At 44.7% G+C, this 56,733-nt stretch carries 55 protein-coding genes, 1 other RNA gene and 3 pseudogenes; 30 read left to right on the plus strand and 29 right to left on the minus strand.

Annotated features, from left to right (window positions below):
* Positions 1-220: pseudogene (locus tag RIE73_RS09555) on the plus strand (hypothetical protein); the annotation flags it as partial.
* 306 nt (positions 221-526) lie between these two features.
* Here the strand turns inward: RIE73_RS09555 and RIE73_RS09560 are convergent.
* The 3 genes from RIE73_RS09560 to RIE73_RS09570 all read right to left on the minus strand — a co-directional run bounded on the left by RIE73_RS09560 (position 527) and on the right by RIE73_RS09570 (position 2,121).
* Entirely contained in the window at positions 527-727 is a 201-nt protein-coding gene (locus RIE73_RS09560) for a hypothetical protein (RefSeq protein WP_446400970.1), read from the minus strand.
* Positions 728-1,048: 321 nt separating this feature from the next.
* Positions 1,049-1,678 carry a response regulator gene (locus RIE73_RS09565; protein WP_446400971.1) on the minus strand — a complete coding sequence of 210 codons (630 nt, stop codon included), beginning with the start codon at positions 1,676-1,678 and terminating at the stop codon, positions 1,049-1,051.
* Positions 1,639-2,121 (minus strand): hypothetical protein, encoded by a 483-nt coding sequence (locus RIE73_RS09570; protein ID WP_446400972.1) that lies wholly within the window; start codon positions 2,119-2,121, stop codon positions 1,639-1,641. Before RIE73_RS09570 ends, RIE73_RS09565 begins: the two co-directional genes overlap by 40 nt.
* A gap of 793 nt (positions 2,122-2,914) precedes the next feature.
* Here RIE73_RS09570 and RIE73_RS09575 point away from each other — a divergent pair.
* From RIE73_RS09575 to RIE73_RS09605, 7 genes are all read left to right on the plus strand, one after another.
* A complete protein-coding gene (locus RIE73_RS09575) occupies positions 2,915-3,289 on the plus strand; it encodes a hypothetical protein (RefSeq protein WP_446395589.1) in 375 nt (124 codons plus the stop codon).
* Between the two features lie 276 nt (positions 3,290-3,565).
* Positions 3,566-3,688 (plus strand): hypothetical protein, encoded by a 123-nt coding sequence (locus RIE73_RS09580; RefSeq protein WP_446395588.1) that lies wholly within the window; start codon positions 3,566-3,568, stop codon positions 3,686-3,688.
* A gap of 229 nt (positions 3,689-3,917) precedes the next feature.
* Positions 3,918-4,781, plus strand: coding sequence for a hypothetical protein (locus RIE73_RS09585; RefSeq protein WP_446400973.1), 864 nt, complete (start codon positions 3,918-3,920; stop codon positions 4,779-4,781).
* A gap of 128 nt (positions 4,782-4,909) precedes the next feature.
* A complete protein-coding gene (locus tag RIE73_RS09590) occupies positions 4,910-5,659 on the plus strand; it encodes a hypothetical protein (RefSeq protein WP_446400974.1) in 750 nt (249 codons plus the stop codon).
* A gap of 151 nt (positions 5,660-5,810) precedes the next feature.
* Positions 5,811-6,452, plus strand: a complete 642-nt coding sequence (locus RIE73_RS09595; protein ID WP_446400975.1) for a DUF2589 domain-containing protein — start codon at positions 5,811-5,813, stop codon at positions 6,450-6,452.
* Between the two features lie 386 nt (positions 6,453-6,838).
* Positions 6,839-8,506: an ABC transporter ATP-binding protein gene (locus RIE73_RS09600; RefSeq protein WP_446400976.1), complete on the plus strand. Its 1,668-nt coding sequence runs from the start codon at positions 6,839-6,841 to the stop codon at positions 8,504-8,506.
* A 260-nt stretch (positions 8,507-8,766) separates the two neighbouring features.
* Positions 8,767-9,906, plus strand: coding sequence for an Rpn family recombination-promoting nuclease/putative transposase (locus RIE73_RS09605; protein WP_446400977.1), 1,140 nt, complete (start codon positions 8,767-8,769; stop codon positions 9,904-9,906).
* 342 nt (positions 9,907-10,248) lie between these two features.
* Here the strand turns inward: RIE73_RS09605 and RIE73_RS09610 are convergent, their stop codons facing one another.
* Positions 10,249-10,614, minus strand: a complete 366-nt coding sequence (locus tag RIE73_RS09610; RefSeq protein WP_446400978.1) for a hypothetical protein — start codon at positions 10,612-10,614, stop codon at positions 10,249-10,251.
* Positions 10,615-10,694: 80 nt separating this feature from the next.
* Between RIE73_RS09610 and RIE73_RS09615 the strand changes: the two genes are divergently transcribed.
* From RIE73_RS09615 to RIE73_RS09630, 4 genes are all read left to right on the plus strand, one after another.
* Positions 10,695-10,931, plus strand: a complete 237-nt coding sequence (locus RIE73_RS09615; RefSeq protein WP_446400979.1) for a hypothetical protein — start codon at positions 10,695-10,697, stop codon at positions 10,929-10,931.
* Positions 10,932-11,014: 83 nt separating this feature from the next.
* Positions 11,015-11,533 (plus strand): HNH endonuclease, encoded by a 519-nt coding sequence (locus tag RIE73_RS09620; RefSeq protein WP_446400980.1) that lies wholly within the window; start codon positions 11,015-11,017, stop codon positions 11,531-11,533.
* Positions 11,534-11,549: 16 nt separating this feature from the next.
* The gene (locus RIE73_RS09625; RefSeq protein WP_446400981.1) at positions 11,550-11,939 is read left to right on the plus strand and encodes an alr0857 family protein; all 390 of its coding nucleotides are present in this window, start codon (positions 11,550-11,552) and stop codon (positions 11,937-11,939) included.
* A gap of 100 nt (positions 11,940-12,039) precedes the next feature.
* Positions 12,040-12,549 (plus strand): hypothetical protein, encoded by a 510-nt coding sequence (locus tag RIE73_RS09630; protein ID WP_446400982.1) that lies wholly within the window; start codon positions 12,040-12,042, stop codon positions 12,547-12,549.
* 226 nt (positions 12,550-12,775) lie between these two features.
* On the opposite strand, the gene RIE73_RS09635 is transcribed toward RIE73_RS09630, so the two are convergent.
* Entirely contained in the window at positions 12,776-13,273 is a 498-nt protein-coding gene (locus RIE73_RS09635) for a gluconokinase (protein ID WP_446400983.1), read from the minus strand.
* A 178-nt stretch (positions 13,274-13,451) separates the two neighbouring features.
* Between RIE73_RS09635 and RIE73_RS09640 the strand changes: the two genes are divergently transcribed.
* The gene (locus tag RIE73_RS09640) at positions 13,452-13,751 is read left to right on the plus strand and encodes a hypothetical protein (protein WP_446400984.1); all 300 of its coding nucleotides are present in this window, start codon (positions 13,452-13,454) and stop codon (positions 13,749-13,751) included.
* Positions 13,752-13,788: 37 nt separating this feature from the next.
* On the opposite strand, the gene RIE73_RS09645 is transcribed toward RIE73_RS09640, so the two are convergent.
* The 7 genes from RIE73_RS09645 to urtA all read right to left on the minus strand — a co-directional run bounded on the left by RIE73_RS09645 (position 13,789) and on the right by urtA (position 22,885).
* Positions 13,789-14,037 (minus strand): hypothetical protein, encoded by a 249-nt coding sequence (locus RIE73_RS09645; protein ID WP_446400985.1) that lies wholly within the window; start codon positions 14,035-14,037, stop codon positions 13,789-13,791.
* Between the two features lie 143 nt (positions 14,038-14,180).
* The gene (locus tag RIE73_RS09650; protein ID WP_446400986.1) at positions 14,181-15,959 is read right to left on the minus strand and encodes an ATP-binding protein; all 1,779 of its coding nucleotides are present in this window, start codon (positions 15,957-15,959) and stop codon (positions 14,181-14,183) included.
* Between the two features lie 326 nt (positions 15,960-16,285).
* Complete coding sequence (gene urtE, locus RIE73_RS09655) at positions 16,286-16,987, minus strand: urea ABC transporter ATP-binding subunit UrtE (protein WP_446401017.1); 702 nt, start codon at positions 16,985-16,987, stop codon at positions 16,286-16,288.
* 728 nt (positions 16,988-17,715) lie between these two features.
* Positions 17,716-18,855, minus strand: a complete 1,140-nt coding sequence (urtD, locus tag RIE73_RS09660) for an urea ABC transporter ATP-binding protein UrtD (protein WP_446400987.1) — start codon at positions 18,853-18,855, stop codon at positions 17,716-17,718.
* A gap of 148 nt (positions 18,856-19,003) precedes the next feature.
* Positions 19,004-20,179, minus strand: a complete 1,176-nt coding sequence (gene urtC / locus RIE73_RS09665) for an urea ABC transporter permease subunit UrtC (protein ID WP_446400988.1) — start codon at positions 20,177-20,179, stop codon at positions 19,004-19,006.
* A gap of 125 nt (positions 20,180-20,304) precedes the next feature.
* Entirely contained in the window at positions 20,305-21,477 is a 1,173-nt protein-coding gene (locus RIE73_RS09670) for an ABC transporter permease subunit (protein ID WP_446400989.1), read from the minus strand.
* 88 nt (positions 21,478-21,565) lie between these two features.
* Positions 21,566-22,885 carry an urea ABC transporter substrate-binding protein gene (urtA, locus tag RIE73_RS09675; protein WP_446400990.1) on the minus strand — a complete coding sequence of 440 codons (1,320 nt, stop codon included), beginning with the start codon at positions 22,883-22,885 and terminating at the stop codon, positions 21,566-21,568.
* Positions 22,886-23,163: 278 nt separating this feature from the next.
* Here urtA and RIE73_RS09680 point away from each other — a divergent pair, with 278 nt between their 5' ends.
* Positions 23,164-24,297, plus strand: a complete 1,134-nt coding sequence (locus tag RIE73_RS09680; protein WP_446400991.1) for a 5-(carboxyamino)imidazole ribonucleotide synthase — start codon at positions 23,164-23,166, stop codon at positions 24,295-24,297.
* Positions 24,298-24,318: 21 nt separating this feature from the next.
* Here the strand turns inward: RIE73_RS09680 and RIE73_RS09685 are convergent, their stop codons facing one another.
* Entirely contained in the window at positions 24,319-25,221 is a 903-nt protein-coding gene (locus tag RIE73_RS09685; protein ID WP_446400992.1) for a pentapeptide repeat-containing protein, read from the minus strand.
* Between the two features lie 186 nt (positions 25,222-25,407).
* Here RIE73_RS09685 and ssrS point away from each other — a divergent pair.
* The 3 genes from ssrS (at position 25,408) to RIE73_RS09700 (ending at position 27,582) form a co-directional block, all read left to right on the plus strand.
* Positions 25,408-25,590, plus strand: a non-coding RNA gene (gene ssrS, locus RIE73_RS09690) — 6S RNA.
* A gap of 227 nt (positions 25,591-25,817) precedes the next feature.
* The gene (locus tag RIE73_RS09695) at positions 25,818-27,104 is read left to right on the plus strand and encodes a DNA cytosine methyltransferase (protein ID WP_446400993.1); all 1,287 of its coding nucleotides are present in this window, start codon (positions 25,818-25,820) and stop codon (positions 27,102-27,104) included.
* A 271-nt stretch (positions 27,105-27,375) separates the two neighbouring features.
* A complete protein-coding gene (locus tag RIE73_RS09700; RefSeq protein WP_446400994.1) occupies positions 27,376-27,582 on the plus strand; it encodes a hypothetical protein in 207 nt (68 codons plus the stop codon).
* A 166-nt stretch (positions 27,583-27,748) separates the two neighbouring features.
* Here RIE73_RS09700 and RIE73_RS09705 read toward each other — a convergent pair whose 3' ends face one another.
* From RIE73_RS09705 to RIE73_RS09750, 10 genes and pseudogenes are all read right to left on the minus strand, one after another.
* On the minus strand, positions 27,749-28,528 hold the full coding sequence (locus RIE73_RS09705) for a hypothetical protein (RefSeq protein ID WP_446400995.1): 780 nt from the start codon (positions 28,526-28,528) through the stop codon (positions 27,749-27,751).
* Between the two features lie 54 nt (positions 28,529-28,582).
* Positions 28,583-28,927 carry a TMEM14 family protein gene (locus RIE73_RS09710; RefSeq protein WP_446400996.1) on the minus strand — a complete coding sequence of 115 codons (345 nt, stop codon included), beginning with the start codon at positions 28,925-28,927 and terminating at the stop codon, positions 28,583-28,585.
* Between the two features lie 296 nt (positions 28,928-29,223).
* Positions 29,224-29,592, minus strand: a complete 369-nt coding sequence (locus tag RIE73_RS09715) for a DUF760 domain-containing protein (RefSeq protein WP_446393206.1) — start codon at positions 29,590-29,592, stop codon at positions 29,224-29,226.
* Between the two features lie 149 nt (positions 29,593-29,741).
* Positions 29,742-30,233 carry an SMC-Scp complex subunit ScpB gene (scpB, locus tag RIE73_RS09720; RefSeq protein WP_446381064.1) on the minus strand — a complete coding sequence of 164 codons (492 nt, stop codon included), beginning with the start codon at positions 30,231-30,233 and terminating at the stop codon, positions 29,742-29,744.
* Positions 30,234-30,424: 191 nt separating this feature from the next.
* On the minus strand, positions 30,425-31,300 hold the full coding sequence (locus tag RIE73_RS09725) for an ABC transporter ATP-binding protein (RefSeq protein WP_446400997.1): 876 nt from the start codon (positions 31,298-31,300) through the stop codon (positions 30,425-30,427).
* A 119-nt stretch (positions 31,301-31,419) separates the two neighbouring features.
* A complete protein-coding gene (locus RIE73_RS09730) occupies positions 31,420-31,707 on the minus strand; it encodes a HepT-like ribonuclease domain-containing protein (protein WP_446401018.1) in 288 nt (95 codons plus the stop codon).
* Between the two features lie 166 nt (positions 31,708-31,873).
* Entirely contained in the window at positions 31,874-32,185 is a 312-nt protein-coding gene (locus RIE73_RS09735) for a nucleotidyltransferase family protein (RefSeq protein WP_446400998.1), read from the minus strand.
* A 7-nt stretch (positions 32,186-32,192) separates the two neighbouring features.
* Positions 32,193-32,770, minus strand: a pseudogene (locus RIE73_RS09740) (HEPN domain-containing protein).
* Positions 32,754-33,818 carry a ParA family protein gene (locus RIE73_RS09745; protein WP_446400999.1) on the minus strand — a complete coding sequence of 355 codons (1,065 nt, stop codon included), beginning with the start codon at positions 33,816-33,818 and terminating at the stop codon, positions 32,754-32,756. Before RIE73_RS09745 ends, RIE73_RS09740 begins: the two are co-directional and overlap by 17 nt.
* Positions 33,819-33,917: 99 nt before the next feature.
* Positions 33,918-35,228: an NAD(P)/FAD-dependent oxidoreductase gene (locus RIE73_RS09750; RefSeq protein ID WP_446401000.1), complete on the minus strand. Its 1,311-nt coding sequence runs from the start codon at positions 35,226-35,228 to the stop codon at positions 33,918-33,920.
* Positions 35,229-35,545: 317 nt separating this feature from the next.
* Here RIE73_RS09750 and petC point away from each other — a divergent pair, with 317 nt between their 5' ends.
* From petC to RIE73_RS09775, 5 genes are all read left to right on the plus strand, one after another.
* Positions 35,546-36,079: a cytochrome b6-f complex iron-sulfur subunit gene (gene petC, locus RIE73_RS09755; protein WP_446401001.1), complete on the plus strand. Its 534-nt coding sequence runs from the start codon at positions 35,546-35,548 to the stop codon at positions 36,077-36,079.
* 244 nt (positions 36,080-36,323) lie between these two features.
* A complete protein-coding gene (locus tag RIE73_RS09760; RefSeq protein ID WP_446401002.1) occupies positions 36,324-36,701 on the plus strand; it encodes a rhodanese-like domain-containing protein in 378 nt (125 codons plus the stop codon).
* 180 nt (positions 36,702-36,881) lie between these two features.
* Complete coding sequence (locus tag RIE73_RS09765; protein WP_446401003.1) at positions 36,882-37,568, plus strand: class I SAM-dependent methyltransferase; 687 nt, start codon at positions 36,882-36,884, stop codon at positions 37,566-37,568.
* Positions 37,569-37,777: 209 nt separating this feature from the next.
* Positions 37,778-38,776 (plus strand): NAD(P)/FAD-dependent oxidoreductase, encoded by a 999-nt coding sequence (locus RIE73_RS09770; protein ID WP_446393198.1) that lies wholly within the window; start codon positions 37,778-37,780, stop codon positions 38,774-38,776.
* A gap of 98 nt (positions 38,777-38,874) precedes the next feature.
* The gene (locus RIE73_RS09775) at positions 38,875-39,369 is read left to right on the plus strand and encodes a rhodanese-like domain-containing protein (protein WP_446401019.1); all 495 of its coding nucleotides are present in this window, start codon (positions 38,875-38,877) and stop codon (positions 39,367-39,369) included.
* 193 nt (positions 39,370-39,562) lie between these two features.
* On the opposite strand, the gene RIE73_RS09780 is transcribed toward RIE73_RS09775, so the two are convergent.
* The 4 genes and pseudogenes from RIE73_RS09780 to RIE73_RS09795 all read right to left on the minus strand — a co-directional run.
* Positions 39,563-39,769 (minus strand): hypothetical protein, encoded by a 207-nt coding sequence (locus tag RIE73_RS09780; RefSeq protein ID WP_446401004.1) that lies wholly within the window; start codon positions 39,767-39,769, stop codon positions 39,563-39,565.
* Positions 39,770-40,102: 333 nt separating this feature from the next.
* Entirely contained in the window at positions 40,103-40,705 is a 603-nt protein-coding gene (ureG, locus tag RIE73_RS09785) for an urease accessory protein UreG (protein ID WP_446401005.1), read from the minus strand.
* 248 nt (positions 40,706-40,953) lie between these two features.
* A complete protein-coding gene (gene bicA, locus RIE73_RS09790) occupies positions 40,954-42,663 on the minus strand; it encodes a bicarbonate transporter BicA (protein ID WP_446401006.1) in 1,710 nt (569 codons plus the stop codon).
* 483 nt (positions 42,664-43,146) lie between these two features.
* Positions 43,147-43,521 (minus strand): annotated as a pseudogene (locus tag RIE73_RS09795) (ATP-binding protein); the annotation flags it as partial.
* A 180-nt stretch (positions 43,522-43,701) separates the two neighbouring features.
* On the opposite strand from RIE73_RS09795, the gene RIE73_RS09800 reads away from it, so the two are divergent.
* The 3 genes from RIE73_RS09800 to RIE73_RS09810 all read left to right on the plus strand — a co-directional run bounded on the left by RIE73_RS09800 (position 43,702) and on the right by RIE73_RS09810 (position 50,492).
* Complete coding sequence (locus RIE73_RS09800) at positions 43,702-46,191, plus strand: HEAT repeat domain-containing protein (protein WP_446401007.1); 2,490 nt, start codon at positions 43,702-43,704, stop codon at positions 46,189-46,191.
* A gap of 231 nt (positions 46,192-46,422) precedes the next feature.
* Complete coding sequence (alaS, locus tag RIE73_RS09805; RefSeq protein WP_446401008.1) at positions 46,423-49,056, plus strand: alanine--tRNA ligase; 2,634 nt, start codon at positions 46,423-46,425, stop codon at positions 49,054-49,056.
* Positions 49,057-49,331: 275 nt separating this feature from the next.
* Positions 49,332-50,492 (plus strand): glycosyltransferase family 4 protein, encoded by a 1,161-nt coding sequence (locus tag RIE73_RS09810; RefSeq protein WP_446401009.1) that lies wholly within the window; start codon positions 49,332-49,334, stop codon positions 50,490-50,492.
* Positions 50,493-50,550: 58 nt separating this feature from the next.
* Here the strand turns inward: RIE73_RS09810 and RIE73_RS09815 are convergent, their stop codons facing one another.
* On the minus strand, positions 50,551-50,958 hold the full coding sequence (locus tag RIE73_RS09815) for a hypothetical protein (RefSeq protein ID WP_446401010.1): 408 nt from the start codon (positions 50,956-50,958) through the stop codon (positions 50,551-50,553).
* 173 nt (positions 50,959-51,131) lie between these two features.
* Positions 51,132-52,670 carry a hypothetical protein gene (locus tag RIE73_RS09820; RefSeq protein WP_446401011.1) on the minus strand — a complete coding sequence of 513 codons (1,539 nt, stop codon included), beginning with the start codon at positions 52,668-52,670 and terminating at the stop codon, positions 51,132-51,134.
* A 393-nt stretch (positions 52,671-53,063) separates the two neighbouring features.
* Here RIE73_RS09820 and RIE73_RS09825 point away from each other — a divergent pair, with 393 nt between their 5' ends.
* The 5 genes from RIE73_RS09825 to RIE73_RS09845 all read left to right on the plus strand — a co-directional run.
* On the plus strand, positions 53,064-54,164 hold the full coding sequence (locus tag RIE73_RS09825; RefSeq protein WP_446401012.1) for a glycosyl transferase: 1,101 nt from the start codon (positions 53,064-53,066) through the stop codon (positions 54,162-54,164).
* 1 nt (position 54,165) lies between these two features.
* Entirely contained in the window at positions 54,166-54,987 is an 822-nt protein-coding gene (locus RIE73_RS09830; RefSeq protein ID WP_446401013.1) for a hypothetical protein, read from the plus strand.
* An 11-nt stretch (positions 54,988-54,998) separates the two neighbouring features.
* Positions 54,999-55,622, plus strand: coding sequence for a hypothetical protein (locus RIE73_RS09835; RefSeq protein WP_446401014.1), 624 nt, complete (start codon positions 54,999-55,001; stop codon positions 55,620-55,622).
* A gap of 46 nt (positions 55,623-55,668) precedes the next feature.
* Entirely contained in the window at positions 55,669-56,085 is a 417-nt protein-coding gene (locus RIE73_RS09840) for a secondary thiamine-phosphate synthase enzyme YjbQ (protein ID WP_446401015.1), read from the plus strand.
* A 457-nt stretch (positions 56,086-56,542) separates the two neighbouring features.
* On the plus strand, positions 56,543-56,733 hold a 191-nt coding region (locus RIE73_RS09845; protein WP_446401016.1), incomplete at its 3' end, for a helix-turn-helix domain-containing protein.

Genomic DNA, 56,733 nt, shown 5'->3' on the forward strand with positions numbered 1-56,733 from the left:
AATGAAGTATAGTGAGAGATTGCCGCGCTCTGTGTCCGCCTATCTCGGAGTGAATCCGAGAAAGCACGTATGGAGCGCTCTATATCAATTTAATAATTTTATTGGTCGATGCCCTGTAGTCAATCGTAGACACGATTACTATAGTGTCTCTAACTGGGAACCGTTGGTTAAGGCTGATGTCGAGCAACAATGCCGGGTATCAGCCAAGCGTCAGCGTTAACGGTTATCGACCAAAAGTTACACCGTGGACTTATACCAAGGCAGAATTACTTATGGGTAGGTTTGTCTAGGTTTTTAGAAGCGGTCAGGAGATCGAACTTCCCAGCTAATAGCGGCAGATCCCCTCCAGCCCCCTTTTTAAGGGAGATTTAGGGGGATCTCAACCCACTATTTCCCCAATATGGTTGTATTGAAAGTGCGATCATATTTAGGACAGAGTTGCAAAGATGCGATCGCGGATTCCCCTTGCCCAACTTTTGCGATCGCCTCAGCCCAGATATGAACGGCTGAAATTTTTTCGTCGTGGTCAATCCCGCCTTAAATCTCCTCGGTCATCACTTGGATCATTGGGCATTTGCGGTGTTACGGCTGGATTGTCTACGGTTTCCTCAGCATCGCGATCGGCAATATAACCGGGTTTCATGGTTAAATCCTTTGGGTCAACGGTTGGAGTTTGCTCTTGAGGCTTGTCCTGTTCCGGTGATGTGTTATTTGGGTCTGAACTCATTACAGCCTAATCGTTTCAACAGCTCTACCTTAACCCTTTCATCGGCAAAGCTGTACTATCGCAAGGCAGAAATTTTACCTTCTTGCACTAGAAATGATTAACCTATTAAGTTATGTAAACACGCCTCAAACTCTTACAAATGACGAAAGACGATCTCCACCTTTAACTTTAATTGTGTCCACCTACTTATCAGGAAAAATGTATCTTTGCTCCCCCAGCTTCCCCAGCTTCCCCAGCTCTATACCCCCCCACAAGACTTATTCAGCAGACCCGAAGTAAATCAATCTAACTCCCCCATCTCCCTCATCTCCCCCATCCTCCCTAATCTCTCACCTCGCGGACGGTTATTGAAAAGCCATCTCCCAACTTAACCGCAATCAAGTCATAGCATTGCTTTCCCCTATCCGTTTGCCAACCCAATTCTTGTTCCAGTGGTTCTCCGGTTTCCACCACCTGCACGAACTTTTCAAACAATCCTGGAGTGAGTCGATTCAGCAGTTTCTTTTGCCCTGCCTTACTCGTAAGTTTTTCTCGTTGTTTTCCCAAGAGTTTGGCAAAGACGGGATTAACTAACAGATAGCGAAAATCCTCGATTTCTCCAGTGACTAAATCCCTTACCGCTTGCATGGCGGCAATTCCATCTCTAGAACTGTTCAACAAACTGGTGAGGAGGGCGTGAGATTGGTAGAGAATTTCCGTCGTTTTTTGATGTTGCTCGATTTGTTGTCGGAGTTGGTGTTTTTTTTGTTGCAGGGTGAGGTGAGTTTGGATGCGGGCGATGACTTCTTCGGGTTGGAAGGGTTTGGTGATGTAATCCACTCCCCCAACTTGAAAGGCTTTGACTTTATCGAAGACTTCGTTTAATGCACTGATAAAAATAATGGGAATGTCGGAAGTTTCTGCGTCGGCTTTCAGGGTTGAGCAGACTTGATAGCCATCGATATCAGGCATTTTAATATCGAGTAAAATGACATCGGGGGGGGTAAATTGCGGACAGTTTTTAATGCCATTGTGCCGTTGGTTACGCGGCGGACTTTGTACCCCTGTTTGGTTAAGAGGTCGTTTAAAAAATGCAGGTTTTCGACGAGAGCGTCAACAATTAAGATATTGCCTTTGGGGTCTTCAGTGTGGTAATTATTGCTTCGTTCTAAGAGTAAACGGCGGAAGTGATTTTTGGTGACTTTTTCGTCGAGTAAGTCGGAAAGACATTTCCATAATCCGGACGCTAAGTCTTTAATATGCCCCACGCTCATGTATAAGCGATCGGCGACGGTGCTGTAGGTTTCGTTGTCCCAAGCAGCTTTGAGGATTTCTTTTTCTGGTGCGGTGAGTTGTTTACCTGTTTTAGCTTGAAGGATAGATTCGACAAACTCTAGGGCTTCTTCAAGAGTCATGGGCAGTTACGATATCATCTTATCAATGTTTTTGATGCTTGCACCCCGGTTTTTATTTTAGCTGCTCATTTCTAGAAGTTCCAACCCTTAATGAAGGTCAACGCTTCTTTTTTAAGCTTTTGGGGGAAAATACGGAGAATAAATACGCCGTTGACGTAGATAAATGTATTACAGATTTGGTGATTGAATGAAATACATTCCAGGACGTGTCTAATCGGATATAGTAACCGCCATAGCGGTTAGGACGCATCATTTTGTAGAGACGTTGCATGCAACGTCTCTACAACAGTTTGTTTATCCTAATCGATGTGTCTACTATTATAATTGCATGGCTGCTACCTGATTGGGTTGAAACTGTATGTATTACGGATAGGTTTTTCGTCTTACATACGGATGTGTTTTAGTGCGTGATATGGCATTCAGTGGCAACGAGCCGACTTTTCCGACTTTATGATCCGACTTTCCCGACTGACAGGGGTGGGGGAGGGGAGCCATGATAGAGACATGGAAAGGATGCAGCCTCTTGCAAAAGAGCCACTGAATCCAATCCTTAGCCGGATAAATACTGCATCAAAGGTAGTAGATGTTTGGTGAATAAACAACAAGTAAATTCAATCAAAAAGGAGGAATTATGTTTAGACCTTTTCGTCGATGGTTTTTGTGGTAATTAAACAATTAAGAGTTGACTCTTAATTGTTTAATACTATAAATCTAAGCCGAGTTAAAATTTATCACTCGGCTTAGTAAAAATCAATCTTCCTGAAGATAACAAAAAGATAGGAGCCAAGTGAAAATGAAATACAAATCATTAATCATGACGGCACTTTACGCCATCATTGGAATTGCCATGATAGTGGGGACACTTATTTTGCCTATTTCTGCTGCGTCTGCCGATCAGATTCCTGAATTGCATTTTGAACGAGAGGAATTTGCCAGTCAAGAAATGAGCAATGCCGCTCGAATTGAATGCAGTAACCTTTCTAAATTTGAATCAGCAATTCAACTTGCACAAAACCAATCATCAAAAAATGATCCTGGTACTTGTATCGGTGCTTACGACCCAAGAAGAAAACAGTGTACATTCGCAGGAGGACAATGTAATCCGGGTTATATCCCAACACTTGGTTCTGCCCCTGAGTGTCAATGCACATGCTTACCAGCATCCTAGGCGATGCCCAATCTATGACTTGACCTAAAAGGAAACCGATGTAAAATAGGCTCTCTTTACCAACAAGGATATAGATCTCATATAGCCAATGCATCCCATATTGTATCGACTAATCACCACTATAGGAAAAAAGAGATGCCCGTCATCCCAAATGCTGGCCAAGACTTTGTCGGTCCAACTCAAATCCAATTTGAATGTAACAATACTAACCAAGTTAACTGCATCGTTACTGTATATCATACGCCGATAGCAGACAAGGAGAATGACCCACACCCAATGTCATACAATCTTGCACCCAGTGCCACCCAACAACTCAACGTACCAAATGACCGGACTTATAGCGTAGTGCCAACACAAGGCGTAGTCAACTACTACTATATCGACCCCATTGAGGACTAGCGGAAGGGAATCACCATATACGTCTACAAAGGCAACCGTTACATAAAGCTATCTGTAGGTGGTTAAAACAGCAATGAGTTGTGTGGGCATTTTCTCAAGAAAATTTCCATTTCCAAAATAGTTTTTAGACGGCAAGGAGGGCGATCGCCCCTTTTCCCTGTATAGCGATCGTCTCCTTCAGTACATCTACCGAGGAAAAAAGCCTCTAACTCGAAAAATTCAGAAATTAATGACTGAAATCGTTATTAAGTTAGTAGATTCAAACGGCTTAAATATTAAGGGGGCTGATGTCAGAATAAAGGCGGGTAAAATTAAACCAACGTTAGCTCTTAGAAATATGGGGGTGCAGGAACATCATTTGTACTCATTGAACGAGGAATATTCAATCACAGACGCTATACAGATTGGCTTAGCGCCTTTAGGAACAATTCTCAATTGGGAGCAAGGCGAGATACAAACTAAATCAGGAAATGATGGGAAAGTTAACTTAATAGTAAGCCTGACAGCAAATTCTTCAAAAAAATTACCCCCCAGCGGTATATTTGAATTAATCATTTTGGCAAGTATTGGCAAAAAAATGCAGGAAAGTACGCTGCCATTTAAGGTTAATATCCCGGAACCTCAGAAGTTGGTGGAGCTGTTGAAATCAGATGTTAATGGTACTATCAAAATTAAACCAGATGGTCAAGATAAAAAAGAAATAATATTGACTCTCACGGATTCCGAAAGCAATCCAGTGGAGAGGAGAGAAATAGAAGGAATTCTGCCAGACCATTCAAAATTGAAAATAACGCCACCAAACCAGAAAACACAAGCAAATGGTCAAGCTTCATTTACTATAGAATGGGATAAAAACAAGTTAAGCACAGGAGAGACACCCGATTCGGAAACAGTAACCTTTAAGGCTCCTAGTGATGGAAGAACAGAGCCCAAACCAGTGAGCATAAAAGTAGAAGCGGATGGACAGGTACAATCACCGAATGCAGCATTACCACAAACACAAGGTTATACGCTATCTTTGGTAGATACAACCTCTGGAGAGATAGTACCAGTAACACCACCAAGCCAAACGGTAGAGGACACAAATCAATAAACCAGAATATCGAAGACGTTAACTAGGCATTGAAAGGGGACTGTAAGCAGTTTCATAACCACTTCAGTCCCTTCCCAGTTGCTCTGATATCATTTTTTGTTTTAGAACTTGATTTAGTATTCTTGCTAATGGCGCACCTACACGAAATTCTGTCTTCAATTCTAATTGACATTACAAAAGCACAGCATGCAGCTAATGTTTTTTCGCGCCAATTGAGTAAGCAGTATAAGGACGACAAGCTACTAAGAAGCTTTCCCATACCAAACGCCTTAATTAGTACCATTGACCTCACTTTAAGATACGGCGTTTCTGAAGATTTAGTGCCGCCTCCTAATTCATCAGTATCAGATACAATGCTGGATGAGTTTTACCCTTCTAGAAATCTGTTTTTTAAGGTAGGGCATTTATCAGCGGCTGTTGTTCTCAATAAGGTTACAGAAGAGCTTAAAGACAAAGATTTTCCAGAGGAGCTATCCGAGCCAGAGAATCGCCTAAAAATCCTGGAAGCATTGCGGTCAGAAAAGATACGGGGTGAGTTAGGGAATGAAATTGGAGAGTCTCTTAATCAGTGGTATAGATTCTTGCGGTCAGCTAATGAAGAAGAACTAGATAGCGAAGAAGAAATCAATAGAGCTATCGCCGAAGTTAAGCAAACTGTTTCAGCAATCCTTCTATCTAATATCAACTTAAAACAGCAATTATCGCCAGAAAATTTTACAGGAGTTTTTGAAGATTACCAGAGCAATTTTTGGCGGCAAGTTGATACTTTTTGGAGACAATTAATTGCCCAATTATTCACAGAAACACGAATAATTAACTCACTGATAAGAGAAGCACTTAACAACAAAGCACTGAATGTGTTTGCAGAGACTAATTAACTAAAAAAGCTACCAGAACATAGTCTACAATTAATGAATATTAAAATAGAATTACAAAACTATAAATGTGTCGTCATAGAACCGGGTGATGAAGAAGAACTTGTGCCTGAAGATTAACTGTAAACCTTGAGTTTTTATCTTAACAAAATATATGACATCCATTCCGACTAACATTGTATCTCTTGAATATCTTTTTCTAGCTCCATTAAAAGCAATTATTGATGCTGATTTCATGGCAGCTCGTCAATTTGCTGCGTTTGTAGAAGAGTATGGTTTTACAAAACAGAATAGTGTCAATCCCATATTGGATGGAACAGAAGAAGAGAATAATCAAATCATTGGAAAGCATGAGGAACTTGGAGAACTCCGAATGATTTCTTTCAGCCTTAACAAAGCTGGGGAAGAAAAGGAGGTGAAGATTCCAGCTCTATCGCTGATTCCACTTCCTTTACTTCAGGTTCATGATGCAGAATTTAAGTTTGGTGTTAGACTGCTAGAGGGCTATGAGAAAAAGGAAAGTAAAAAACTAAATTTGCTCAGCGGCGGAGATGAGAATACAAACGAAAGTCTGGAAGATCCTAGACTGATAAGCTGGCGAGCTTCGATTGCTACTCAAGAATCATCAGCGAAAAAACAAGAGAATGTTGCTCGACATCTACAAGCCAATATAGAGGCTAAAGTCCGCATTCGACGTTCTGATATCCCAGCAGGCATTCAAACCTTACTTGCTGTAATGGGAGAAAATATACAAATAGAGGAAAAAAAGAAGGCTAAGGAAGAAGAAACGGTATGAGTGAACCAACAAAATATATGAACGATGCTCCAGGATTTCTTTGTCCTGCATGTCAGAAATTCCGAATTAAGCTGTCGCTCGAAGATTTTTTGACAAAAAGAGAACTAACTTGTGGAAACTGCGGTACACAATTTCAAATGGATAAATCTCGATGTACTACCGTAGTCGAAAAGCTTCAGGATCTGCATATTGCAAATAAAAATGTGGAAAGGCTAAAAAAACAGTCATTATAAAATTCATTGTAGGGGCGCAAGGCTTGCGCCCGGTTTAAACGTCAAATCTATTCCGCAATTTTAGCTGTGTCATTCAACTACTTAGTAAATAAATATAAAGATAATAACAGCCCAATTTAAAGTATAAATCTTGCCTGTATCCCACCCTAACCTATGGAACTGATTTGGTTCTTCAAAACCCTAAAAAAATACATTGCCGACTACAAATGGCAATTCATCTTACTCTTTGTCTGCCTAATATTCGACGCCGCCTTTGACTCAATCTTCCGAGCCAGCTTAAAATTTATCATCGACGCCGCCATCGTTCCCCAAAACTACAGACTTCTCGTTCTCATCCTATCCTTGCTAGCCGTCGGAGCCTTTTTATATATCTGCATCGGCATACTCGGACTTTCCCTCGGCGCACGTTTAGGCATTGCCATCACCAACAACATCCGATACTCTCTATTCGAGCATCTGCAAAACCTTTCCATGGAATTTTTCGGACGGCGTTCCGCCGGGGATATTGTCAAATGCCTCATGTCCGATGTCCAGAAGGTGGAAAACGGTGTCATTACCATGGGACTAACCGTGGTTATTCTAGTACTGTGTAACCTGCTGTTTTCCATAATTTTCCTCTTCTTACTCAATTGGCAATTAGCCCTACTCAGTTTAATTGGGTTAACCCTGTGCGCCATTGCCCCAGCCAAAATTGCCAGCCTCGCCACCAACGCCGGTTATCAGTTATTACAAAAAGAAGGACAAATTGCCAACGTTGTCGAAGAAAATATCCTCTCCCAAGCCGTTGTTAAGATATTCGGACTAGAAAGCAGAATGTCCCAGGAGTTTTCCGTCCATCTAAATGCCTTAAAACAAATCTATATCCGGGCAACCTTTCTCTCCTACTTAACCCATAAAATCCCTATGGTGGGTTTTGTCCTGACGCAGATTGTGGTTTTAAGTATCGGGGCAGTCATGACCTACCAGGGTATCATTTCCGTAGGGACTCTTGCCTCCTTTCAAGTCTTCTTACTCGGATTGAATCTCAACATCCTCGGCTTATCTTCATCAATCCCTATGTTTATCGATGGCGTATCCGCCCTGCGACGCATCAACGATATCTTATCTGAAAAACCTACCATTCAGGATGCCCCAGATGCCATTGACTTGCCTCATTTTCACAGTGAACTTTACTTTGACAATGTTACCTTTAATTACTCTTCTGAAAGAAGTGGAGTCAAAAATCTATCCCTAAAGATTCGCCAAGGAGACTTTGCGGTATTTGTCGGTGCTTCTGGCGCAGGAAAAAGTACAATTATCAACTTATTGATGCGATTTTATGACCCGGATAAAGGACGCATTCTGTTTGATAGCGTTGATTTACGTCATGTCACAGTACGCTCCCTCCGTTCTCAAATTGGACTGGTTTCTCAGGATGTGATTCTGTTTAACTGTTCCGTGGGAGAAAATATCCGCATGGGCTATTTAGACGCCACTGACGAACAAGTCAAAGCCGCCGCCAAAGCCGCCGAAATTCACAAATTTATTTTATCCTTACCCCAAGGCTACGACACCCCAGTCGGAGACAGAGGTGGACAGCTATCTGGGGGACAACGGCAACGAATCGCCTTAGCCAGGGCGCTGGTGAGAGATCCCGCGATTCTGATTCTCGATGAAGCCACATCAGCATTAGATCCTGCCACAGAAGCCGAAATTCTCGCCACCATTGAGCGTATCACCCAAGACCGCACCGTAATTTTCATCACCCACCGCATGGCTCATGCGATGCGTGCGGATGTCATGTACGTGCTGGAAAACGGCGGCTTGGTGGTGAGTGGGTGACACAGAGATTTTTCCGGGTATAGCAGTGGACACATCGATTAAGACTATCCGCACCATTGTAGGGACACGACATGTCGTGTCCCTACCGATAGCGCATTTTGAATAGGCGGATGCCTAACGCGCCGCTTTAAAATATTGACAAAGCGCAAGCGTTGCCTGTTGCCTAATCTCAACCGTTAACTTTCATGAAAGTCCGACTACTTATCAGGTACGGTAAAACCTTAAAGCACTGTTGGGTATAATAAATAAGCAAAAATAATTTGATTCAAAACTTAGTGAAAACTGATAGTATATTTTATAACCTATTTCGGACATTTCCCAGTATATTATTTGAGCTTATTAACCGTCCTCCAGAAGAATCCGCTAGCTATGAATTTACCTCCCGCGAAGTCAAACAATTAGCCTTTCGCATAGACGGTTTATTCTTACCCAAAACCAGCGAACCTGACAAACCTTTCTACCTCGTTGAAGTTCAGTTTCAGCCAGATAATTCCTTATACTACCGCATATTTGCCGAACTCTTCATCTTTTTAAGGCAATACCAGCCTCCCCATCCTTGGCAAGTTGTCGTCATCTATCCCAACCGCAGCATTGAACGAGAGTCAACTTCACAGTTTGGCGAACTCTTAGCCCTGAACTGGGTAAGACGGATTTACCTGGATGAGTTAGAGGAAGCTACAGAACGTTCATTAGGGGTAGAAGTTGTTAAGCTTGTAATTGAGCCGGAAGAGACAGCCGGACAACTGGCAAGGCAGTTAATCGAACAAGCACAGCAACAGCTAACCGATGAAACGCTTCAACGTGAAATCATCAATCTGATTGAAACCATTATTGTCTACAAACTACCGAAAAAAAGCCGCGAGGAGATAGCCGCTATGTTGGGATTAAGCGAAATTAAACAAACCCGATTTTATCAGGAGACTCAACTAGAAGTGAAGTTAGACACCATTCCCAGAATGATGTCAATGGGCTTGGGTTTAGAGCAAATTGCTTACGCGCTAGATTTACCTTTAGAAACCGTCAAAAAAACAGCCAATCAAGTTCGGCGAGAACAGTTGTCGTTTCCTGAGCAAAAGGTCGATGCTTTTATCGAATTATTAACCGAACACCCTTCTCTATTTACCCAAGACGACTTAGCTAATTTAGAGCAGTTATTGGCTCCTGTACCCGATGATATTGAAGAGCTATCAGCCGCGATTTCAGAATGGTGCGAACAACACCCTGAACTTGAAGAGGCGCACTTGAAACTTCTGCCCGATCATTCAGAGAAAAAAGCACCGGGTAGCAAAGAAAACAACGTCAAAATTTCCAACTATGAACTGAACAAACAAGCTCTCCTCAATGCCATTCAGCAAAGTGCTTCTTCAGAGGATTCTCAATCATCCAACTCGGGTTCATGAACGTTAAGCTAAAACGCATTTAAATCGTGTATTCAGGCGTTACTTTTGAGGGATTGAGGTATCCCCATTTAAATGCCGAACAGCTTTAGGACTTACGCAACGGCTCTATATGTAGTGGCGTGGCACAGCTAAAATGGTGGATTAGAATTGTAGGGGCGCATGGCGTGCGCCCATTGTCACCGCCCCATAAAACACATTTTGTTCCTCAATATGGGAGAGAGCAATTAACTCAACGGCTAGTTGAACTTCTCCAAAATTCCCATCATGACTCTTAAAGGGACTTATAGTAGGGACACAACCTATCGTGTCCCTACAGATAGCGCATTTTGAATCGGTGGATGCCTAACGCGCCGCTTTAAGGTTAGATGTCTCTGGCGGCATACTCTCCAGACTGAGGGGTACCATATCGCCGTTAAACGTTAGTCCTAATAACATCGGTTCTTGAGGTTGAATAAACTTGCCCGTGAGTACACACCGCTCTTCTTGCTGGGCGGTAGCTCGAATGCTGGCTCTGATATCGTAGACGGAAAAGTTGGGTCGATAATCCCCCGACTTATGCTGGACATAGTTCCAGAGGATATCTCGGATCAGAGCTTGATAGCCTTGGTTGCCTGAAAGATCCTTGAGCTTCTCCTTTAACTCTCTCTCCAAGCGGATGCTGGTGACTTCCATGTCAGTGGTTGAAGTCTTCGGCGCAGTACGTATCATGTTTTTTTCCTCAACAATGTGGACAGGTTCGTAATACAAGTGTAGTATTTAAACAGCAGTATTGAAAAAAATTACCTCCTGTGAGCCTTCATCTATCCCTCTCCACCCCTTGCCCTGATACCAGTCGCCTCGGCGATTGGCAGTCAGCGGGTTTGTCGGTGGAGTTTTTTATTGGGGATGGATATCGCTGGATAGAACAGGGTAAAGCCCAAATCGGAACCCTCTTTAATTCTGACGCCGAGGATTTAACAATCATCAATCCAAAACCGGATTACAACAGCGGGAGGTACAGGCGCATCCAAGCCGTACCGATATAGGACAAGAAAACCATACCGTTTTTCAAATCCCCCGCTCTGACTACAACCAGCAGCGGGGTTTCTTATACCAAGGAGTAAAAAGCGTGACGAGTGTAACTGACGGATTAAGGCGTTCAGTGGTGGTGTTCTCCAAGAACTACCTACCCCTCAGTCGAGTCAATATGAAGCGGGCGGTGACGCTCCTGGTTACGGGAAAAGCTGAACCGTTAGATTGGTTGAGTGGTCAAGGATATCCGGTGCATTCACCCAGCTTAGTCTTGCTGGTTCCCGAACAGATTCGCTTGACCAAAGCCAATTGCGATCGCGTCTGGAAAGTGCCGCCCGTAAATCGCCGGGAAGTCTTGCGCCGAGACAAGCATCGTTGCCAATACTGTGGTAGCAACAAACGGCTCACCCTCGACCATGTTATCCCCCGATCTAAGGGCGGAAACCATCGTTGGGACAATGTAGTTACCGCTTGCCAACGGTGCAACAGTCAAAAAGGCGATCGCACGCCTGAGCAAGCGGGAATGACTCTACTCACCCAGCCCAAAGCGCCTATGCATCCCACTGTGGCATTTGCCGAACAGTTCTGGCGCGAACAGCACGTCCACCTGGAATAATAGGAGATATCAGGTCATGCTGAAACTTACCTACACTGAAAATAGCTTTTACCTAGAGCGTCTAGCAGGGTCTCTAGAGGAATGGGTGACTGCCCGAGTCATGTTGGCTCTACGAGCCGCGTCCAGCCTCTGGGTCGAATCTAGCACCGCCTCGTTTTTACTGCCTGCTGATATGCCTCACTTGGCTGACTTAGAAAAGGCGGTTCGGCAACAACTAATCGATGAGATTTCTCTGTCGATTTGTGATGCTGATTATATCGAAGTCACCCTGAAAGGCACTTGGATGACCTCTAATCCCGATGGTGAAGAGGGTGTCTTTGTGGTCAAGCTGAGCGATCGCACCGAGTTTTTTCTCTGCAAGCTATGGCAGGAGTCGCAAACTTATGCCTCTGTTACTAATGAATAAGCGAGGGCGCACGACTGATAGTGCGCCTTTTTTGTATACGTCTTTTGCGGGTCTTTTTCGGGTAAAGTGAAGCTGATAAGGTTGCCCAAGGAATAGAGTCATGAATACCAAAGTACTGCTACCATTCTTGCTCACCCCATTGTTGATCAGTGGATCTTTAATCACGAGAGTCGGGCGTGCTGCACCCCCCATTCAAGTCGCCCCATCCCTCGGAAAACCCTTCTCCCTAGCCGCAGGAAATTTCACGGGTTTAATGCCTGATACACCTCGCCACAATCAGGACATTAATACTGAAAAAGAAAAATATTTACCCAATTCCTTCCGACTGGCGGGAGGGGGTACAGGAACAATCAGTCCCGGAGACGCTACAGGAACAGTCAGTCGCCCTGCAGGGAACCTCAATGCCCAATTACGACAAGCTGTCTGTACTCAAAACTGGTCACAAGCGATTAATGTGGTTAATCGGATGCTCGGTCTGATTAACGAACAAGACGTTCGGCAACAGCTACTGGATTATAGACAGAAATTACAAGGCTTTGCCAGTTCCGATTCAGTGGTTCCAGCGAGTGAGTTACCCGATTGTTCGCCGGGAACTGGGGAAGGGAATTAGGGGTTGCTGAATAAGTTTTGTGGTGGGTTAGAGAGCAGGGGAAGCAGGGGAAGCAATGTAGAGACGTGCCATGGCACGTCTGGGAGCAGTGAACAGAATGAACAATCAACGATGAACAAAATTTAGTCTAGTGTTGTGGCGCACCTAAAATGGTAGATTAGAATTGTAGGGGCGCAAGGCTTGCGCCCGGTTTAAACGTCAAATCTATTCCACAATTTTAGCTGTGTCAGTCCACTAGGTTCAACTGATTGATCACTTGTTGAACAATTACCTCTGGAGATTGGGAAGCGTCAATGTGGATGGCTTCAGAGGAAGTCGGTTCTTCTAAGGTTTCAAACTGACTTTGTAGCAGGCTTTCTTTCATAAAGTGGTTTTGGCGATGTTGAAGCCGTTTATAAATGAGTTCAAAGCTACCTTTTAGGTAAATAAACTGGACTCGCGAATATTGAATCTGTAAAACTTGACGATAACTTGACTTGAGCGCTGAACAGGCTAATACTGTATTTTTACCTGCCATTATCCACCGATCAATGGCTGATCGCATCGCCTCTAACCAGGGTTGTCTGTCTTGATCGTTGAGGGGTATTGCCTGTTTCATTTTCTCTTTTGCGGCTTGAGTATGAAAGTCATCAGCATCCCGAAATTGCCATCCCAAACATTGAGCTAAGGCTTGACCTACCCTAGATTTGCCAGAGCCAGAAACTCCCATTACAATTATAATCATTTCTCAATTCATTGACGGGCTGCGGTTTTTTTCAATTCGTGTCTATTCTGAATAAGTTATCATGCATTTAAATAGGGTATTAGTAGCGAGGAAGATGCTCGCACTACAATATTTTCGTCATTACTGACATTAAGCTTTAAATGCCGAACAGCTTAATTAATGATAATTATAAACATTATTGGAATGGGCGCATCGCTATGGGAAATGGGCGCATCGCTATGGGGAATGGGCGCATCGCTATGGGGAATGGGCGCATCGCTATGGGGAATGGGCGCATCGCTATGGGAAATGGGCGCATCGCTATGGGGAATGGGCGCATCGCTATGGGGAATGGGCGCATCGCTATGGGGAATGGGCGCATCGCTATGGGGAATGGGCGCATCGCTATGGGAAATGGGCGCATCGCTATGCGCCCCTACTGGGTTGGATATCCAGTCTTTCCCGTTCCCTGATTTCAATCACCAGAATAGCACCCTGAATCGTGGTGATTTTCCTAGCGTGCTGGAGTCGCATCGTTAACCCCAAGGCTCATGTTCCTCTCCAATCATCCGATTTGCGATCGCTCTCCATACATACGCCAAACCTGTTCTGGACAAGAGGTTCGTCTGAGCGATGATATAGTCAGCCAGATGACTGGTGGCGGATATGACAATTAACCCCGATTCTTGACCCAGTAACCGTTCTACCAGTTCCGCTTTTTCCTCTGTTGATAGGGTATTCGCTGCTTGCCAAACCGTATCTACAGGACTAGATTGATTGTTCATTGGTATTATGTCGCGTTCATACATCGTTTTACTGTTCCTCATACAACTAGGAAGATTATAGGAATCATACCAGTTCTGGTGAAACCGTGAATCTACGTAAAAATGAAAGTTATCGGGGAGAGCATACTGTATAATCTACGGAATTACTCCGGCTTAATCGGTAAACTGACGACAAACTCTGAACCTTGACCCAATTCTGAAATTACCTTGATTTTTCCCTGATGTTTGTCAATAATCTGATAGGATATAGCCAAGCCCATTCCTGTGCCTTGTCCAACGGGCTTGGTGGTGAAAAAAGGATCGAATATTTTAGGTTTTATGTCTGGAGGAATCCCCGAACCTGTATCCCGAATTTTGATTTCGATTTGGTTGGGATTAACCTGCTGGGTTTGAATGAAAATCTGTCGTTTAGCCAAACCGGACTTAACGCTGAGTTCATCGATGGCATTATTAATAATATTCATAAACACTTGATTAAGCTGTGCTGGATAGCACTCAATTAAAGGAATTTGTCCATACTGCTTGATCACTTTAATAGTCTGAGTCAGGCGAGAATTTAAAATTAAAAGTGTATTATCAATTCCTTCGTGAAGATCAACGTGTTTCATTTCTGCCTCATCGAGGCGAGAGAAGTTTCGCAAGGATAGGATGATTTGGCGAATGCGTTCGCTTCCCACTTGCATGGAGTTCATAATTTTGGGTAAATCTTCACGGATAAACTGCAAATCTATGTCGTCAAGTTTCGTTTTAATGTCTGCTGGAGGATGGGGATAATGCTGCTGATAGAGATGTAAGAGTTCGAGAATATCATGGGTATAATCTTGGGTGTATGTCAGATTGCCATAAATAAAATTAACCGGATTATTAATTTCATGGGCAAGTCCAGCCACCATTCGTCCCAAACTAGACATTTTTTCACTTTGAATCAGTTGCGTTTGGGCTTGCTGTAAGTCCCGAATTTGTGTAGCGACTCGTTGAATCAGATGATTCAGAGATGTGGCTAATACGCCGATTTCATCCTCAGTGGTTACGGGGGCTTGTAGGTCAAAATTGCCGTCCTGGGTGGCTTGTTCGGCGACGCGGGTTACGGATTGAATTGGACGGGCGATCGCGCGGCTGGTATAGATGGCTAAAACAGCGGCAATTCCGATCGATAGCATCATACTCCCTGCAATGATACCAGCCCGTAATATCTTGGCTTCTTTGAATTTCGCCTTTGCCTGCTGTTGTTGAATTTCCGTTAAGCGAACAACTTCATCTAAATTGGCGGAAATTGTTTCAAATTGGGGAATTAATTCCTCCTTCAAGTTTTTTAGCAAAAAGGACTTAATGCTTTGAGCCTGAGTAACCGTAATTGTTTCCGAATTGATTTTTTCTAAAAGAGAGCGAACGGTTTGCTGATATATATCTAACCCTCGATCACAATCATTCAACAGGACTGTAGATTTCCTCGTGTAATTGGAATAACCAATAGGTAATTCGCGATTATTCTTTAAATGGGTCTGTAACTTTGAGAGTTGGCTATCAGCTTTGATTAAATTCTCGTTTAATTCAATAATGTTTTCAACCTTGATAGTCTGATTTAAGGATAAATATTTTAATCGCTCTTGGTATAATATGATATTAAAAAAGGATTGTTCTAAATCCTCCATCAGTTCTAGGCGTTCCTGAGTGATTTCTAATGACTCTCTGGCGCGGTCATCATAATATTCTCCCACGATTAATCCTGTCGCTGTCCCAAAAACAGCAATACTCACCGCTAAAAAATAGCCAGAACCAATTTTTTGATGAATACTCCAACGACGGCTGATATGATTGATCCAGAGTCCAGGATTAATAAACAGAGGAAAGCGACGCGATGGCGGGGAAGGAGTCGCGACACTTGGATGGTTAGAAAAAATACCTGATTCTGAGTGATGCATAAGGCAAATGCGATACTGTCATGGTTTTACTATAGACAAAGCACCCTTTGCCTTTCCAAGGTAAAATTTTTAGATGTCAATCCTGTGAATCTGGTGTTTCAGTCATTCGTCATTTGTCATTTGTCATTTGTCATTTGTCATTCGTCATTCGTCATTTGTCATTTGTCATTCGTCATTTGTCATTCGTCATTTGTCATTCGTCGTTTGCTTCCCCATCTCCCTCATCTCCCCCATCTCCCCCATCTCCCCCATCTTCCTCATCTTCCTCATCTCCCCCATCTCCCCCTGTTCCCTGTTCCCTGTTCCCTGTTCCCTGTTCCCTAAAACTAAACCGCTAAAAAGCGCTGAATCACCTGCTGACTCAATTCGCTAGTTGAACCTGATGCGACAATCCCTCCCTTTTGCATGGCGTAGTACCAATCCGCTTGTCGTACAAAATGCAGATGCTGTTCCACCAGCAGCACAGAAATCCCGGTAGATTGGATAATTTGGCGGATAGCGGCTTCAATTTCTAAGATAATCGAAGGTTGAATCCCTTCGGTGGGTTCATCCAATACCAATAATCGAGGTTTCCCCATTAACGCCCGCGCGATCGCCAGTTGTTGCTGTTGTCCTCCACTTAAGTCTCCACCCATACGAGATAGCATGGATGCTAACCCAGGAAACAAGCTGAAAATCTCTTCAGGAATCTCGGCGTTGTTCCTTCTACCCTGACGACAAGCTTCCAACCCCAGCAACAGATTTTCTTTTACGGTTAAGCGGGGAATAATCTCTCGTCCTTGGGGAACATAACCAATGCCTAATTTTGCCCGTTTATCGGTAGAGGTATGAGTAATCGGTTGCTCGGCGAAGGTAATTGTACCGATTCGCGGTTTAAGTAACCCCATAATCGTTTTCAGTAACGTGGTTTTACCTACGCCGTTGCGTCCAATCAGGCAAACCATTTGTCCGACGGGTACAGTTAAATCCACATCCCGGAGAATGTGACTTTCGCCATAATACACATTCAAATCCCGAATTTGCAGCATTAACGGCGTTGCGGATTGATGATCGACTTTCGATATAACTTGCTCAGTTGAACTCATAGCTAAGTAGGTAGGGACAATAAAAGTTAACGGCTGAGATCGTCATTGGTCATTTGTAAGGGTTTGAGGTCTATTTACATAATACAGTGCTGTTTTCTTTTGTCCGACTACTTAGAGCATCGCTGGGTGTAACCACAGTTCGCGATCGCAAGACGTAAAAATTATGCCCTTAACGTTGTTTCAAAGTCAATTATAGCGGCAGATTTAGATAGTATGGGGGGCAGATTTAGACACAATCGTAGGGGCGGGTTTAGGGACTAAATTTCGCTATTCACCGATAACATATCAACAAAACCCGCCCTCCCCACCGATAACTGAACGGGTATTATAGGTTGAAGCTTTTATAAATAAAACTTTTAAGTTCAAAGTTTAAGTTTTGATTTTGTAAATATGATGAGATTTTGACCGGGCAGCAGCAGTCCCTGGAAAAGCCCAATTTGACGTTGTTATTTGGCTGTAGTATGATATATTAAAAATTGTATATTCTGGTAACATAGGTTAATTGTAGCCAATTTGCCAACACACAGGCTTTAAACCCTGACTCTGGCGTCATTTTTTTGGCTAGCGTTGGCAAAACTCAAAAAATACAAGCATACCCCAATGACAAAATTTTCGGAGTTGACTCAAAAATAAATTTGACAAAAAACAGGTTTTATGAATTAAACCTCCAATTACAACGACTTAGAGGTATCTGTTTCCAAGCGATTCACCACAGCTTTCGGTAAATCCAGAAGCTTCACTAGGTCTTTATAGGCTGCTGCTTCTTGTTCATTAATCGTCGGTTCATTCGGCGTGCGGGCGCTAACATTAATCACCTCATACCCCAACTTCAGAATTAACTCTCGTTCTTCAGGACTTTCAATTTGAGCCACCAATTCATCAATATCAACATTGGCGGCTAAATAATCCTGGAGTTCGGTTTGTAACTTCTTCTGTTCTTCAACATCCGTTGAAAATAATTGACTCAATCGAGCAATAATCAACTCCGCTTCTTCCGGTGCTAAATCCCCATCAGACCAAGCCATCGCCGTGACAATTCGCAGCAGTTTCATTTGATGGGCGCTAATCGAGGACTCTCGTCCTAAATACACTTCCACCACACGGGGGTGATTATGCACCTCATCGATACTGCCTTCACATAACACCGACCCCTCGTGTAGTACCGTCACCTTCCGGGCAATCAGCCGCACGAATTCCATATCATGTTCAATCACAATAATCGAATGACTCTCGGCTAAGTTGATCAGTAATTCGGCAATATTTTCCGTCTCTTCATCCGTTAACCCAGCCACAGGCTCATCAACCAGCAATAAATCCGGGGATTGCGCCACCAACATGCCAATCTCTAACCGTTGCTTTTCCCCATGGGAGAGTAAATCGGCGGGTAAATCGGCTTTGGGAACTAAACCAATCGTTTCTAATAACCCTAATATCGTGCGTCGTTCCGATGCAGCAGGACGCCCAAATAGCGTTGAAAACACATTTTTGTGGCGATTACAGGCTAAATCTAAATTTTCTCGCACCGTTAGATTCAGATAAACTCGCGGGGTTTGGAATTTGCGACCAATCCCCAGCCGCACAATTTTATGTTCCGATTTGCGCCGCAAATTCTGTCCTTTAAACAGAACTCGTCCCCTAGTTGGCTGGACTTTCCCCGTAATCACATCGAGAAACGTGGTTTTCCCCGCACCATTGGGTCCAATAATCACCCGTAACTCTCCAGTATCCATACTGAAGTTGAGATTATTGAGTGCCTTAAAGCCATCAAAACTAACGGTTAAATCTTCAATCGATAATATTGGTTGATTCATAGTTGGCAGAACTTTAGGTGACAAAGGACAAATGGAAAATATAGGGAACTAACCTTTCAGTGTCATCCGTGTGTGATTAACCTCTCGTCCCCTACCCCCATCTCTCCAATAAATCCGTGAAATCAGTGTTTTGACAAAGGACAAACAACTAATGACGAATCTCCTCTCGTTCTCGTTGCACCTCTGGGTCTTCTTCTAAACTGGGGTAAGTAATCACCTCTTTGCGCCTCCCAAATAAACTCAGCAACGCCTGATACCCAGAATATCGCCACCACCCGACAATTCCACTGGGCAATACCGTCACCACCAACAAAAATAATCCTCCTTGGAAAAACAGCCAACTTTCAGCAAAGTTTTCACTGAAAAGGCTTTTAGCCAAATTGACCACCAGCGCCCCTAGAATTGCGCCCACGAGTGTAGCCCGACCGCCAACTGCCACCCAAATCACCATTTCAATCGAAAAGGCAATATCCATCGCCTTCGGTGAAATAATCCCTGTTTGCAGCGTGAACATCGCCCCTGCGATTCCTGCTAATGCCGCAGAAATGGCAAAAACGAACACTTTAAATCCGGTGGGATTGTACCCCGAAAACCGCACTCGACTCTCATCATCACGAATCGCCACCAGTAAGCGCCCAAACCGACCTTGAGTTAGCCAGCGACATAAGGCATAAGCAAGGATCAGCAATAAAATAGTGAGGGTATAAACGATAAACTGGGTGCGGGTAGCATTCACATCAGCCCCCAGCACAGTTTGGTAATTGGTCAAACCATTCGTCCCATTGAATAGCTTCTGCTGACCATTAAAGAAATTGAAAAAGACAATTGTCGCCGCTTGGGTGAGGATCGAAAAATAAACGCCGCGAATCCGATTGCGAAAAACCAGATAGCCAAACAAGCCGCCGACAATAGCTGGAATAATAAGAACGGCAAAGACAGCAAATCCAAAGGAATCAAAGGGTTGCCAAAACCAGGGTAATTGGTCTACCCCATAAAGACCCATAAATTCTGGCAAAGCATCGCCCTCTAGGGGGGCTAATTTCAGGTGCATTGCCAAGGCATACCCCCCCAAGGCGAAAAAGATGCCATGACCCAGACTCAAGAGTCCGGTATAGCCCCAAATCAAGTCAATTGCCAAAGCTGCGATCGCCAATGCCAAAAATCGCCCTAACAGGTTCAGGCGAAAATCCGACAGCACCAGGGGAAACACAATAATCAGCAGCAGGGCGATGACCGTCACCACACCCACTTCAATCAGCAGCGATTGACGCCGCTTTCGTCGTCGGTCTAGTCCCGGAATTTCAAGTACAGAGTCAGATGTCATTGGTCATTCGTCATTTGTCATTGGTCATTCGTTATCCTAAAACTGCCTTAATTACTCCCTTGGTGACTGAACTTTTTTGTTCCTTCTCCCGTCTGCCTTCTGCCCTCTGCCTTCTGCCTTCTACCTCACAATTCATAAGAGCGTCCTTTCTGTGGGAAAATCCCGCCCGGTCGAATTTGCAGGAAAAGAATAATTAAGGCAAACACCATTACCCTTGCCATACTGGTGGTGGCAAAAAAAGTAAAGAACTCAAATAACGGCTGAATCGGTTCAAAGATAAAAGCCAGTATACCCGAACCAATCAGGTAATTCATTGTCCCAATCGCTAACGCCGCCACAATCGAACCCACCAATTTACCGACGCCGCCAACCACCACGACCATGAACGTATCAACGATATAATTCTGACCTGTATCGGGACTCACTGAACTCAGCAAACTAATCGCACAACCCGCGACTCCAGCGAAACCCGAACCAATGGCAAAGGTTAAGGCATCAACCTTAGCCGTGGGAATCCCCAAACAAGCACTCATACTCCGATTTTGAGTCACGGCACGAATCCGTAATCCCCAAGCTGAACGCTGTAAAAATAGGTAAATTCCGGTGATGCAAAGAATCGTTAGCCCGATAATAAATAATCGGACATACGATAACTGAAAGCTACCCTCCGATAACTCCACCATCCATCCCCCTCGCATCCACGTTGGCGCGGTGACATCAACACCTTGAGTACCAAACCAAGGCTTGGTTAAGGCGAGGGAAGAGGTTTCACTCAAAATCTTGCCAATCGTAAAGGTAATTCCCAGAGATAGTACAACCATGAGCGGGATTGCCCAAGCGCGAATCCTCTGGAAATCTGCCCGACGAGATATTACCCATAGCGCCCCAAAAAACAGCAGGCAAAATAGGGCAATCCCAATCACCATCACCCAATTTACGCTACGGACAAACTGCTGCAAAATTAGACTAACCCCCCAGGTTGCCAGCAAGGTTTCCAGGGGACGCCCGTATAGAAATCGGATGATACCCCGTTCAAGAATCAATCCGACAAGGGCGGTGACTAAAAATGCGATGGGTATGGCAAACAAAATATAGGTTTCAAACCAGGGTTCCCCCAGCAACTTGAAGCCATTTTGGACAACAAAGGTTGTATAAGCACCCAGCATCATCAACTCGCCGTGCGCCAAGTTGATCACACCCATGAGTCCGAATACAATGGCTAATCCCAGGGCTGCTATTAATAAAACAGCGCCACTACTGATCCCGCCATAGAGACTATTCAAAAGTCCTGCTAGCACAATTTTTACGTTGATTGTTGGTCAGGAATGACAAAGAACATAAGACCAATGACGGTCTTTACGTTGAAGTTGATTGGCGTCTACCGACTTATACGTCTTTTAACTTATATTTGCCACCCTTACTCGGATCAGACCAATCGCAGCCTAATCCCTTCGTATCAGCAACAAATTGATTCCAGGGAATCGGTTCCACTGCCGCTTCGGTCTCATTGACAATTTCAAACAACCCATCCTCACCCACTTTGCCAATCCGTACCACCTTCGAGAGGTGATGGTTAGAATTCATCGTAACAATCCCTTCTGGGGCTTCAAATTTCTGACCATAAGCCGCTTTACGAACTGCCTCTAAATCATCAGCCGTTCCTGCTTCTTCAACCGCTTGCTTCCACAAGTAAACGCCAATATAAGCCGCTTCCATCGGGTCATTAGTCACGCGGTCTTCACCATATTTTGCTTTAAAGGCATTGACAAATTCCTGGTTCTCTGGAGTATCAACGGTTTGGAAATAGTTCCACGCCGCATACTGATCTTTCAGGTATTCTGTGCCAATTGCCTTGACTTCTTCTTCGGCAATACTCACCGACATCACCGGATACTTATCCGGGGTTAATCCTGCACCCTGTAACTGTTTAAAGAATGCCACATTACTATCACCGTTGAGGGTATTAAAAATAACTCCCCCGTCTGGCAACGCCGCTCGGATTTTGGTAATAATTGGCGTCACTTCTGTATTTCCCAGAGGCAAGTAATCTTCGCCAACGGTTTCGCCACCCAATTCTGCCAGTTGTGCCTTAATAATCATGTTGGCGGTACGGGGAAACACGTAGTCCGAACCCACTAGAAAGAGTTGTTTCCCCTTATTCTCCAGCAACCAATCCACGGCTGGTTCAATCTGTTGATTCGGAGCAGCGCCTGTATAGAAAATATTGTTAGAACACTCTTGACCCTCGTACTGCACAGGATACCAGAGCATGTGTTTTTTCTCTTCAAAGACGGGCAATACTGCCTTGCGGCTAGCCGATGTCCAGCAGCCAAAAATAGAAACGACTTGATCTTGGTCAATTAGCTTGCGGGCTTTCTCGGCAAACGTGGGCCAATCGGAGGCACCGTCTTCCACAATCGGTTCAATCTGCTTACCGAGAACCCCCCCAGCGGCGTTGATTTCCTCAATCGCCAGTTGTTCGGCATCTACGACACTCTTTTCACTAATCGCCATGGTGCCACTCAGGGAATGGAGTATCCCCACTTTGATCGTGTCACCATTGCCTCCAGCCGCCGATTCCGAGGTTGTCGCCTCTCCGGTGGTATCCGGCGCGGGCGGTTCACTACAGGCTTTGAGCAGCAGTGTCGTGCCTAATGTGGCGGAGCCGTAGATCAAAAATTTACGTCGCCCTAGTCGTCTAACCATTTGTATAGATAGTCCTTGGGTAATTCTGTTTGTCGATAGAGATAAACCTGGTTAAGCTGTGATATTAGAGCCAGCTTCTGCGAGTAATTGTTATTTTTGATACCAAATTCGGGTTAACTCCCTCCATTTAGGGTCTGCTGAATAAGTCTTGTGGTGGGGAGAGGCAATAGGGAATAGGGAATAGGCAACAGGTAACAGGATATAGGGGATGCAAACAGCGGATTTGGGATGAGACCAGAATCCGTTAAGATTAACAAGCGAGTGACTCAAACCTGTGAATGTCTAAGACTGTGAAACGAGTAGGGGTAATTGGTGGTGGACAACTGGCGTGGATGATGGGAGATGGGGCTAAATCATTGGGATTGGATTTGGTGATTCAAACCCCCCAGCCGACTGACCCCGCTGTTAGCGTCGCGGCTGATACTGTTTTTGCCCCGATTGATGACGCCACCGCGACGGCTACGTTAGCCGCCCAGTGTGATGTGATTACCTTTGAGAATGAATTTATTCATCTAGATGCATTGTTCCCCTTGGCAAACCAAGGTGTCTGTTTTCGTCCCCGCCTAGACGCTTTAGCCCCGCTACTGGATAAGTATCACCAACGGTGCTATTTACGGGATATTGGTTTACCCCAACCCGCATTTAAGGTATTTGAGACACCCCTCAACCCCGATACCCAGCCATTCCCCCTCGTTGTGAAAGCCCGACGCCACGGTTACGATGGTCAAGGCACGTTTATTTTCAAGGATCACAAACGTTTCCAGGAACGCTCTGCCCAACTTGCCGATACCCCTCTACTGGTTGAGGAGTTTATCCCCTTTGAACGCGAATTAGCAGTCATCGCGGCGCGTTCGGTAAGCGGTGAGGTCGTGGTTTACCCAGTTGTGGAAACTCAGCAAGACAATCAAGTCTGCCGTCGGGTGATTATTCCCGCCCCGATTCGCCCGGAAACGGAACACGAGATTGAGGCGATCGCCCGTACCTTACTCAACAGTCTACAAGCTGTGGGCGTATTTGGCATTGAACTTTTTCTCACTGCCAATCATCAGATATATGTCAACGAAGTTTCCCCGCGTACCCACAATTCCGGACATTTTAGTCTCGATGCTTGCGACATCTCGCAGTTTGAAATGCATTTACGGGCGGTTGCTGGATTCCCCTTGACAAAACCAACGCTTAAGTGTAATGGAGCCGTCATGGTTAATCTATTAGGTTACGAATATTCCCAGAACGACTACCTGGAAAAACGGCAAAAACTCGCCAGTCAGCCGCAAACCTATGTACATTGGTATGGGAAAACCCAATCACGCCCAGGGCGCAAACTCGGTCATGTCACCGTCTTGTTGGATGCTAACTCCCAGAAGCATCCCCAGGCGATCGCACAATCTATAGAAACTCTCTGGTACGGTTAATAACAAATGACAAATGACAAATCACTCTAATTGTGGCGTCCCCTTTAAAACAAAATCACTTTGAGCTTGAGCCATAACCTGAATCATCGCCTTAAAATCAGCATTTCGTTGGCGATACTTGGCGATTAAATCCTCTGACTGAACTCTCATACCTAACGTTTCGCAATAATCCGCCTCAATACGTTGAAGTTCCTGTTTATAGCGCTGCTTAAACGATTGCTCAATTTTTGCCTTATTCTCCTCTGGCAAAACATTGAGGTGGACAACTACAGTCCCTCGATGCTTGGTTTCAATGGCTTGAATAGACACCGGAGAATTATCCTTTTCCTCCTCCAACGCTTGAAAAGCAACCAAAAAAGCCTGCCAATCAATCCCCTTGCGGAAAATCAATTCAACCGTTTCCAGGGTTTTTTGGAAAAGCTTGGTAAACTCACCCGGTTCAAACGTACCACTATGAGGACGGCGTTCTTGCAGTATATATCGTTTAGTCTGAGGAGAATATCGGGACTTAAGATAAACATAGTCACAAATAACTCCAGTCAAATTGGTTGTACTATCAATATTCCAATCTTCTAAGCAAACGCCTGTGAATATTGCCCGCTCAAAGTTTGTACCTAAAGCTTGGGTTCTAATCAACCGGGCTTCCGATAAATCCGCGCCGCTTAAAAGGGCATTTCTAAAATCCGCGCCCGTAAAATCAGCTTTGCTAAGATTGGCATCGGTCAAATCAGCTTCCAGCAAATCCGTGCCAAAGAGGTTAGCCCCTTGAATATTCGCCCCTCTCAGGTTAAACCCACTCAAATCCAATAAATTTAGGTTAGCCCCCTCCAACATGGGAGTAACATCAGGATGCTTCTTGCGCCAATTGTTCCAGTGGAATAACCCCAGTTTGACAAGATAGGAGTGGGGTTCGCTGTACACCATCTGACCCTAACCCCGAATATCATACTTTGCGATCAATGATACTCATCAGTTTAGCCTAGACTGTTCAGAACAGCGCATAATTAGGCACGAACAGCAGCCTGTTTCAGGGCGCACGCCATGCGCCCCTACAGACGACGATACGGGACAGTAGACATCTGGAAATAAATCGTTAAAATAGGGGTACAGGTTCCACTGGAACGTTGGTGACTGCCAATAGTGTTTTTTGATCTTTGTTTGTATATAAAAGGGAATCGAGAGACCTTGTGGCAGTAGACCGGGCATGAACCCGGAAACTTAAAACGAGTGTCCACGATGCCCACCTGGTTTTCCAGGTCATAAGCTGAGGCAAGACGGCGTTCCGGTGAACCTGCAATAATTCGCAAAAATTTCCCCCTGTCTTAGGTGATTAGGGGGATTTTGCATGGTCATTAAGGCGGGTGGTGGGGTGAGGGAGCAGGGGGAGCAATGTAGAGACGTAGCATGCTACGTCTGGGAGCAGGGGGAGCAGCTTATCCGAATCACAAAACTGTAGCAGGAGTTTCTAGAAGCCATCCCAAGTGAAAATATGGGATAGAACTAAAGCAACGGATGAGGGGATGGCAAATTTTGCGTATCGACCTGTCGCTATTGATTTATTTGCAGGTGTGGGTGGGTTTTCCCTGGGAATCGAACAGGCGGGATTTGATGTGGCGATCGCTGTGGAAAAAGACCCGATTCACGCGGCTGTCTATAAGTTTAACTTTCCCCAGACTCATGTCTTGTGCGCGGATGTGACTGAGTTGACGGGAACCCAGATCCAACAAGCCTGGCGGGATTGGTGCGATCGCCAAAAACGTCCGGTTCGGGTGAGCGATCGCGACAGGATGGACATAGACTTAGTATTTGGTGGACCCCCTTGTCAGGGATTCTCTGTGATGGGGAAACGTCAGGTTTGTGACAAACGGAACCTTTTAGTCTTTGAGTTCTGTCGCTTGGTCAAAGAACTCCAGCCGCGTTATTTTCTGATGGAGAATGTTCCGGGTTTAGGGTGGAAAAAATACCAAGACTTGTTGAATCGGTTGCAATGGGAGTTTAACGCCGCCGGCTATGAGATAACTCAACCCATCCAAGTCCTCAACGCGGTTAATTTCGGTGTACCGCAGCAGCGACAACGGTTATTTGTGTTGGGAAATCAGGTTGGAGTTAAACCTTTAACCTATCCTCAGCCTCAATTGCAATCACCCTCTGAATTCCTTACGGTTCGGGATGCGATCGCGGATTTACCGAATTTAGATGATTTTCCGGAACTCCAAACCTCAGACTGGGTAGAACTGACATTCCCTCAGTTAAAATTACTCCAGGCATTAGCCATGCCTTACGTAGAAAAGCTACGTGGTATAATCAGCGATCCCTCTAATTTCGCCCATCCCCGCCACTGGAATCGATCCCTCTTAACCAGTTCTAAGCGAACCCGACACAATCCTGCATCAATTGAACGGTTTAATCAAACACTACCGGGTCAACTAGAAGCCATTAGTCGCCTACAACGCCTAGACTGGGACAAACCCTGCTACACTCTACGAGCAGGTACGGGATATGATCGGGGTAGCTATACTTCCCCCCGTCCCATTCATCCTAACTATCCACGGGTAATTTCAGTCCGAGAAGCCGCACGTTTACATTCATTTCCGGACTGGTTTCGCTTTCATGTTACGAAATGGCATGGATTTCGACAGGTCGGAAATGCTGTACCGCCGCAACTTGGACGAGTCTTAGGTGATCAAATCATCGCCGCCTTGGGAGTTAACTCCTCGCCGCCATCTCTTTCCCTGCGCTTAGGAGACTCATACCTATTAGAATTAGGACAGGTCAAAGCCTCTAAATATTGGCAACAAAAGGTATAAGTAGGGTGGGCATTGCCCACCAGCCTTAGGGAGTGTGCCATTCCGCTTAAGTCATAGTGTCACTCCCAATATTTTGTGATTTAGATCACCTAAAAAAGGGAAACGTATCATAATCCTTCCTAAGGTAGCATCACTTAGCTAATAAATACTTATCACAATTTAGATTCAGTCATTATCACTGACAATCTGCTGATTTGATCACGTTAGAAAATCGATAAGTTTTTTAATATATTTTATACAAGGAGAGATACACAACACTGCTAAAGACCCAATGAAACCTGCACAAGTTTGCTTCCCCAAATTTCCCGTCCAGCAAATTGGTCATCGCATTCTGAATATGCGTCAAATTAGCTGGATTGATCAACAACTGTTTATGTCAGCCCTTTTATCGAAACAGTCCCTTTCAATGGAAGAGGAACACTTAGTTGAACGCATTTATGAAGGTTTAAATCGAGGATGGATTCGAGTCGTTGAATAGAATCAATTATAAATCATAAACAAGAAAAGGTTCATCTTCAAGGACATAAGGTAAGACCCTTTCATACCCTTGCACTACTATCAAGGAAAATCTATCATTGCTCCCCCTGCTTCCCCAGCTTCCCCTGCTCCCTACCCCCCACAAGACTTATTCAGCAGACCCTAATTTAGATTCTACCACTACCAATTTTGGGTAAAACTTCCTTTGCCCATAATTCATCAGAAATTTTAATTTGTTTATCTTCAGGAACTCGTTGATTGTACTGCTCTAATAAAGCTGTAATCAGTTGAATATACTCTTTCAGTAAATCCCGAATTTCTTGTCTGGCTAATAAATTATAGGAGTTCGATGTATTGTTTTTTATGCTAAAATTCCGAATTACTGGGGCATTGAAGACAATCCAAAGAAATGGAGAATTAATCACTTCTTCCATCAATTCAATCAGTTCAGGCTGTAAAAACAAACAATATTTTTCCATGGTGCGGTTTAAGGAATCCTTAAACTGCGAGCATTCCCGCAATAGATAATCTGACCAATCCGCCTCAATTGCGCCCAATACAGGGGCTGGCTTGGAAAAATCGAGAAATGCTAATTCTTCAAAAAAGGTATGGTCAAATAAATCAACGACTGTTTGATAATCTTTATCGGGTTTTTCGGCAATAGCTGCCTTAAACATATTAAAGAACAAATAAAAATGGCGTCGCAGCGGTCTCCTGAGTTGTAAGAATGCCACAGCTTCTAGTTTTCTGCGTTGATTTTCTTGATCAATCGCAATGACCCGATCAATCGAAAAGACGACAATTAAAATACCCGTAATTTCTGAGGCAATATCTAACGAAAAGGATTTGAGCCAAGGATATTGCCCCGAACTGATGAAATAAACCAAAAAGCAGCAGCCCAATAAGATAGGAAGTACAACATAAGGAGTTTTGAAAGATTTTCTCATCTTATCGCCTGCTACTTTGCTTGAGCGTCCGGGTTATTGAGAAAAAATAATCTTCTATTGCAAGAAACCCTCTGCTGCTAATAATCCTACAGAAAATAGTACGGTGGCTAATAGCGAAAAAACCATCATCATGCCAGAAGGCATAAAGCTGCGGGTGCGGAAAAGGCGAATAATAAAAACGATAAATAACACTAGGGAAATGAGTGTGGCGAGTCCGAGTCCCATAATCGGGATGACCCGACAAAGCCACCAAGCAACCAACAGTCCTAAACCGCTACTGATCCCCGATATTAGGGATTTTTGGCTTTTGGCTTTGACATACCCGATGATGCCCCCTGCCAAGACGAGTAGAGCATAGATTAAAACAAATCCGGTAATAATTGGCAATAAGTTGTTCATGTTAGGAAAATTTTGCTGGATATCAAGACTGACGATCCACTAATTTATCGTATAATATCATGTCCGCCTAAACAGTCATTATTCCCTTGTGCCTTGCAACCTTCCTCCTTCCCTTGGAACCTTCTGCCTTCTGCCCTCTGCCTTGTCTCCACCGATAGTGTAAGTATTCCACCGGACATGATATAAGTCGTACAAAAACGACTGCCCTTTACGGCAGCCCAATCCCCCGCCTCCCGTCTTCATTAGACGGGGGAATAGCTTTTCCATGACTCTATTAGGCTTTTACAGGAATTGGTTTAGAGGGAAGAACCGTTGGAATGATCATTGTAACGGGATTGCCCATGCCAATTCATGGTGTCAGTCATATTATCTTCGAGTTCCATACGTTGTTCCATGCGACGCAGAAAATAGCCCGTCATCATCGCCGAAGCCAACAATCCAGCTAAGTTTTCGCGATCTGTGGTAACTTGTACATTGAAACTCTCAGATGGAAGCATGCCCACCAGTCCTTGGACATTCTGGGAAATGATTTGCTGAATTTCCGGGCTGGCAGATTTGGCAACCTGGGACAGCACATCGGGGGATTGGTGTTGGAGATAGTTCAGGAGTTGGTTGGTTGCGTCATCTTCAGGGGGAGAATTGAGGAAGTCAGAGTTAAATACCATTAGAAATTAAAAGATGTGACTTACTTGTTTCTACTCTAAACGATTGTACTAGCTACCGACTTGGTGCTTTGGTTAAACAGTCCTAGTTCTTAAGGAAGAAATTCAGGATTGTGCTTGGGGCTCAAGGATAAGATCAGATGAAGTGGTGCTTAGGATTGAGAGGATGTGCGTAGGGACGGTAGGAGGTTATCGAGTTCAAAGTGTTGATGAAATTTATTGGTGACTTGCAACCAGTAGGAACGACCATCAGTTTGTCGGCGTCTGCTGACAAATCCGAGGGAGATGAGTTCTTGAACATGTTGATACGCACCACTACCGCGTAAGTCGATCAGTTCAGTTTGAGCAATAGGTTGTTTGATTGCGATCGCCGCTAAGGTTCTCAATGCTCCTACACCTAATTCAGCAGGCACTAGACTTTGCATTAACGTAGCAAATGAAGCCCGTAACTGCAAGCTATAGCCCTTTGGCGTCTCGACGACTTCTAGGGCGCTGTCTCGATAGGCATAGTCTGACATCAGTTCAATTAAAGCATCTTCTGCCGCCGAGCGATCGCATCGGGCACACTCAGCAATTTCCGCCAGGGACAAGGGTTTGCCCTTTAAGTATAGAATCGCTTCAATTTGGGTCGCTAGACGAGGCATTGGGGATTAGGGACGTTTTGAGTGTTGAATGTGTAGGGGCGGGTTTAGGGAATTCGCTGAAGCTGTTGACGATAACTTGGGTTCAAAACCCGCCCTCTTATTGAGTTGTGGGTGTGTAGGGGCGGGTTTTACCGATAACGCTTGGGCTTCAAACCACTAACTTAACTCGCACCCGCCCCGACCAAGTCTCATCAATCGAGTTGTCGTCCCGTCAGTTCCACAAAGATATCTTCTAAATTTGAGGGACGAACCATCATACCTGTTTTATCCGGTAAGCTGTCAAGATAGGCATTGGCATCATCTAGAGTGGGAAAGAATTTATACTCGAAGCGATCGCCAATTTGTTTCATCAGCAATCCTTCACCATGGTTAGCTTTCAGTTGTTGCAGGGTTCCCAGTTCAATTAGCTTACCACAGTCCATAATCCCGATGCGTCCCGGCTGACTTGTCCCATAGGAATCACATAACACCTCCACCTCGTCCATGTAATGCGTCGTCAGCAGCATTGTCATCCCTTGGCGGTTTAAATCCCGAATAATCTCCCACAGGCGGCGACGGGTTTGGGGATCAAGTCCCACGGTGGGTTCATCTAAAAATAGAATTTTGGGTTGGTGCAGTAGCGCCCTAGCAATTTGCAGGCGACGCTTCATCCCACCGGATAGGGTTTTCACAGGCGAATCCCGCCGTTGGGCTAATTCTACATACTCCAACCACTGGTTAATCAGGGTTTGCCGTCGGGGATTGGCAATGTGGTGCAAACGTCCGTGGAGTTCCATATTCTCCCAAACGGTCAGGTCGTTATCAACACTGGTTTGTTGCAACACAACACCAATATTCTGCTTAACCTCAGCCGGTTGACGCACCACATCGTAACCTGCAATCTCAATTTGCCCTGCGCTGGGTCGGGTTAAAGTGGTTAACATGCGAATCGTCGTCGATTTCCCCGCACCGTTGGGACCGAGGAGACCAAATATCTCTCCCGATTCGATAGTGAAGGAGAGGTCATTAACCACAGGGATTTTATCGTAGGTTTTTTGGACGTGTTGGACACAAACAGCAGAGGGCATTCGGTCTGACTCATAGTAGGACAACTTTACATTTCATCATATCTTGGCAGTCATCGTGGTGAGAGCGATTTCTTAACAGGAACGAGAAACAAGAAGATGTAAGGTTTAATTTAGCCGAGCTATGGATACTCCTGCTCGATAATTTTTCGGATTTCCGTATCTAACTCAGGAACTTTGCTGGTAACAACGTCCCCTACAATATCGTAATCAACACCGAAGTAGTTATGGATTAAGCGGTCACGCATTCCCGCGATCGCACGCCATTCAATTGTGGTATAGTTCTGACGTAGTGTATCAGGTAGTTGTTTAACCGCTTCGCCAATTACTTCAATGCTACGAACATAAGCCCGTTTCAAGCTTTCGTCTTGCACAAAAGTAGTTTTATCCAGACCCCTAGAGCTTGTGATAAGTAGTCGGACAAAAGAAAACGGTACTGTACTAAGTTTTGTAAACCACCCTCAAACCCTTACTGTTCCCTGTTCCCTGTTCCCTGTTCCCTAATCTCAACCGTTAACTTTAATTGTGTCCACCCACTTAATGTAGGTGGTTTCGTCGAGGATATGCTGTAAATACTCACGCGCTGACACAGACATACTCAACCTCATCTAGAATACGCGAACCGATGTAAGGACTTAACGACTCAACAGTAATTAAGTCAACGGATCTACCAAATAGATCTTCTAGAAAAAACGACAGGTGCATGAAGTTATCAAAGCTTTTCTGGTCTGGCTCAAATACCACCAAAATATCAACATCGCTTTTTTCGTGGATTGCATCACGGACAAACGAGCCAAATACTCCACACTTGTTGACTCCAAAACGCCGTAACTCTTGTTGATGCTCATACAAGAGAGAGAATACTTGAAACTTGGTTTTTACAGGCATAGTTTACTTAAAGGATTTGGTGAATAGTCTCAACAACCTGCTCAACAAAGTTAACTGCATCGCTGACAAGAATTTCATCAATGTACCAGCGGCTGCCGATATTATATTTTGATAGCTAAGACGTTCTCGAACTTCATCTTCTAGCCAAGAGGCATTATTCAGTCTGTTCAAAACACTATTTGATATAACTGGGAGCAAAGCTGAGACTGGGTGAGATTGCTGCAAAAATGAGGAACCTTGACTTTGTTGGATTTCATGCTCTAACCAGGATGCAATATCCATCGCTATCAATCGTTCTTGGCGTGCGCCACCTAGGGAAACTTGAAAACGAGAAAATGCAGATTGAGAACTGTTGCGTGGAGGATTAGGTTCGGAACGCTGACCCCTGTGAATTTCTAGCATTCCTAGGGTTACAACTTCATGGACATAGTAATCCAAAGCGCTCACAGCTAGAACCAGAGCAGCCCTCAAAATATCTGACAAATCTAGGGCGGGAGTTGATTGAGCTTTAACAGAGTTGTGAATAGAAATTAGATCTCGAACACGATCAATGCTGATTCGGAATTGATCAAGCGCTGGCTGCATAGGAATGAGAAGTTAGTTCTATAATCTTATCCGCTAATTCTGCAAATATTTTTTGAAATTCAGCTTGCTTTGCTTGGTTATTTTCTAACACTTTTCCTGTTTGCCTTAATTGTTGAGGCGTGAGGGCATAGATTGGAGTCTGATGTTCCTGAGAAAGAGCAATTAGGCTATTAAAATTGGAAATTTTTGTTAAGCAAAAACTGTCACTAATTCCATGTTTAGCATATAATTTATCAGAAATTAACATACTATTTTGACGTAAAATCGGAACCAGCTTAGAGGAAACGTCTTGCTCAATCTTATTAATCCATGTTTCAAAAGCAGCAGTTTCTTTCCCGCGAATGATCCGAAAATTTTGAACAATAGTACCTAAAAAGCGTAGTGTAATGTCAGGAAAGGGATAGGATGCTCCTTTCAAGACAGGAAGTGAACTAGCTTGTTTAGCCCAGGCGTACCATTTGGGTAGAACTTTAGCTAATGAATCAATTGCCATTACCGAAAAGAAATCGGCAGTAGTAGGCACGATAAAAAAGTCACTGGTCATTAGTAAATTTTGATTGATTGATCCTAAGCTTGGACTCATATCAATCAAAAGATAATCTGCACTAAACTTTTCAGCAGTTTTATTCAATAAATCTGGAATAGAGCCGGGTAAGTTTTTGAGAGCCTGAATTGAGCCACTTAGCTCTTGAGCAATTCCCAATGTGACTTCATATTCCGCAAAACCCACATGACCAGGTAGTAAAAACAGTCCATCTTGTCCCTCAATGGGAATGCAGTCTACTGCCTCAATAGCCCTTGGCTGTGACTCAAAAGCTGGTGCTAGCCCTGTTCTAATATTTGAATGGGTATTGTAAATCGCCTCAATTCTTGCCTCGTCGCTCTCTGTTCCTTGTCCTAAAGCCATACCCGTTAGATTACACTGGGGGTCAGTATCTACAAGAATTACTGTTTTTCCCTTTGAGGCAAGCATCCAACCAAGATTAAATGTGGTTGTAGTCTTACTGACTCCGCCTTTGTGATTAAAGAGGGCTATTTTTTGAACCATTGCACTTACTATTGCCTCTTAGTTCTCCAACTTTAGACTTTAGTATAGCGTAAGCCTGACTCTTCCGGACTTACTATGCCAAACTGTTAGTTTAATCGCTTATCTAGTTTGCAAACTTGACTCAATTGGATAATCCTTTGATACTGGAATTGGTTCTACCAGCGATAAGCCCAACAAGCGCAAACCCCAACGCTCAAACCAAGGTACAGATAACCCCCATCGCATCTTGGTTAAGAAAAATCGCTCAAAAGCAATCTTTAACCAGCTTACCCAACGACCGCGTTTGGCGATCGCACGTCGCCGTTGACCTGTTTTGGGATTAGGTAAAACGGGATCAGCTAGGAATACAATTCCTGTATCACCAAAATCCGCCATACAAATCGCTGCTAAGGTTGGCGTCACCGATGCAGCTTGAATCACACCCAACTCTCTAGCAATATTGTGCGCCACCGCCATCCCCATCGCCTCCGCCATTTGCCCCGTTTTTGGCACACCGATAGGCAAAGGTGTCTTTTCCGGTGGCGATAACTGCACCACTACGCCTGCACTATAAATAGAGGGAAATGAGGGATGCTGATACGTTGGTAATACAGGTAGAAAACCCTTCTGATCACTCAACCCAGGGACATCTCGGACAAAGCGGGGTCCCCGGAATGGCGGTAGCAGCATGGCATAGTGGAAGGGTAGCCTATGACCCTCTGCCAAGGTTATCTGTTGCGGATGAATGGCAGTAATTTCAGCATTCTCAATCACCTCAATCTGCCGTTGACGCATTAATTCAGTCACCAATTCCGCCGAATCTGCCATACCTCCAATTCCCAAATGACCTGCATAAGGTTCTGGAGTGACAAAGGTAATCGGTACTTGTTCTCGCAATCCTTGTCGCCGCAGTATCCAGTCGGCTAATAGGGCAAATTCATAAGCCGGTCCCATACAACTCGCACCCGGAACCGCCCCCACTACCAAGGGTCCGGGATTTTCCAGAAATTTAGCCCACGCTTGTTTTGCCATTAAAGCATGGTGAGGATTGCACACCGATTGGGTATAACCGCGATCGGGTCCTAATCCGGGTATGGCATCTAGCGCTAATTCCGCCCCGGTAGCAATTACTACATAATCATAATCAATTGACCTGTCTCCCACCCTTAACCATTGAGCCTTGGGGTCAATACCCGTTACTTTACCTTGGACAAACTCTATTTGCCGAGACTTGACCACAGAAGCAATGTCTACTTGAATTCGCTGGAGTGGAGTTAAATTGAACGCAACCCACGGGAGAGAGGGAATAAACGTAAATTCAGGTTTGTCACAAATTAACGTAATTCGGTGGACATGAGGCAGGAGATGCCGTAGTTCGTAAGCGGTGGGTAGTCCGCCAATACCCGCACCGATTACCACAATATGAGCCATGATTACACCACTGTTTATTAAAACTATACAACTTTGTAACTATATTTACAATCTATCGGGATTGAGCGGCGCTCCATAAACGCGAGATGCCAAAACGAAACACCTGTACCCTGTAGGGGCGACCTTAAGTTGACATGGATGCCCGCTTGTATCAATCAACAATTGGCGTCCACTCAATCGGTTCGGGTCGCCCTCTACGAAGCATCACCAGTACCTGAAGTAGGTTAAGCAGATCTTATTACTTGACTAAATAGCCAATTGGTTATTAAACTAAATAACAAATCGTAAATTTTGTTTACACAAATCGGAGGATATCCATGGAAGACAGTCTATCGATGCAAAGCGTCTCAATGTCTCGGCGACAGCTTCTCAACTTCCTCACCGGAGCAACCATCGCTGCCACAGCCAGCGCCGCCCTCTATCCAGCCGCTAAATTCTTTGTCCCACCCCAAGAAGGGGGCGCAGATGGTTCGATTATCGCCAAAGATAAATTAGGGAATCCCATCCCCGTGTCCCAAATCGTCGCCCAAGGTGCAGGCGCCCGTGCATTGGTTGCGGGTTTGGCTGGTGAACCGACGTATTTAACCGTTACCGACGATAACACCTTAGATTCAATCGGAATTGTCGATAACTGCACCCACTTAGGTTGTACCTTTCCCTGGAACAATATGGATCAACAATTTCAATGTCCCTGTCACGGGTCTCGTTATAGTCCCGATGGTTCGGTTGTCCGGGGTCCGGCTGACCGTCCCCTGAAGCTGGTGCAGGTCAAGATTGAAGGCGACTACATCCGCATAGCGCCTTGGACGGAAACTGATCCCCGCACTGGGGAAACACCGTGGTGGGTTTAAACTTTAATTTAATCATTTTGTCTGATACCAAGTTTGTATGACGTTGCACTTTTACCCCACCGCCTACGGCACCTCCCCTTAGTAAGGGGAGGTTGGGAAGGGTGAATGAGTATTAGGTGCAATGTTACGAAGAAAGGGTATGAGTTTTTGTTGCATTTCCGACATTCCTATAGACTTTTGGTCAAAAATCTCTATGGAAACAGCAACACAATTGAGTCTTAACATTTTGAATTGGAAATAATCTATGAATTCTATATCCTCTTTCTCTCCCTTTGTCAAAGACTGTTCTCCCCAAGAATTTGTCGAATCTCCAAATCCACCATTACTTATCGATGTCCGCAGTGGTTTTGAATATGCAATGGGTCACGCCCCCGGCGCAATTAACCTCAGTTTACCCCGTATTCTTATCGGCATAATTCCGATGTTTCGCCGTTGGGTTTTACCGCAGTGGTTCCAAGATTTGCCCAAAGATAAACCCATTGCCGTTATTTGTTTAACCGCTCATCGCAGTCCCATTGCTGCCAAACAACTGGCTAAAGCAGGTTTTGCTAAGGTATTTAATATCACAGGCGGCATGGTGGAATGGCGACGGTTAGGATTAGAGATTCAAACCAATTCGTAAGTGTAATGCTACTGACTTTAGAGTTTGTAGTAAGCGCTAAAGCGCTTCTGGCACGCTTCGTGCCTACTACGAACCCAACTTAAGTCAGCGCCATTCTTCTTAAGTGAAGCTTTGATAGGAAACAATCCTGATGCTAACTTGCTACCATGAAAGTTCCCTAATTGTAAATGGTGAATCATTATGGTCTTAAAAATACAACCCTGTGCAAACTGGTACAAACAGTTATTTGCTTGGGGAATGGCGAAGGCAAACACAGCCGATGAAAATGCTATTCAATTAGCAAATTGCAGTAACCATTCTACCCTAGCTCAACTCAAGCAGGCTTTATTTGCCGACTTGCAGGGGAAAGTTGTAGAAATTGGACCTGGGGCTGGGGTTAATTTAGAGTATTATCCCACTGACATTCATTGGATAGGCGTTGAACCAAATCCTTTTATGCATTCCTACCTGGAACAGGAAGCCCAACAGGTTGGGTTGAACCGGATTGATATCAACAGTGGGTCTGCTGAACGGATTGATGTTGATGATAATAGTGTGGATGCTGTTGTCAGTACCTACGTCCTCTGTTCCGTCAGCAATCTTTCTGCAACAGTGCAAGAAATCCGACGAGTTCTCAAGCCAGGGGGTCGCTTTTTGTTTGTTGAACATATAGCCGCTGAATGTGGCAGTTGGCAACGGCGGATTCAAGGTAGCATTGAGCCGATTTGGAAAACGGTGTTTGATGGGTGTCATCCAAATCGGGAAACAGGGCTGGCGTTAGAAAAGGCTGGATTTGAGAACCTAAATTATCAACAGTTTCAGGTTTCTTTTCCAATTGTTAGCCCTCATATTTCTGGAGTGGCTACTAAAAGTAGAGATGTGTCATAACAGGAATTTTGCAAAAGCCAGCAAGTAGGTTGGGTTGAGGAACGAAACCCAACTTATCTAGTTAGCTTGTTGCCAAATTGGGGTGGAGGCGAGTTAAGTTAAATGGCATGTTTCTTAAGGGAGCCAAGAAATAAATTTCTGGCTCAAAGCTAAAGTAAGCTAAAGCTTACTGGATAAGTTTTTTTAAGTTTGTTCAAATTATGACAACCATGCAACTCACGAAAAAAAATCTGCCTGAACGTCTGAATCATATTTACGATGCGATTGTCGTTGGCGGCGGCGCCGGTGGACTTTCTGCTGGAATCTACCTGCAACGATTTCGCCTTTCGAGCCTAATTATTGATAAAGGCAAAGCTCGCTCATTTTGGATGCAGGAATTGCACAATTATTTAGGCTTACCACCGGATACTCCAGGTCGCGTTTTGTTGCAACAAGGAAAACAGCATTACACGTCTTTAAATGGCGATATGTTGAATGGTTATGTTGAGGAAGTGGTGGATGAAGGAAATAGGTTTGCTGTGCGGGTGAAAGTGGGTCGTAAAAATAGTATTTACCCCGTATTGCGCTCGAAATACTTAATTGCCGCGAGTGGCATTATCGATAATTTACCCCCTTTGGAGGATATGCAAAATGTCTTTGATTATGCAGGATATAACTTACATGTCTGTATGGTTTGTGATGGCTATGAAATGACAGATAAGCAATGTGGTTTCTTGGCGGGTAGTGAAGCGAGTATTGAAGAAATGGTGTTTAATCTCAGTTGGTTTACACCTTATATCACTGTGTTCACCCATGGACTGTTTGAGGTGAGTGATTCAATGCGTTCTCAACTGCACAATCATGGTTATCGTTTGGTGGAAACCCCGATTAAGAAATTTCTGGGTGAAAATCACCAGATGACGGGAGTTGAGTTAGTGGATGGGTCAATTATTCCCTTAGAAACTGGATTAATTTCTATGGGGTCACGCTATCACAATACTTATCTCCAAGGATTCAATTTAGATGTCAAGGGTAGTAATCTGATTACCGATAAAATGGGGCGGACGTCTCACCCGCGAATCTTTGCGATTGGAGACTTGAAGGTGGGGTTAAATCAAGTGGTTGTGGCGGCTGGAGATGGTGCTTTAGCAGCGACTCAGATTTGGCGAGATATTCGTCGGGAATCCGGTGCCCGCCACTGGGAAGAAAATCGAGCGGTTTCTGTTTAGCGAGCCGGGAGTTAATAACCAAAGCCTTGAGCAATGGTGCATTACTACAATTGCCCAAAATCAACAAACGAAAAGCAACTAAATTAAGGATAAAAATGATGAAAATTCAAAAAATGCTATCAGGATTACTCCTGGGATTATTACTGGTTTTAACTCTGCTGGGTGGTGTATTCGTTCCTAAATCTGCCCTAGCTGCCGTAGAATCTAAGGTGACGAGTCCACCTAGCGCAGAAGTCTATACAGCAGTGGATCAATTGCTGAATTCGCTACCACGAGATTACTATACAGTAATGCCAGTGAAGCAGTTGAAGAACAAGTTAAAAAAGGAGAAAGATGTAGTATTAGTGGATGTGCGAGAACCGTCGGAATATGCTTCAGGACACATTCCTGGCGCTATTAATATTCCCGTGCGATCGCTCACCAAGAATTTAGACAAAATTCCCACGGATAAACCTGTAATTTTATACTGTTCTAGTGGGCATCGCACCGCAATCGGTATGACGGCGTTGCGGTTGTTAGGGTACACGAATGTTCGCAGTTTTCCGCCCAGTATTAATGGCTGGAAGGCGGCGGGCGAACCGTTGGAAAAGTAAATGTCTGGTTTAATTCCAGGAACACTTTTCTAACCTTTGGCTAAGAATACTCTTGAAGAGGCTCTGTCTGCTGTAGTCGAGTAGCGGCAGAGCCATAATAAAGAGCATTTCTCACATTGACCTGGAAACAAACAGGAAATAGCTAAGGGTTAGCTTAAATTTGCACCGAGAGATACTTTTGTCTGCCTAGACTTTATGCTGATCTATTGAGTTCTGCTGATAGCTGTTGCCAATCGGGTAATCGAGCATCTTGAGTCTGCCTTTGAGAAATGACTATCCTCTGCAAAACTCTAAAATTCTCTAAAAATGCCATATCTTCGATATCGATATTGCTTTTTTGGCAAAGCTCGATATACCGTCGGGTATTTGAGGATAACCAGAGTTCTAAGTCAGTAATCATTGGTTTCAGCCTAAACTTTTTATCAGTTTAACGTTGTCGATTGAGGAACAATAGGGAATATTTTCGGATATTTCACTCTTACAAGCAAAAGGGAACTCGTGAAAATACGGAATCGACTACTTGGCTAATTAATCTGCCAGTAAAGAGTAAAATTAATTTTGCAAAATCACCTGAGCAGAATAAAAGTTTGGATAAATTATGCTGAAAGAAAATTCTTTAAGGTTTAAGTCGAGATTACTGCATAGATGAGGGTAGGATAGGGACAGGCTAACTACTGAATGTTTTTATCTCCGGTTCTCTCACCGGATTTACTAGCAAATTAAACAGCCTTTGTCAAGTTACTCCCATCTGGAGCTTGATAAAATCAATCACGGTTGCCAATCCGTCTTGAGTCTTCAAATTCGTAAACACAAACGGCTTATCGCCTCGCATCGTTTTGGCGTCTCGTTCCATAACGCCCAAATCAGCCCCTACCATCGGTGCTAGGTCTATTTTATTAATCACCAATAAATCCGATTTGGTGATTCCGGGTCCGCCTTTGCGGGGAATTTTGTCACCAGCGGCGACATCAATCACGTAAATCGTCAAATCGACGAGTTCTGGACTAAAGGTGGCGGCTAGGTTATCTCCCCCACTTTCTAAGAAGACTAAATCTAAGGGGGTGAACTTTTGTTCTAACTCTGCAACTGCCGCTAGATTGAGGGATGCATCCTCCCGAATCGCCGTATGGGGACAACCTCCAGTTTCCACACCTCGAATGCGATCGCGCTCTAATGCTTGAGAGTTTACCAGAAACTGGGCATCTTCCTGGGTGTAAATGTCGTTAGTGACGACAGCAATTTGATAAGATGCCCGCATTGCCTTACACAAAGCATCCAATAAAGCAGTTTTCCCAGAACCCACCGGTCCTGCAATACCAACGCGGAATGTACTCATAAACTGTGTCTAGGATGTGATTTCTCAACGATAAACTAATCTTCAAAGTCTACCTACTTATTAAGTGATTTTAACTCAAGTTGGCATCACATCATGGAAGTGGCGATAGTCGACGATAACAAAACCTACCAGATTGCTAACTGCGATCGCACCTTAAACATGTCGGGGTGAAAGGGTGGAGTCGGGCGGGTTTACCTAATCGCTACATTTCTATAGCAGCTGCGCTAAAGCGCAACTACAAACTCTTCTTAAGCCTGTGAACGGGTAAACTGGTCTTCCTTGTCTTCATAGCCAAAGCCTTGTTTTTCCCGTACTATCGCTAAACCCTCTTGCAGTGCCGTCAGGCGATCGCCCATCCAGTGATGTCCGGGAATTAAACCAGCAATGCCCAATTTTTCTAACCGACTTTTTATCTTCCCGGTTGCACCAACAACGATTACATCCCGTCCTTCATCAATCGCCTCTTGAATCGCATTTTCAATTGCTAAGGAAGAGGTTACGCCCAGGATAGGAACTTCACCTAAATCGACAATCAAAACATCATAGTTGGCAATGGCATTGTGTTCTCTGGAAATGGCTTTAGCTACACCGAAAATCATCGGTCCACTCAGATGGAACAGTAAAACTCGCCCATTCGCCACATCTAAAATGCGCTTTTCCTCATCAGCGAGAACAATCTGATCATCGGCATCAGTAACCGCTTTAACTGCCTCGGATTGTAGTTTGGATAGGTTTTCGATGGTTAATATATTCGCGATAAATACGCCAACAGCCACAGCGATCATTAAATCCACAAACACTGTTAGCAGTACCACACCATAGACAATCCCCGCTGCTTTCCAAGAGATTTTGTGAACTCGCTTGAGAAAGCCCCAATCAATGATATTAATCCCCACTTTTAAAACAATTCCAGCTAAGACAGCCAGGGGAATTGCAGAGGTTAAAGGCGCCGCCCACAACACGACGATGAACAGCACTAAAGCCCGACAAATACCTGATAATGCTGTGCGTCCACCCGCTTGGATATTGACCACCGTCGCTGTTGTTGCTCCAGAACCCGCGATTCCACCACATAAACCTGTAACTAAATTAGCAACACCTTGACCCACTAACTCTTTGTTGGATTTGCAGTCCTGTCGAGTCAGACTTTCAGACACGAGACAGGTTAACAGGCAATCGATAGAACCTACTGTCGCCAACACAATTGCATTAACGAACATTAACCGCGCATTTTCCGACGTAAAAGCAGGCATTTGTAGCTCAGGTAAACCCGGTGTAATTTCTCCAATCGTGCCGATTGTGCGAATCTCAACACCACTAAAGAAAATCAGCGAAATGGCTGTCCCAATCACTAAAGCCACCAATTGGGGTGGCATCGCTTTTTTAAATTGAGACGGGTAAAAGAACAGAATCGCTAAGGTGATGGCTCCTAAAATCGTTTCCCAAGGATCGATATTTGCGATTAAAGTAGGCAGATTTTGGATTACACCCAAGACACCCCCAGGCGGAGTTTCTTGTCCCAAGAAAGGAGCCAGTTGCAGAAAAATCAGAATCACGCCAATTCCGGTCATAAATCCGGAAATGACGTTATAGGGCAACATGGTAATATATCGCCCCAATCGTAATACCCCAAAGATAATTTGAAAGACTCCTGCCATCATCACCACGGTGAATGCCAGGGCGAGATAATTGTCCGGATTATTCGCTTGCAGTCCAGCAATTACAGCGGTTAAAATAACCGTCATTGGACCGGTTGGTTCAGAGATCAGGCTCGGTGTACCCCCAAATAAGGCGGCAAAAAATCCGACTAATATTGCCCCCCATAAACCCGCCGCCGCACCAGCGCCCGAAGCGATTCCGAAGGCTAGTGCCATGGGTAAGGCAACAACAGCCGCTGTCAACCCGCCAAAAATATCTCCTTTTAGGTGGCGAAAGTGGATTTGATTGGTTATTTGCATGAAAGCTTTTTCTCGATTAACGAATCAAAGGTGTCAGACCTAATCCCTTATCAGTCAAAAATTACCGTTGAGCCAACATCCATAGAGACACAGACACGACACATCATGCCCCTATCCTCAGCCGGGTTGGTGCATAAGTCTTAATTTATTGCTATATGAATACCCACAGGGAAACTTATGATTTCCATAGAGTATATCATAGTCATTTTACAATTTGCAATAAAATAGAGCTGTCGCTATAGAGGATAGGCGCACGTCTGAATTGGGCGCACGGAGCGTCATCTGTGTCAACTTAAGGTGAACAGCTAACCTCTCTCCCTCAGCTTCCCCAGCTCCCTCTGCTTCCCCTGCTTCATCGTATCTACGAAGCTGCTCAAGTATTTTTGCCGCGCTGCACTAGGTTTCAAGCACTTGAAGCCGATCTTTTAACTGTACCGGAACCATGGGCAAGATTTTCGGTCGTTCGGGAAACCGTTGGGTCAATTTGCCCAGTTGGACAGTTTGCAAGCTTTGAGAAATCCGCCGTGCGATCGCCAGTAGCACATCCCCAATATCCACATCCGCCATTTCCAAGTCTTCACTGGACTCAAAATAGACCACATGAAACCCATCTTCTTCTAGTTCTGCCTTCAGTCGCAATAACTCCGTCGATTTGCCACAACCAATATGTCCGGTAAATAAGGCGCAGGTGGGTTCATCGGGAGAGAAAAAGGTAATATTATCCTTAAGTTCCTCGATAATCTTCCCCCCGCGTACTGGGGAAAAGTCGATATAAAATTTCTGGTCTTCCGGATTATCCACAACCAGCGTCCGGCTAGGGTTCGTTGCTTTAAAAAATGTCTGTAACTCTACCTTCATTTTCGCAGTTCCTTCGCGTTTAACGCATTATCCGATACCATAGCTTAGTTATGGGTCATTGGTCAGTCATTGGTCATTGGTCATTTGTCCTACTCGCGAAGTGCCAAGCAAGCTACATCCTTTGCCTGTTCCCTTCTGTCTTGGAGCCTTATACCTTTCTGGTTCGGCACGCTTTTCACTATGTTAAAAACCATTCATAAAACCAAACCATTTTCTCCCTTTTTTATCTTCCTGTTTAGCCTGTTTCTGACGCTCCAACTTGCCCTCCCTTGGGTGAGCGCCGAAGAACCGCCCAAGCCGCAACCTTGGCAGATTGACGGGATAGTCGCGGCTCTGGATGATGGACATGACGAGGTAAAGGGATATGCTTTGGGGCGATTAGCTCGATACGAGTCCCAGGATTTGCAAACTGTGGTGGATAAACCCGAAAATATTGCCCAGAAAGCTGCCAACATTCTTCGGGATAAAACCCTTGACGTCTCTGTTCGTAACTCGGCGGCTGGTGCATTAGGAAATTTGGGAGAAGCCGCTACCCAATACATCCCGGATATTATCAATTTCCTTGAGGATGAAACCCTCGATGCATACCGTCCTAGCTTGGCGATTAATGCATTAGTCAATTTGGGGAAAGCCGATGCCCAATACATCCCGGATATTATCAATTTAGTTCAGGATGAAACCCTTGATTTCTACCATAGTTCATACATTCGTCGCTTGGTGGCTTATAAATTAGGTGATTTGGGGAAAGCCGCCGCCCCCTACATCCCGGATATTATCAATTTAGTTCAGGATGAAACCCTTGATTTAGACATTCGTCGCTCGGCGGCTATGGCATTAGGGAATCTGGGGGAAGTTGGCGTCCCCTACGCTCCTGATATTCTCAAGATTCTTCAGGATAAAACCCTTGATGCAAACATTCGTAGCTCGGCGGCTTATGCATTAGGAAATCTGGGAAAAGCTAGCGCCCAATATATCCCGGATATTATCAACTTCCTCCAGGATGAAACCATTGATTCAGACAGTCGTCGCTTGGCGGCTAGAGCATTAGGAAATCTGGGGGAAGTTGCCGCCCCATACATCCCTGAAATTCTCAACATCCTCCAGGATGAAACCGTTGATGCAGTCATTCGTCACGTGACGGCTGATGCACTAGAAAATCTGGGGGAAGCCGCCGCCCCATACATCCCTGAAATTCTCAACATCCTCCAGGATAAAACCCTTGATTCAGACAGTCGTAGCTGGGCGGCTTATGCATTAGGGAATCTAGGGGAAGTTACCGCCCCATACGCCCCGGAGATTGCCAATATTCTCCAGGATCAAACCGTTGATCTCGGAGTTCGTCGTCAGGCGGCTTATGCATTAGGGAATCTAGGGGAAGCCGGCGCTGTTTACGCCCCGGAGATTGCCAATATTCTCCAGGATCAAACCGTTGATGATGAGATTCGTCGTCAGGCGGCTATGGCATTAGTCAATCTAGGGGAAGCTGGCGCCCCCTATATTCCTGATATTCTCAACTTCCTCCAGGATGAAAGCGTTGATGATGAGATTCGTCGCTCGGCGGCTATGGCATTAGTCAATCTGGGAGAAGCTGGTGTCCAATACATCCCTGATATTGTCAATTTACTCCAGGATGAAACCGTTGATTCAGACATTCGTCGCTCGGCGGTTAGAGTATTAGAGAATATCGGGGAAGCTGGCGCTGTTTACGCCCCGGAAATAGCCAATATTCTCCAGGATGAAACCGTTGATTCAGACATTCGTGCCTGGGCGGCTATAGGATTAGGGAATCTAGGGAAAGCTGGTGCCCAATACATCCCTGATATTCTCAACTTACTCCAGGATGAAACTGTTGATCCATTCCTTCGTGACTCGGTGGCTAGAGCATTAGGAAATCTGGGTAAAGCTGGCGTCCAAGACATCCCTGATATTCTCAATTTACTCCGGGATGAAACCGTTGATTCATTCCTGCGTGGCTCGGTGGCTGGATCATTAAGGAATTTGGGGGAAGCTGACGTCCAATACATCCCTGATATTCTCAATTTACTCCAGGATGAAACCGTTGATTTATACGTTCGTGAGTCTGCGGCTATAGCATTAGGGAATCTGGGGGAAGCCGTCACCCAATATATCCCTGAGATTCTCCACTTCATTCAACTTGACTTAAAAGTCGTTCATTTTTTGGTAGCTAATTTATTACTTGATTTCAGGAGACTGGACTTAAATGAGGTTGTTTATATTCTCAATAATGCTGACAATACATACTGGCGTTTTTTAACCTATTTCCTAAGTGGGGGAACTGATGAAGTAAAAACTCTGTTGAAATGGGTTGGCTCTCCTAAATCAACTCCCACCGCCCTCAACTATCCAGAAGGCAAAAAAACGCTGGAACTGTTTCTCCAAGTTTGGGACAATGCTCAGGATTTACCTCAACTGCAAAATGATTTAGCCGAAAAGATAGCCGTAGTGACTCGTCTTGTCTCTTGGCAATCCCAGGATAGTGATGTACTCCAACGCCATTACAATAACCTCAAAGCGGGAAATTTCTCTCAAGCTGATACTGTGGAATCAGTCATCCAGGATTTACGCTCCACGAAAAGAGGAGTGAAGATAAGCCCTAGCGATTGGAAATCGCGGAACCAAACGAAACAAAGTCCGCTTGACAAGGACTAATCGAGGGGTGTGGAAACCCGCGCAGGCGGGTTTTGTTTGTGTAGCTGCGGTTTAAACCGCCCAGTTATAGCTGAAACCGGGATGAGAACCAAAAACCCTGCAACAATCGATAACAAATGTCAAAATAGATCCCAATTGAACTGATAAACCTCGTTATCTCTAGGATGGATAACTCTAAACGCCTACAATCCAAAATCCGACCAATCCATTCCTAGCCTTGAGTGAAACACCATGCCCAAATCTCCCAAATCCCTCAGTGGTAACCAAATCCGACAAAAATTCCTGGACTTCTACGAAAAACGGCAACACCAGGTTTTGCCGTCGGCTTCCTTAGTCCCGGAAGATCCCACCGTGTTACTCACCATCGCCGGGATGTTACCCTTTAAACCGATATTCCTGGGACAACGCCAGTCGGACTTTTCCCGCGCCACCACGTCGCAAAAATGTCTCCGCACCAATGATATTGAAAATGTGGGACGCACGGCGCGACACCATACTTTCTTTGAAATGCTGGGCAATTTTAGCTTTGGCGACTATTTTAAAGAACAAGCGATCGCCTGGGCATGGGAGTTATCGACACAAGTCTTTGAATTACCCCCAGAACGCCTGGTGGTGAGTGTGTTTCGAGAGGATGATGAAGCTTTTGCCATCTGGCGGGATAAAATTGGTATCCCGGCTCATCGTATCCAACGGATGGGGGAAGCGGATAACTTCTGGGCATCGGGTCCAACCGGTCCTTGTGGTCCTTGTTCAGAAATCTATTACGACTTCCACCCGGAAAAAGGGGACAAGGATATCGATTTAGAAGATGACACCCGGTTTATTGAGTACTATAACCTGGTATTCATGCAATACAACCGGGATGCAGAGGGGAATCTCACCCCCCTACAGAATAAAAATATTGACACCGGGTTGGGATTAGAACGGATGGCGCAAATCCTCCAGCAGGTTCCGAATAACTACGAAACGGATCTGATTTTCCCGATTATCAAGACGGCGGCGGAGATTGCTGGCATTGATTACGCTAAATGTGACGAGAAAACCAAAGTCTCCCTGAAAGTGATTGGGGATCACATTCGCGCCGTCGTTCATCTCATTGCTGATGGCGTTACCGTGTCAAATACCGGGCGCGGTTATATCCTACGCCGTTTAATCCGGCGAGTGGTGCGTCATGGACGCTTAATTGGTATTCAAGGGCAGTTTACCACCCAAGTCGCCGAAACCGCGATCGCATTGACTGAAGATGCTTATCCGAATGTGCGACAACGGGATGATTCGATTAAAGCGCAATTGCAACGCGAAGAATCTCAATTCCTGAAACGCATCGAACACGGCGAGACGTTATTGGCAGAGATTATGGCGAAAAAGCCGGATAGTATTTCCGGAATCGATGCCTTTACCCTCTATGATACCTACGGGTTCCCCTTGGAATTAACCCAAGAAATTGCCGAAGAACAAGGGATTCCGGTAGATTTGGCAGGCTTTGACGTGGAAATGGAGAAGCAGCGCCAACGGGCAAGAGATGCCCATAAAACCATTGATTTGACGGTACAGGGAAGCTTGGATAAGTTAGCTGAACATATCCATAGCACCGAGTTTTTGGGATATAGTCAACCCCAATTGACTGCCAAAGTCGAAGTCTTGTTAATTGAAGGCAAAGCGGTAGATTCTGCCCCATCGGGTACAGCGGTGCAAATTATCTTGGATCAAACCCCCTTCTATGCTGAATCGGGGGGACAAATTGGCGATCGCGGTTATTTGTCGGGCGATAATTTAGTGGTACGGATTGAAGATGTGAAAAAAGAATCCGACTTCTTTGTCCATTTTGGTCGCGTGGAACGGGGAACCCTAAACCTAGGGGATACTGTTACCGCCCAAATTGACCGCGCTTGTCGCCGTCGCGCCCAAGCTAATCATACCGCCACTCACTTATTACAAGCGGCGCTGAAAAAGATTGTTGACCCGTCAATTTCCCAAGCGGGTTCCTTAGTCGCCTTTGATCGGCTGCGGTTTGACTTCAATTGTTCCCGTTCCCTGACTTCAGAGGAATTAACCCAAATTGAGGATCAAATTAATACCTGGATCGCTGAAGCCCACGGCGCAGATGTGGCAATAATGCCCCTGACAGACGCCAAGGCAAAAGGTGCGATCGCTATGTTTGGCGAAAAGTATGCCGATGAGGTACGGGTGATTGATTTCCCTGGTGTTTCGATGGAACTCTGTGGCGGGACTCATGTAAATAACACCGCTGAAATTGGTGTGTTTAAAATTGTCGCTGAAACGGGCGTAGCGTCCGGGATTCGGCGCATTGAAGCGGTAGCGGGTCCGGCGGTATTGGATTATTTGAACCTTCGGGATAAAGTGGTCAAAGAATTAGGCGATCGCTTGAAGGCAAAACCGGAAGAAATCCCTGATCGCATTACCAATCTCCAGAACGAACTCAAAGCGTCTCAGAAAGAATTAGACGCCGTGAAACAAGAATTGGCATTAGCCAAATCGGATCAGGTATTAAGTCAAGCTGAATCCGTGGGTGAGTTCAAGGTTTTAGTCGCCAATCTGGGAGACATTGAACCCGACGCCCTGAAAACCGCAGCGGAACGACTTCAGCAAAAACTGGGAGACAGTGCAGTTGTTTTAGGTTCTGTACCTACAGAAGGTAAAGTCAGTTTAGTCGCGGCGTTTAGTGCCAAAGTTCACAAAGACAAGCAACTACAAGCCGGTAAATTTATCGGTGGAATTGCCAAACTTTGCGGCGGTGGCGGTGGGGGACGCCCCAACTTAGCCCAAGCTGGGGGACGAGATGCCAGTAAGTTACCGGAAGCCTTGGATACAGCCAAACGTCAGTTAATTGAACAGTTGCAGTAATCATATAGGGTGGGCAATGCCCACCTTTTTTCAGTATGAATTAGGCAAGGTATAGTAGTGCGTTACGGCAAGATTGAGATGAAAAGAATTAAGTAGGTTGGTGGAAATAAACTTAACTAGATCAAGTTATGTAAACAAGCCTCAAACCCTTACTTTTCCCTTGACTTCTTCATTGAAGACTATACCTTTACAACGATTGAGCTGTATTTCTTATCCCTAGCGGTTATATCAGGAACACAAATCGAACCAACACTCAAGTAAGTTTAGATTTTACCATGACTCAAAAACACCCCTTGAACAAGAATCATTTCTATCTCATATTCCCTAATATGTTTGGATTTAAGGGAGGAGTGCAGGTTTATTCGGCTTACTTGCTCAAATCATTACAAGATTTATATCCAGATGCCAATTATGACGTTTTCCTCAAGTATGATAAAAACGATTCAAAAAACCTGCAAAATATCCAATTCCTACCGCATACTAAGTTTCACTATTTCGGACATTTTCCCCGATTGCTACAAACTATACTTTTGGCAATTACAATAATTGTACAAGGCATTTGGCAGCGTCCAAGTTTAGTATTATCTACCCATATAAACTATGCGATCGCTTGCTATTTACTTAAACGGATCAATGGAGTTCCTTACTGGTTCGTTGCTCATGGTGTCGAGGTCTGGTCTACACAAAAAACTTCCCATAAACTAGCATTGCAGGGGGCAGAAAAAATAATTGCTGTTAGTGAATACACAAAAAATAGATTAATCAAAGAGCAAAATATTGAAAATAGAAAAGTTCATCTATTATTTAATACCTTTGAGGCAAAATATTTTCAAATAAATTCAAAACCAAGTTACTTGCTCAAACGGTATAATATAAGCCCGAATCAACCGATTATATTAACAGTAACTCGCCTAGGGCGTATGGCTAAGTATAAAGGCTACGATCAAATTCTCTATGCCTTAGTCAAAATTCGTCAGCACATCCCCAACATTCACTATATTCTCGCGGGTAAAGGTGACGATAGCCCTAGGATTCAAAGCTTAATTACCAGATTGAATCTCGATGATTGCGTGACTTTGCCAGGATTTTTGACAGATGAGGAATTATGCGATCATTATAACCTTTGTGATGTGTTTGCTATGCCCAGTCAGGGGGAAGGCTTTGGCATTGTCTTTTTAGAAGCATTAGCCTGTGGTAAACCTGTGTTAGCAGGAAATCAAGATGGTTCTGTTCAACCTCTAGCTAGTGGCGAATTAGGATGCTTAGTTGATCCCAATAATGTAGAGGATATTGCTAACAAACTTATTGAAATTATCCAAGGAAATTATGCTAATAAAATGGTCTACAATCCAGAAGCATTACGAAAAAGAACAATTGAATTGTTTGAGTTAAATCAGTTTAAAACCCAACTCGCCGTCTTGTTGTCTTCTAATTGAAAATAAGCCCCGACATCCGCCAACAGTATCCATTTTCCTTCTGCCATCTGCCTTCTCCCTACCAAAGACGGTTACGACTGGTGTTCACTCGCTCTCCCTGAATGCGATTGACTTCATCCAAAAATATCTCGGTTTCCTCAACCAAACGATTTAACTCCAGACAATCTGCACAAGCTGGGTTAGGATTTCCTGGTTCTCTAGCAAATCGACGCGGACGCTCTGGCTGAACCGCATTACAGCAACCCTCAGCCGCTTCTTCTAAGGCTTGATCCAGACGACGAGCATTCTCTAATATAGCTGGATCTAATTCACCATCCTGATCAAAAATCGGTGCGGTATTATTCCAGATATTCGTTCCCGTAATATCTGACTGGTTGGGGGGTTGAGCATTGGCAGATGTGGCGATTAACCCACTACCCATTAGTAAAGTTGTTATTGTCCAAACTATCGGTTGTTTTACTTTCATCAAAGTTACTCCATATTCCAATTTCTGCAACACTTAGTTTGGGCGGGTTTTGCACAAACGTTATCATCAATGCAAAAAGAAAGTTCCATTACCCGCCCCTACGTCAGGGCTGATTTTACACAAATGTTATCATCAACAGCGAAAAGAAAGTTCCATTACCAACTCCTACATACTCAAAACTTAAACGCGAAACCTGCACCCAAAACAAATCGCGCCCCATCTCCAGCACCCGCAATATCTCGCCATGCCGGGGTAATCACCAACGGGATATTTTTAAAGGGAGCAATAGACACACCGACGCCCAAGTCTTGTCCCGTCCATTCAGCAATTAAACTCACAGGTTCAGCCACTCGCACCGCAACGTTACCAAACACATTAATCGTGCCATTATCATCGTCTACCGCTTCCTCGGTGCGAAACTGTCCATTGCCAATTCCCGCCGTTATCGCCACGCGACTAAAGGGCTGATTAATATCCTCTCGTGTCCGAATAATCTTACTCACCACACCATAAACGGAATTCTCAAAGTCATTATCATCACCTAGGTTAATCAAGCCATTCCAACCCGCCGCAACTGCCCAACCTTGAGGTAAGCGACGATGCACTTTAGCGTTAAAACCGCCACTGCCAAAATCCCGATTAGACCCGAAACTGGCAAGTGTGTATGAAAGTTCTACCCCCACAGATTTCTCAGCATCGCCCAAACCAATGCCAATGCCTAATGCTCCATCATCAACATCACTATAGCGGGTGCGTTCCTGATAAGTGGCGCTGACAAACCCCGTATTGCGATCAGCACCATAAGCGGTGGGAATAACAATACTCAGGGCTGGGGATGCACGTAATTGTGTCTGAGTGTCTATATCTTCTAGCGATCGCAACTCCTCCTGCAAGCGATTGACATCCCGACAGGGTGCGGGTTGTGTCTGTTGATTGGGTGCTTGTGCCAACATTGTTGGTTGAGTCGCACTACAGGGCTTTTTCGGATTAAGGGCAACAGGTTGTCTGTTTTCCTCCTCTTCCGTTTCTTCCTTGTTTTCCCTGTCTATGGCAAAGGTCTTGACATGTGGTTCATCTCGTGTATCTCTATCCACTCTAGGTTGGTGATTGTCCCCTGTCTGTCTAGCACTCATCACTCTTGGCACAACTGGGTGGGGACGTTCCGATGCTGGCGATGCCATCTCCAACTCAGAAGCCTCTAGGGTTGGCAAGGTTAACTGGGATTCCCCAGAAAACTCAAGCCTGTCTGGATCGTCCTCGATTGGCGATTGGTGATCAGCGATCCCTAACTGGTGACTAGGAAATTCTCCCCGTCTTTCCATTTCCCTATTTCTGCCCTCTGCCTTCGATTCGGGTGTAAATTCCTGGACAATAATAGATTCTGGTGAGGCAACAGCTTGAGCGTTAGTCGTTGATGTTGCTGATGTTCCTACCTGGGTTTGAGTGGGTTGAATCGCGGTTGGGATAACAATATCAGGCTGATAGGTTGTCTTCACTGAGGACTTTGCCCAAGTCGGATGGGAAAAACCTGGGGCAGCCATTGCCGCGATGCTATAGAGGGCAAGGCTGGAAACATTCTGTAGAGATGGGTGCAGGCGACTATTGCATTGTCTATCTAACGTTTGCGGAACAGGTTGATGTTCCCTTGTGTAACATTTATTAGCAGGATGTAAATTTTGATAACGACCATTCGCGTTCAGTTTGGCTGTCACAGTCTTAAATCCTTCCAAGGGTGTTGTCTTGTTCTACAGAAATTGTCTTCTGGATCAGGACAAAACTAGCCACCCCGGAAAGGTCGCGTAAACTGGGTTATTTTCTTTTCGCCAGAGATTCCCCTGCCTTCTTGTCAATTATGGCAATTGAATCAATCAGATGCTTATGACTTCAATCTGATTCTTCAGGGTAATTATACAAAATTATACAGAATTATGAGAATTTTAAAAAGTTTATAAATTATCTTGAATACGGAAAAATCAATAAAAAACACCGATAAAATAAATAACGGAATGGATTAAGCGAAGACACTTCTAAATTACAGATTGCCTATTCCCTGTTCCCTGTTCCCTATTCCCTGTTCCCTGTTCCCTATTTTTGAACACCTAAGCATGTCTCGACCTACTGTATACATCGCGATCACCAACCATGGCTTTGGTCATGCGGTTCGTGCCGCTTGTGTCGCCGCCGCCATCCAAAGTCTCTGTCCAGACATCCTACTAATTTTAGTAACCACCGCCCCACGTTGGTTGTTGGAGTCTTATATTCCCGGAGATTTTATTCATCGCCCCCGCGCCTTTGATATTGGCGTAATTCAGTCGGATAGCTTGACCATGGATAAGGTGGCGACATTGGCAAAACTCAAACAAATCCGTGCATCTGAAAATTCAATAATTGCCGGTGAAGTTAATTTTATCCAAACCAATCGTGTCGGACTTGTGCTAGCGGATATTCCTCCCTTAGCTGCCAAAATCGCTAAAACGGCAGGGATTCCCGGTTGGATGATGAGTAACTTTGGCTGGGACTTTATTTATCGGACGTGGGGTGGAGAATTTGTCGAGATTGCCGATTGGATTGGTGAGTGTTATCGCTTATGCGATCGCTTGTTTCGTCTCCCCTTTCACGAACCGATGACAGCGTTCCCCACTATTACGGATGTGGGACTCACGGGTGGGACACCCCATTATCCAAAAAGCCAGTTGCGAGAAAGGCTGGGTTTAACTTCACCAACAGAGAAAACCGTATTACTCTCCTTTGGTGGACTGGGTTTACAGCAAATTCCCTACAATACGCTGTCCCAGTTTCCTGACTGGCAATTTATCACCTTTGACGCCAATGCCCCCGATTTATCCAATTTAGTGAGAATTTTGGGTCGAGACTATCGCCCGGTGGATATGATGCCCTTGTGTGGACGAGTGGTATCTAAACCGGGATACAGTACCTTTGCCGAAGCACTACGTCTAGACATTCCCATCGTCTCCCTCACCCGCGAAGATTTTGCCGAATCTCCCTTCCTACTGGAAGGTATTCAAAATTATGCGTACCATCAAATTGTGACCCCTAAAGAATTTTTCCTAGGTCACTGGGAATTTTTACACCAATCTCTCAATCCTCCCAGACAATCCCAGCCTATCGCTAAAGATGGGGCTGACGCGATCGCGCAAGCTGTTGTCCATTATTTACAAACTCACTCATCCCGTTCTCTAACCTGACATGATAGCTACTGTGAATTCCCTGCTAGACAAAACCGCACCTACCTCGAAAACCTCAGATGCATCAGAAACGCCCAAGACAAGCAATAGTCCAGAAGCCACTGAAACCCTAGACAAGCCGAAAACGCCAGAGACTACAGAGAAGACGAAGACGGCTAAAACGCCCAAGACAACCGAAACCGCAAAAAACCAGAAAGGTTCAGAACCCGCTGAAACCGTCAAACCTCCCCAACCCCCTAAAACCCCAGAGGCGACGAAGACTAAAACAGCCAAGACGACGAAAACCACCAAGACGACCAAACCCTCAGACCAGAAAAAAGAAAAAGAGAGTTCCACATCGTCTACCCTGGAATTAGCCGCTCATGATGTCCGCTTGGTCATTGATCAGCAACGGGAGCAAAGCCAAACCTTAACCACGAAGTTAAATATCTTATTTGTTACCAACGGCGCTTTGTTCACTAGCTTAACCATATCACGGTTGTTATTCTTTCCCAACGGGTTTAGCCTTGCCGAACTTTTCGGATTTCTGGTAAATTTCACTCTGCTGATCAACGCCTTCTTACCGCGCCAGTTAGCGGTTAGCCCCAATCTGGGCGATAAAAAATTTCTGGAACGCTATCTCGTCCTGTCGCCAGATGAATATCAACTACGAATGATTGTTAACCTAGTAGAGACCTATAATGCAAACAAGCAGCGATTGGAGGATGTCTCATCATCTTTACAATATTCTGCCTATGTGACCTGGGGGTTAGCCTTGGTTGTTACCTTGCATGTTGTAGGGATTTACTTCGTGCCGTTGATTGACCTGAGTAGTTTTGGCTAGGTCTTGCGATTATGACTTCTCAACACGTTCACAAAAACTCTTCTGGGAAACGGTTAAATTTACCAGAACCCGACGCAGACAACATTACGGTGTTGACGCGCAACCTGCCCAATAAGCCAATCCTACCGTGGCATCGTTATGATTCTCCTTGGCGGGACCCTCAGGTGAAACAGGCGGATGAGTCTGAGGTATTAGATGATGAGGTAGTGGATACCGATGAGGTAGACAGTTCTGAACAGGTTATGGCTGACACTCCAGAGGAATTGGAGGATGATATTGAGGATGATATCGAGGATGACATTGAGGATGACATTGAGGATGACGCAGAATTGGTAGAGGTGGTTACTGAGTTCGTCGAAACATCGGTAACTAATGAACGTGATCAAGAATCCGATGAAACAGAAGCGTTAGAAACGTTAGACCAAGTAGAATCCGCCGAGATAGAATCTGAAGCACCCGACATTAACGTGGAAGACAAATATGATGAAGTAGAAAACGTAGATGAGGAAGACCCTTTAGTCGCCCACCTGTCAGAGAAATTGGGAATTGGCGATCGCGAAGACGATGAGGAGGATGACGAAGAATCACCAGAGGATGACGAACACGAAGACCACGAACTCAAGCAACTGGGTTAGCGTTATAGCCTAGAATTGAGAACTGCTGCTCTAATTCAATGAATCGATGACCCATTATCAACAGAAATTTACGATTAAGACCACCGCAAAATCCTTTACCCGCATCACCTCAAACGTCAAAGACATCGTTGAGGAGTCAGGAATTGACACCGGACTTTGTACTGTATTTTTGCGCCACACGTCAGCCAGTCTGGTGATTCAAGAAAATGCTGACCCCGATGTCCTGACCGATTTATCAAATTTCTTTGCCAAATTAGTGCCAGAAGATGGCAGCTACATCCACGATACCGAAGGACCTGATGATATGCCCGCCCATATCCGGACGGCTTTAACCAAAACCTCAGAACAGATTCCTATTGGCAATGGTAGATTGGTTTTAGGGACATGGCAAGGGATTTATATTTGGGAGCATCGCCAGCAGAGACACAATCGGGAGGTTGTGGTTCATATTTCTGGAGATTGATTGGGAAATGGTTAAGTAGGTGGGGACAATTAAAGTTAACGGTGGAGATGGTCATTCGTCTTATGTCATTCGTCATTTGTTAAGGGTTTGAGGGTTGTTTCCCTAATTTAATAGGGTTGAATTTATTTCCACCAATCTACTTATATCAAATCCGCTTGGATAACTTCAGGAACAGTAACTCTTAAGATAAAAGTGAGTTGGAATATGGATTAACAATTGACCTAATGCGGCATAAAAAGCTGTAATCAATCACCGAAGTATTCAGAATGTTTCGCTGAATCCAAATTTTGCCATCTTTAACTGACGAGGGGTTTGGGGAGCTATAAGTCTCACGCCATAATCTTTGATTTGGCGTCGAGATGCCTTCACTCCCCAAGTCTATTTTGGGGTTCGATACACCCAAAATAGACATTTACCGTAACTTGTCGTTTGCAGTAATATAGGTTATAATTAATGCATGATAACTCTAAACTATACCTATCAAATTTATCCTGATGCTCTCCAAGTCGAATCACTAAACGAGTGGCTCGAAACCTGTCGTAATGTTTATAATTACGCTCTTAGAGAACTCAAGGATTGGATTTCTTCAAGAAAGTGTCCAGTAGATAGATGTAGCTTAGAGTCAGAATATATTATTGCTGCTGATTA

This window comes from Coleofasciculus sp. C1-SOL-03, from assembly GCF_040220555.1.
Classification (GTDB): Bacteria; Cyanobacteriota; Cyanobacteriia; order Cyanobacteriales; family Coleofasciculaceae; genus Coleofasciculus.

Coding starts and splice junctions, on each gene's coding strand:
- RIE73_RS09735 (WP_446400998.1), bottom strand. CDS start 32,185: ATGCCTGTAAAAACCAAGTTTCAAGTATTCTCTCTCTTGTATGAGCAT.
- urtA (WP_446400990.1), bottom strand. CDS start 22,885: ATGGTTAGACGACTAGGGCGACGTAAATTTTTGATCTACGGCTCCGCC.
- RIE73_RS09700 (WP_446400994.1), top strand. CDS start 27,376: ATGAAACCTGCACAAGTTTGCTTCCCCAAATTTCCCGTCCAGCAAATT.
- scpB (WP_446381064.1), bottom strand. CDS start 30,233: ATGCCTCGTCTAGCGACCCAAATTGAAGCGATTCTATACTTAAAGGGC.
- RIE73_RS09680 (WP_446400991.1), top strand. CDS start 23,164: ATGTCTAAGACTGTGAAACGAGTAGGGGTAATTGGTGGTGGACAACTG.
- RIE73_RS09650 (WP_446400986.1), bottom strand. CDS start 15,959: ATGCATCACTCAGAATCAGGTATTTTTTCTAACCATCCAAGTGTCGCG.
- RIE73_RS09800 (WP_446401007.1), top strand. CDS start 43,702: ATGTTAAAAACCATTCATAAAACCAAACCATTTTCTCCCTTTTTTATC.
- petC (WP_446401001.1), top strand. CDS start 35,546: ATGGAAGACAGTCTATCGATGCAAAGCGTCTCAATGTCTCGGCGACAG.
- RIE73_RS09715 (WP_446393206.1), bottom strand. CDS start 29,592: ATGGTATTTAACTCTGACTTCCTCAATTCTCCCCCTGAAGATGACGCA.
- RIE73_RS09630 (WP_446400982.1), top strand. CDS start 12,040: ATGAATACCAAAGTACTGCTACCATTCTTGCTCACCCCATTGTTGATC.
- RIE73_RS09765 (WP_446401003.1), top strand. CDS start 36,882: ATGGTCTTAAAAATACAACCCTGTGCAAACTGGTACAAACAGTTATTT.
- RIE73_RS09745 (WP_446400999.1), bottom strand. CDS start 33,818: ATGGTTCAAAAAATAGCCCTCTTTAATCACAAAGGCGGAGTCAGTAAG.
- RIE73_RS09770 (WP_446393198.1), top strand. CDS start 37,778: ATGCAACTCACGAAAAAAAATCTGCCTGAACGTCTGAATCATATTTAC.
- RIE73_RS09705 (WP_446400995.1), bottom strand. CDS start 28,528: ATGAGAAAATCTTTCAAAACTCCTTATGTTGTACTTCCTATCTTATTG.
- RIE73_RS09595 (WP_446400975.1), top strand. CDS start 5,811: ATGACATCCATTCCGACTAACATTGTATCTCTTGAATATCTTTTTCTA.
- RIE73_RS09835 (WP_446401014.1), top strand. CDS start 54,999: ATGACTTCTCAACACGTTCACAAAAACTCTTCTGGGAAACGGTTAAAT.
- RIE73_RS09685 (WP_446400992.1), bottom strand. CDS start 25,221: ATGGTGTACAGCGAACCCCACTCCTATCTTGTCAAACTGGGGTTATTC.
- RIE73_RS09725 (WP_446400997.1), bottom strand. CDS start 31,300: ATGCCCTCTGCTGTTTGTGTCCAACACGTCCAAAAAACCTACGATAAA.
- RIE73_RS09600 (WP_446400976.1), top strand. CDS start 6,839: ATGGAACTGATTTGGTTCTTCAAAACCCTAAAAAAATACATTGCCGAC.
- RIE73_RS09565 (WP_446400971.1), bottom strand. CDS start 1,678: ATGCCTGATATCGATGGCTATCAAGTCTGCTCAACCCTGAAAGCCGAC.
- RIE73_RS09760 (WP_446401002.1), top strand. CDS start 36,324: ATGAATTCTATATCCTCTTTCTCTCCCTTTGTCAAAGACTGTTCTCCC.
- bicA (WP_446401006.1), bottom strand. CDS start 42,663: ATGCAAATAACCAATCAAATCCACTTTCGCCACCTAAAAGGAGATATT.
- RIE73_RS09635 (WP_446400983.1), bottom strand. CDS start 13,273: ATGATTATAATTGTAATGGGAGTTTCTGGCTCTGGCAAATCTAGGGTA.
- RIE73_RS09625 (WP_446400981.1), top strand. CDS start 11,550: ATGCTGAAACTTACCTACACTGAAAATAGCTTTTACCTAGAGCGTCTA.
- alaS (WP_446401008.1), top strand. CDS start 46,423: ATGCCCAAATCTCCCAAATCCCTCAGTGGTAACCAAATCCGACAAAAA.
- RIE73_RS09780 (WP_446401004.1), bottom strand. CDS start 39,769: ATGATTACTGACTTAGAACTCTGGTTATCCTCAAATACCCGACGGTAT.
- RIE73_RS09750 (WP_446401000.1), bottom strand. CDS start 35,228: ATGGCTCATATTGTGGTAATCGGTGCGGGTATTGGCGGACTACCCACC.
- RIE73_RS09610 (WP_446400978.1), bottom strand. CDS start 10,614: ATGATACGTACTGCGCCGAAGACTTCAACCACTGACATGGAAGTCACC.
- urtD (WP_446400987.1), bottom strand. CDS start 18,855: ATGAATCAACCAATATTATCGATTGAAGATTTAACCGTTAGTTTTGAT.
- RIE73_RS09695 (WP_446400993.1), top strand. CDS start 25,818: ATGGCAAATTTTGCGTATCGACCTGTCGCTATTGATTTATTTGCAGGT.
- RIE73_RS09710 (WP_446400996.1), bottom strand. CDS start 28,927: ATGAACAACTTATTGCCAATTATTACCGGATTTGTTTTAATCTATGCT.
- RIE73_RS09645 (WP_446400985.1), bottom strand. CDS start 14,037: ATGAACAATCAATCTAGTCCTGTAGATACGGTTTGGCAAGCAGCGAAT.
- RIE73_RS09810 (WP_446401009.1), top strand. CDS start 49,332: ATGACTCAAAAACACCCCTTGAACAAGAATCATTTCTATCTCATATTC.
- RIE73_RS09775 (WP_446401019.1), top strand. CDS start 38,875: ATGAAAATTCAAAAAATGCTATCAGGATTACTCCTGGGATTATTACTG.
- urtE (WP_446401017.1), bottom strand. CDS start 16,987: ATGCTGCAAATTCGGGATTTGAATGTGTATTATGGCGAAAGTCACATT.
- RIE73_RS09840 (WP_446401015.1), top strand. CDS start 55,669: ATGACCCATTATCAACAGAAATTTACGATTAAGACCACCGCAAAATCC.
- RIE73_RS09825 (WP_446401012.1), top strand. CDS start 53,064: ATGTCTCGACCTACTGTATACATCGCGATCACCAACCATGGCTTTGGT.
- RIE73_RS09830 (WP_446401013.1), top strand. CDS start 54,166: ATGATAGCTACTGTGAATTCCCTGCTAGACAAAACCGCACCTACCTCG.
- RIE73_RS09585 (WP_446400973.1), top strand. CDS start 3,918: ATGACTGAAATCGTTATTAAGTTAGTAGATTCAAACGGCTTAAATATT.
- ureG (WP_446401005.1), bottom strand. CDS start 40,705: ATGAGTACATTCCGCGTTGGTATTGCAGGACCGGTGGGTTCTGGGAAA.
- RIE73_RS09570 (WP_446400972.1), bottom strand. CDS start 2,121: ATGACTCTTGAAGAAGCCCTAGAGTTTGTCGAATCTATCCTTCAAGCT.
- RIE73_RS09575 (WP_446395589.1), top strand. CDS start 2,915: ATGAAATACAAATCATTAATCATGACGGCACTTTACGCCATCATTGGA.
- urtC (WP_446400988.1), bottom strand. CDS start 20,179: ATGACATCTGACTCTGTACTTGAAATTCCGGGACTAGACCGACGACGA.
- RIE73_RS09560 (WP_446400970.1), bottom strand. CDS start 727: ATGAGTTCAGACCCAAATAACACATCACCGGAACAGGACAAGCCTCAA.
- RIE73_RS09590 (WP_446400974.1), top strand. CDS start 4,910: ATGGCGCACCTACACGAAATTCTGTCTTCAATTCTAATTGACATTACA.
- RIE73_RS09580 (WP_446395588.1), top strand. CDS start 3,566: ATGTCATACAATCTTGCACCCAGTGCCACCCAACAACTCAACGTACCA.
- RIE73_RS09815 (WP_446401010.1), bottom strand. CDS start 50,958: ATGAAAGTAAAACAACCGATAGTTTGGACAATAACAACTTTACTAATG.